Raw genomic sequence first — 57,671 nt, forward strand, 5'->3', positions numbered from 1 at the left:
TCCTTCTGAAAAGCCAATTGATATTGTTAATCGTGCAATTGAACAGGCAAAAATCCAATTTGCTGATGTATTGATTGTCGATACGGCAGGTCGTCTCCATGTCGATGAAGATATGATGGACGAAATTAAAGAATTGCATGCAGCAGTTAAGCCGACTGAAACCCTGTTTGTGGTTGATGCCATGACAGGTCAGGATGCTGCAAATACAGCAAAAGCATTCAATGATGCTTTGGCACTTACAGGTGTGATTCTTACTAAAACTGATGGTGATGCACGTGGTGGTGCTGCGCTTTCTGTGCGTGCCATTACTGGTAAGCCAATCAAGTTCCTAGGTATGGGTGAGAAGCTTGACGCTTTAGAACCATTCCATCCGGACCGTGTTGCTCAACGTATTTTAGGCATGGGTGACGTACTTTCTTTAGTCGAAGAAGTTGAACGTAAAATCGACAAAGAAAAAGCCGAAAAAATGGCGAAAAAATTGCAAAAAGGCGGTAGCTTCAACTTTGAAGATATGCTGATGCAATTTGAGCAAATGAAAAAAATGGGCGGCATGATGGGCTTCTTAGATAAGTTGCCTGGCATGAGCGGTGCAGGAATTCAGCAAGCAATTGAGCAAGCGAACCCTGAAAAACAAGTCAAGAAGATGGAAGCTATTATCCAGTCAATGACTGTTAAAGAGCGCCGTAATCCGGACTTAATGAACCCAAGTCGTAAAAAACGTATTGCGGCAGGTTGCGGTATGGATGTTGCTGAAGTGAACAAACTTATTAAGCAACAAGCGCAAATGGCCAAAATGATGAAGAAGTTTGCGAATCCATCTGGTATGAGCAAAATGATGCGTTCATTAGGCAATATGCAAAAGCAATTTGGCGGCGGCGGTGGCGGAATGGGGCCACTCTTTGGTAATAATGACCAAAAGAAATAAATCCATAAAATAAAAGGCGCATATAGCGCCTTTTATTTTGTTCTGTATTTTAGTCTTTAGGATAATGAGCAATATATTGCTGTAATCCTTTGAGCAAAAGATCAGTTTCTACAACAGGATCATATTTTTGTAAGAACTTGGCAAATAGTGTTGCATCGCCACCAGTCAGCAGCAGCTTTTTAGGAGATTGCTGCATAATATTTTCGATGGTACTAATAAGGCCCAATAAAATACCGTGGTGTACTGCATCAACTGTGTTATTGCCGGGATTTAGATTATCGAAAGCTGAGTCTGGAATTTTAATGCCCTTTGTATTTTGAATCAGAGCATCTCGCTGCAAATATAAATTAGGAAGGATGTAACCTCCTAAATGTTGTTTACCTTGCGTTAGATCAATCGTGAGTGCTGTCCCGCAACCAATAATGCAATAGTTTTCATCAGTTTGAGCTACGGCTAAGACTTGTAACCAGCGGTCTATACCGAGCTGACTGGGAACTTCATAACCACAGTGTAAACCTGCATATTCAGAGTGAACTTTGGCAAAGACCACTGGAATTTCAAGCCATTTTAAAATCTGCTGAATACGTTGATTGTTTTCGGTATCGAGTACCGAAGAAATCCCGATTCGATGCAAACCTTGATGCTTAAAGTGTTGAATTAATCCAAGTAGTAAATCGGCAGGTGACTGCAAGTGCAGCTCAGCTGCATGCTCAATTGTTTGATTATTTTCAGTAATCCAGTACTTTAAACGGGTGTTTCCGATATCAAGCCATAAACTTTTCATGGAGAAAACACCTATTTACTGAGTAGTCTGTGGTCTTAAACGACCTTGATAAAACTGCTGTGGTTCTGGTGTTTCAAGAATTACCGCACCTTCATTGGAAATCCCAACAAAACGACCATGTACCAGTCCCTGACTATGTTCGAACTGTACCAACTGATTAATCCATGCAGCATGGTGATTAAAACGTCCTGCCAAATTGTAGCAGCCATGATCAAACCAGCGAGCAGCATTTTGAATTGCAACATAAAGCTCTGAAATTAACTCAAGACGGCCCATTTGCTCTAAACCTAAATCTTCTAGAGACGTAATCGATTGATCACTATCAGTCACTGGTGGTGTTTTTAAATTAATACCTACACCTACAATAGCCTGATGCTGAGACAGGGGTTCGACTAAAATTCCACCCCATTTACCCTGAGTACTATATAAATCGTTTGGCCATTTCACTTGTAGATTTAGAGCTAGTAACTGCGGAATTTGCAGAATATTTAGAGCAACTTCAAGTGCTAAGCGACCATCTAAGGGTGTTCGAGTTTGCACCAATGTGCTTAAATAAATGTTTCCTTCAGGTGAAATCCATTGCCGTTGATGTTGGCCTCGCCCTTGAGTTTGTTGAGCACTGCAAACCAAGCCTGTTGTAATGCCTTTTTGGGCAATTTCACGAATATCATCATTGGTCGAAGTTGTGGTTGCTTTTAATAAAACCACTTCTGGAAGCTGGTTTTTTGCGCTTAAAAGTTGTTGTAGTTGGCGAGTCTCTAAATCCATGTTGAATATGAGCAGAGTGGTAAAACATTTATGGAGTTAATCATATATTTACTCATTGGCGCAATTGCTGGTTTTACTGCCGGATTGTTTGGAGTTGGTGGTGGACTAATTATTGTACCAATCCTCTATGTCGTTTTTACCCAGTTAAATTATGACCCAGCTGTAATCATGCATATTGCAGTCGGAACATCGCTTGCAACCATTATTGTGACATCTTTTAGTTCAGTCTCGGCTCATCATAAAAAGGGTGCGGTACTCTGGCCCGTTTTTCGTAATTTAGCGCCAGGGTTAGTATTAGGTTCATTTTTAGGAGCGGGTATTGCCGACTTGATGTCTGGTCAGCATTTGCAACTTCTTATTGGAATTTTTGCGGTTGTGATGGCCTATCGGATGTTTAAAGGGGCACATGTCGTTGTTGACCCAACACGTCAGCTTCCTTCAACACCCATGCAATTTATGGCGGGTGGCGGTATTGGCATTGCCTCTGCAATTTTTGGAATTGGGGGAGGAAGCTTAACCGTGCCATATTTAAATCGTCATGGTGTTGTCATGCAAAAAGCAGTTGCGACTTCTGCCGCTTGCGGTTTACCGATTGCAGTTGCAGGAGCGATTGGATTTATGTGGTTTGGTGCTAAAGAACACATCTCTGTACCTAACACGATCGGTTATGTGCATATCTATGCTTTTATTGGTATTAGTATCATGAGTTTTGTCACAGCGAAGTTTGGAGCAAAGGTTGCTCATGCCTTGTCGCCGCAGATGTTAAAAAAATGTTTTGCTTGCCTGTTAGTGGTGGTAGGCAGTTATTTTATTTATAAAGGCATTATGCATTAGAGACTAAAATCTTAAATTTAGTAAGAAGATTATGTAAGAGCTTGAATTTTTAGGAATTCGAGCTTTTTTTGTTCATAAAATATAAGAATGTTCTAGGCTTTTATTCATCTGATTTTGGTGTTGTTTTTAAATGAGTTGGCTTAAAATGCAATGAAATTGTCAGACAATGACATAGTTTTTAATCGATGGGATCAGTTAAAAACAAGGATGCGAAAGAAAAGCATGGATTAATGCATATAAAAAGTAGCGGGTGATTTATGAATCTCGAAGAGACAGAAAGTCTTTCTGAGCAAATTGTCAAATATATTAGCGAACAGATCATTAGTGGTGAACTAGTTGAAGGCGAACGTATTCAAGAGCTGCGTATTGCCAAAGAACTTGACGTCAGCCGAGGATCAGTTCGTGAAGCATTGTTACTATTAGAGCGTACTCATTTAATTGAGATATTTCCGCGCCGTGGGGCAATTGTCTCAGAAATGTCTGCACAACAAGTTAAAGCGTTGTTTGATACAAATATGATGTTATTGGGGCATATTGTACAACGCATGAGCGAAACATGGCGTGCGCATGAAGCAGATCAATTACAGTTGCTATTAGAGCAACTTCTTGAGCATGTTAAAGCAGGTGATATCGAAAAATTTTATGATGGAGTCTTCCAATATTTAGCTGAACAGCAAGATATGGTCGGGAATCCTTATCTAATGAAGTTTTATAAAGAGCTATTGCCTTCATTACGTCGTAGTTATTTTTTGACCTTAAATACCTCTAAGCGGGAACTACAAGAAGCATTTGCATTATTTAAACTCGTGACTGATGCAATTTTAATCCGAAAATCACAACAAGCCGCTTTATTTATGGAAGATTTTTGTCGACACTTACGTAACCTTGTGTTGGAATCGCTGACACGAATGAAACAGATTGAATTGGCTTGGGCAAGACGCTCACGCCGCTAGTTAGGGCATTATGCGTTTAAGCAGTTTAAAACTTTCAGGCTTTAAATCTTTTGCAGATAGTACAACCTTAAATTTTAAGGCGAACCGCACAGCAGTGGTTGGTCCAAACGGTTGTGGCAAATCCAATGTAATCGATGCGATCCGCTGGGTGATGGGGGAATCAAATGCCCGTCAGCTTCGTGGTGGTAGCATGCAAGATGTTATTTTTACAGGAACTTCCAAACGCAAGCCCGTTGGTGTGGCCAGTGTTGAGCTACGCTTTGATAATACTTATGGAAAGTTGGGCGGATCTTATAATGCGTATAATGAGTTAGCCGTTCGCCGTCAGGTGACTCGCGAAGGTAAATCCGAATATTTCTTAAATGGTACACGTTGCCGCCGTCGTGATATTACCGATATTTTCTTGGGAACAGGCTTAGGGCCACGTTCTTATGCGGTGATTGAACAAGGCATGATTAACCGTTTGGTTGACGCCAAGCCCGAAGAAATGCGTGTGTTTATTGAAGAAGCAGCAGGTGTTTCACGCTATCAAGCGCGTCGACGCGAAACATTGCAACATCTTGAACATACAGAGCAAAACCTTTCACGTTTAGAAGATATTGCGCTTGAGTTAAAATCGCAGCTTAAAACGCTTAAACGCCAGTCAGAAGCGGCAGTTCAATATAAAACGTTAGAAAGCCAGATTCGTACGCTGAAAATTGAAATTTTGTCTTTTCAGGCAGATAAAAGTGTACGCCTACAAGAAGAATATACAGTTCAAATGAATGAACTGGGTGAAACCTTTAAATTGGTTCGTTCAGAGCTAAGTACAATTGAACATGATTTAGAAGCAACTAGTGCTTTATTTCAGCGACTCATTCAGCAATCTTCACCACTACAACACGAATGGCAGCAAGCTGAGAAAAAACTGTCTGAACTGAAAATGACTCTGGAACAAAAACAGAGTTTATACCAGCAAAATAGTACCACTCTCGTTCAGTTAGAACAGCAAAAATTCCAAACTAAAGAACGTTTACAGCTTTCTGAATTGCAACTTGAAACTTTGAATAATCAGTTAGATGAACAAACTGAAGCCTTAACTGCAATTGAGCATACAGCAGCCGAAGCTGAACAAAACTTTGCTGATTTACAATCCCAGCAAAAACAAGCACAACAACAGTTTGAACAAGTAAAAGCTCAGGTTGAAAAACAACAGCAACAAAAAATGCAAATGTCAGCTCAAATTGAGCAGTTAGACAAAAATGTTTTAAGAATTGAGCAGCAAAAAGAAACGTTGCAACATCAAGCAAGTCAGATTCAATCGCATGTTCATGAAGATGAACAGGGCGAGCTTGAACAGCTACAACAGCAGCTTTGTCGTGAAATTTCGGTGCTTGAAATTGAAATTGAGCAACAATTGCTAAGTTTAGAGCAATCTCAACAGCAACATCAGTTAAGTAAAAATCAACAACAAACCCTGAAAACTGAGATTCAAGTTTTATTATCAGAGCAGAAAAACCTAAGTCAGCTTGTTGCAAAGCAAAGCCCAAAGCAGCATCAAGATGCGTTACGTTTAATGCAGGCTCTACAGTTAAGTGAGCAAGGTAAACCGCATGCGCAGATTGTTGAGAAGTTTTTAGCAAAATGGTTGCAGGCGCATATTGTTGAAACTGAACAAGCCTTTCAGGAAGGAATTGCTCGCCAGTTAAAACCTTCCGAGTACACAAGTAAATTTAAAAGTAGTTTGCCTTGTTTAAATGAGTGGATTGCGTCGCCACAACTATCAATATTTTCAAATGTAGCGATTGCACAAGATTTGACTCATGCTTTAAATGAGCAAAAGCAACTGCAACATGGTCAGTCTATTTTGACTTTAGATGGTTATTATGTTGGGCAGGATTGGGTGATCGCCCTTATGTATGATGACGAAAGTCAAAGTGCACAAGGTATGCTGAGCCATCGTATTCGTTTAGATGAAATTGAACAGGCTCTTGAAAAGCAGCAACTTGAATTACAAGCATTAGATCAAATTGTAGTACAGCAAAAGGATGAGTTAGGGCAGTTACAGGCTGATGTGCAGCACAAACAGCAAGTTGTGAAACAAAAACAAAAAGACTTACAACAGCTTGATGTACAAATTGCTAAACAGCAAACCGCAGCACAAGCATTTTTATTGCAAAAACAACAATTGAAAGATCAACTTGGTCAGTTAGATATGCAGCTTGAAGAAGATGCCATGCAAAAAGATGATCTTGAAATTGATTTGCATGCATTAGCAATCAAGCTAGAAACCATTTTACCTGACTATAAAACTTTGCAATTTCGGGTAGAAGAGTTAACAGAGCAGCTAGAAGAACAGCAACAAGCCCTGCAACATCAGCAACAAGAACGTGAAATTTTGCGCCGTAATAGCACGCAGACTACTCAACAAATTGAGTTGCTTGAAAAAGATATCTCATTCTTGCAGAGCCAATATCAGCAAATTGCAGCTCAAATGGAGCAAGCGAAAAAGTTTGTTGATCCTATTCAGTTAGAGCTACCAAATCTTGAGTCAGAGTTTCAGCAACAATTTGCTCAAACTGAAAAGTTGCAAAAGAACTGGAATGAATGGCAGCTTGAACTCAATAGTGTGCAGGAAAAGCAACAAACTCTGACCGATCAGCGTCATCAATATCAACAAAAAGATGAGCAGCTCAGAGAACAACTTGAAGAGAAACGGTTAGCTTGGCAAGCAGCTAAGTCAGATCGTGAGCATTATCAAGAACAGCTTAAAGAATTGAATGCCGAGCTCCAAAAAGGCTTACAAATAGATTTAGTCGAGCACCAGCAAAAACTGGAAAAAGTACAGAAACAGTTTGAAAAAATTGGAGCGGTTAACCTTGCCGCTTCGCAAGAGTTTGAAGAAGTTTCTCAGCGTTTTGATGAGCTGAGCCACCAGATTCAAGATTTGGAAAATACGGTAACTCAATTAAAAGATGCGATGAAAAGCATTGACCAAGAAACCCGTAAGCTGTTTATGACAACTTTTGATCAGATCAATCAGGAGTTGCAAAATCTGTTTCCAAAGGTCTTTAATGGTGGAGAGGCGAGTTTAAGTCTTGAAGATGACTGGCAATCTGGTGTTAAACTGATGGCAAGACCACCGGGTAAGAAAAATAGTTCTCTAGCATTACTTTCTGGTGGAGAAAAGGCTTTAACAGCGTTAGCATTAGTATTTGCGATTTTTAGATTAAATCCGGCACCGTTTTGTGTACTAGATGAAGTGGACGCACCACTTGATGATGCGAATGTTCAGAGATATTGTAATTTGGTAAAAGAACTTTCTGAACATGTACAATTCATTTACATTACACATAATAAGCTGGCGATGACCATGGCAACTGATTTGTTGGGTGTGACCATGCCTGAACCGGGTACATCAAAATTAGTCACTGTCGATTTAGAACAGGCAAAAGAATACGGGTTAGTTTCGGAGTCATAGAATGGAAATCAATACGATTATTGGCATCGTTGTTGCCATTATAATTATGCTAATTGGCTTAAAAATGATTTTAAAAAAGCCAAACCATGCTGAACCCTCATTAGACAGTGATTTGCATATTAATCCTGATAGTAATCAACCGGTTATACCTAGGCACGTAAGAGATCAGCTTGAGAAAACTGAAGCTGAATCTGTAGCGGTGACTAGTGCAGAGCGAGTAGAACCGACTTTAAGCGAAGCTGCGCCGTCACAAGTACCTGAAGCAAAACAGTCAGAAATTGAGACCGTAGAACCCGCTAAAGTAATTCAAACTGAACAAACTCAAGCAGTTGTTGAAAACGCTTCTGTAGAAGAAATTAAATCTGAAGAAACAGTAACAAACTCTGCCATTCATAAAGATGGTTCAGTTGAGTTGGTTGATGCAGTTTCTGTGCAACCAGAAGCTGAAGCTCTAGCAAAAGAAAATCTGGAAGCTGAAAGCGAAAAAGCTGAGCCTGAGTTGAGTTTAAACCCGAATATTGAAACTGCCGAAATTGCTGAGTTTGAAGGCGAGAGTAATATTCTGGATGTGCATTTACATGAACAGCAACGCTATGATGATGAAAGTGCATTAGCGATGGCTGAACAGATTATTGCGCTAAATGTTTATCCAAACCCGCGTCGTGCGTTGTCTGGCGATAAGGCACTTAAAGTATTGTTAAAATACGGTTTACGTTATGGCGAAATGTCGTGCTTCCATCGTTATGAAAATACCGATGAGCCGAGTGTACTCATGTTCTCTGTATTGCGTATGACAGACAATGGACCAGCTGGGTTTGATCTTGAAACTCTATCTACTGAACAAGTTCAAGGTTTGGCATTTTTCCTAGCCCTTCCAAACAGTAAAGCCGTGACTGGTTTTGACATGATGGCGAGTATTGCGGGTCTAATTGCTCGTGAAATTGATGGCAAAGTTTACGATGAGAATAATCTTGAATTTACACCACAGTTAAAAGAGCACTGGCGTCATCATGTGATTGATTATCGTCCGGCACAGGCGACTGCCTAGTTTTATTTTTTTACGTTCGTTGCGATAATTGCAACATATCTAGTCGCAGCTCAGGGTGGAGAAATTTCCACCCTTTTTTATGGTGAATAACATAATGGCAACAACTTCCGTGATCGAACAGATGCGTCAGCTTATTCAACTGATTGCAAAGCATAACCATGCCTACTATGTCATGGATCAGCCGACAATCTCGGACAGTGAATATGATCATTTGTTTCACCAGTTAAAAGCTTTAGAAGAGCAATATCCTGATCTTGTTCAACCAGATTCACCAACAACCAAAGTAGGCGGACAAGCACTCTCTAAATTTCAAACCGTGACTCATGTCGTTCCGATGCTTTCTTTGGGGAATGTTTTTAATCAGGAAGACTTGTTCGCATTTGCTCGCCGTGTTGAAGAGCGTTTGCCTAACCAAAAAGTACAATATGAAGTCGAATTAAAACTTGATGGCCTTGCGATTTCACTCTGGTATGAAAATGGTGTCTTAGTACGTGGCGTTACACGTGGTGATGGTGAAACTGGAGAAGACATTACCCAGAACGTTAAAACGATTCGTAATTTGCCAAAAGTGTTGCATTCAGATCACTTTGAAATTCCACGTTTGTTAGAAGTACGCGGCGAAGTACTTATGCCAAAGTCTGGCTTTGAAAAACTCAATGCCGACCAAGAAGCAAAAGGCGATAAAACATTTGCGAACCCGCGTAATGCAGCAGCGGGTAGTTTAAGACAACTCGATCCTAATATTGCTGCTGGTAGACCTTTAGCATTTTATGCTTATGGTATCGCTCAGTGTGAACCTAACCATGGTTTAACCACCATGCATGACAGTCTACAATGGCTCACAAAACTTGGATTTGAAATTGCGGAACGTCAATATCTGTGTAATTCAATTCAAGAAGTACAGCAACGTTATGAGCAAATTCAGCAAGAACGTTCAAATTTACAAGTTGAAATTGATGGGATGGTCGTAAAGGTTGATGACTTAAAGCAACAACAACAACTTGGTTTTTTAAGTCGTGAACCACGTTGGGCAACTGCTTATAAATTCCCTGCACAAGCTGCATTAACTACGGTTGATCAAATTGATTGGCAAGTAGGGCGTACAGGTACTTTGACCCCGGTAGCGCGTTTAAACCCAGTATTTGTGGGTGGTGTGACGGTTTCTAATGTAACCTTACATAACATTGGTGAAATCCATCGTCTTGATGTACGTGTTGGCGATACGGTTAGTGTTTATCGTACCGGCGATGTTATTCCTAAAGTAGAAAAAGTCTGGCCAGAATTCCGCTCACCTGATGCTGAAGTTGTACATTTACCAGAAAGCTGTCCTGTTTGTGCTTCACCAGTTGTGATGCCTGAAGGGGAAGCTTTAGCTCGTTGTTCTGGTGGACTGTATTGTGCTGCACAGCGTATTGAAGCGATTCGTCATTTTGTATCACGTAAAGCTCTGGATATCGAAGGTTTAGGAGATCGCTGGGTAGAGTCTTTATTACACCTCGATTTACTTAAAGATGTTGCCGATATTTACCATTTGCATGAACACCGAGAAACTTTACTTGGTATTGAAAAAATGGGCGAGAAATCGGTACAAAATCTGATGGATGCCATTGAAGCCAGCAAAAAGACAACGCTTGCACGTTTTATTTATGCTTTAGGAATTCGAGGAGTAGGTGAAACAACAGCTAGAATGTTAGCCAATACTTTCCAAACTTTGGAAGCGCTTAAAGCTGCTGATGTTGAAGCTTTAAAGAAAACCCCCGATGTCGGTGATATTACCGCAGAGTGGATTGCTGACTTTTTCTTGGCACCTCACAACATTGAAGTGCTTGATCGCTTAATTGCAGCAGGGATTCATTGGGATGCACCAACAGCACCAACACGCCAACCGTTAAATGGTGAAAGCTGGGTGTTAACAGGTACATTAGAGCAAATGACCCGTGATCAGGCGACTCAAATGCTACAAGCATTAGGTGCACGTGTAAGTGGTAGCGTATCGAGTAAAACCAAATGCGTTGTTGCGGGTGAGAAAGCGGGTTCTAAATTAGAAAAAGCAGCAAAACTTGGCATTGCAGTTATGAATGAGACTGATTTCTTATCACTTATGGCGAGCTATGGGCAGACTTTAAGCGAATAGATTTATCGAAATAAGAACCATTGATTTTAGTTACAAATTTATAAATTGATGGTTTGAGCTATATTTTAACGCTTGTCTGAGCTTATAAATCAGACAAGCGTTTCTTTTTGCAGAGAAAATTTAAATAACTTAAACTGTAAATGCGTATGTTTCTCATTTTAATTTGATAAAAATCATAAACTTAACGTTTTTTTGTTTTGCAATCACTTTTAAGATTGCCCATAATAGTCTTCATACGATAGGAGATTTATTATGCGTGGCAATCCAGAAGTCATAGACTATTTAAATATGCTCATTGGCGGAGAATTGGCTGCCCGTGATCAATATCTAATCCATTCTCGTATGTATGAAGATTGGGGCCTAAATAAAATTTATGAACGTATTGATCATGAGATGCAAGAAGAAGCTTCTCATGCTGATGCGATCATTCGCCGTGTATTGTTTTTAGGTGCCAAACCAAACATGCACCGTGAAGATATCAATGTTGGTACAGACGTTGTATCTTGTTTAAAAGCTGATTTAGCGCTTGAATATCACGTTCGTGAAAAGTTAGCGACAGGTATCAAACTTTGTGAAGAGAAGGGTGATTACATTAGCCGCGATATGTTGCGTCAACAATTATCAGATACTGAAGAAGACCATACATACTGGTTAGAAAAGCAATTACGTTTAATTGAGTTGATTGGCTTACAAAATTATATTCAATCTCAAATTTAATAAAAGGACCCAGCTAAGGCTGGGTTTTTTATTGGCTGATGTCAATAAAATTAGCTCATCGCTTAAATGTTAATTTTGTCAAATTGAACATATTCAAAGCCTTACTATATAAGGCTTTGGCAGTTACAAAAAAGTCAGAAAATTTGTATCACACCCCCTGTTTTTTTTATGAAATTGGATATAATTTCGCCAACAAAACCCTTGCCTAGAAATTTAATGAGGCAAGGGTTTTTCTATGGAAAATCGGTTGGTATGGATCGCCAATGATTTTATGGTGAGTTCGCGAAATATGTTATTTACCAAACCTGCTGTTTTAGATACAGCTACTCTCCTAAGCACACAGCGTCTTGCAACACGACTAAGTTTTTTTAGCTTAGGTTTTGCGACTGCAGCTTGGGCACCACTCATTCCTTTTGCACAGCAACGCTTAAACCTAAATCATGCCGATTTTGGTTTGCTTTTGCTTTGTATGGGGATCGGGTCAATGATTGCTATGCCTGCGACCGGTGCTTTAGTCAAGCGCTGGGGATGTCGTCCGTTAATTGCTTTGGCATTGATGTTGTTAATGGTTTTATTGCCGAGCCTTACAATGTGGAGCAGCATTGTATCGATGGCTGTTGCATTGTTTATCTTTGGATCGGCAGCAGGATGTCTGGGAGTAGCTATTAATTTACAAGCAGTGGTGGTTGAAAAACATAGTGTGCGAGCTCTTATGTCTAGCTTCCATGGAATGTGCAGTCTTGGTGGCTTAACGGGTGCTATGCTTGTGACTGCATTATTGGCAGTGGGCCTTTCTCCATTAATGAGTACGTTATCAGTTGTTATGATTTTACTTGTTATTGGTGGTGTGGCTATTCCTTCTTGTTTAACGTCTTTTGAACAGGATGAAAAACCACATGAAGATACAACTCAGGCACCGAAAAAGCTTTATCGTCCCGATGGCATTATTCTGCTTATTGGCATGATGTGCTTTATTGCCTTTTTATCCGAAGGTGCGGCTATGGATTGGGGTGGTATTTATTTAACAAGTAAATATCAACTTAATCCTGCCTTTGCTGGACTAGCTTATACTTTCTTTGCGCTCAGCATGACGGCTGGTCGTTTTGCAGGTCATGTCTTGCTTAAGCAATGGGGTGAGAAAAATATTGTGACTTATAGTGCAATTGGGGCAGGTATTGGTATGGCTATTATTGTGACAGCACCAGTATGGCAGGTGGTTGTATTAGGCTATGCAATTTTAGGATTAGGGTGTTCTAATATTGTACCAGTAATGTTTTCTCGTGTTGGTCGACAAAACAATATGCCTAAAGCAGCAGCACTTTCCTTAGTATCAACAATTGCCTATACAGGTTCATTAAGTGGCCCAGCTTTAATCGGTTTAATTGGTGAATGGACGGGTTTAAGTACGGTTCTAACAGGTGTGGCTGTATTGCTATTTGTGATTGCTTTACTTAACCGCTTTACATTAATAAAGACAAATTAATTTATAAATAATAGACATCCTACATTGAACATCGAGAAATTAAATTTCTCGATGTTCTTTTATTTGGATTTATAAAACCTGATAGATCGATTGATAATTATCTTGTAATACTCGCTGAGGCTTCATTAGTAGAGTTGGTGTCTTTTCTAAATCATCCAAGAAATTATTTCGCCAATGGGTAAGATCAGATGACGTTAACCCTTCTATCAATTGTTCATAACGATTAATACGCTCGGTTTTAGACATTTCTAAAGCCATTTTTAAAGCATCCATCATTGCCGCTCTATCTTGAGGATCAACAATCAAGGCTTGAGACATTTGCTCAGCAGCACCAGCGTATTTAGATAAAATGAGCACACCTGGATTTTCTGGATCTTGAGCGGCAATATACTCTTTAGCAACTAGGTTCATGCCATCGCGTAGTGAACTGATCCAACAAATATCTGAATGGCGGTAAATGTGCATAAGATTATGGTGTTGAACCGTGTCATAGCAGCAATCTACAGGTCGCCAGTCTTCATGTGCAAACTCTTCGTTAATTAACTCGAGCTTAGTTTTAAAACGTTGGTATAAGCGTTGATAAGTTGGAATGTCGGTACGAGAAGGAATCGCCACTTGAAGATGTCGAACGAGACCATGATATTCAGGACTGGTTTCCAAAAAGGTTGCAAATGCATTAAATCTTTCGAGTAAACCTTTCGAATAATCAATACGATCCACCCCAATAATTGTTTTTTGACGTGGAATTTCCTCAAAATTAAATACAGAAGAGGTCGCCAAATCTTGTTGAGCTTGCTTCTGTATAATTTCTGGCTGAACACCAATTGGATATGACTTAATTAATATTTGACGTTTCTTGTAACTAATACTATTACTTTGAATTTTTTGAGCTTCGAGTAAACTTAGACAAGTTTGCATACATGCATTTTGATCAATCTGGGTTTGTAAGCCAATAACATCATATTGACTCAAGTCTTGAATTAATTCTCGGCCAACTGGAATTTTGCGCCAGATATTGAGGCTAGCAAATGGAATATGTAAAAAGAAACCAATTTTATTTTGCATGCCTAATTCACGACAGTAACGCGCCACACTAAAAAAGTGATAATCGTGTACCCAAATAAGATCTTCAGGCTGAGCAAGTTGTTTTAACTTTTCCGCAAATAAACGGTTGACCTTTTGATAAGTACTATATTCTTGTGCATCATATTCAATCAGGTCATCTCGATCATGCATTGCTGGCCAGAGAACTTTATTTGCAAAGCCACAATAATATTGGGCGTATTGCTGATGAGTAAGTGGACAGGTAATGTAGTCAATTCCTTGAGAATAAGCCTGCTCAAATTCTGGCGCTTCGCTATCAGTAATTTGTTGACCATTCCAACCCAACCAAATGCCATTGCTATCATTCAAAGCATCTTGTACAGCCACAGCAAGGCCACCCGCTGATGCTTTACCTGAAGGCATACTTATTCTGTTCGATAATACGATTAATTTAGACATAATTTTTCTCCATTCTGATTTTGGCTATTTTTGACATATAAGCTTTTTATTCTGTTTTGAAATAAAGAAAGAAAATTCGCGACATTATCAATATCTTTTAATCTATATTTAGCTTGTGTTTCACCAGAGCCCACTTTAATTGTGAGGCCAGATTGTTGATTAATAAAAACAAAACCAGATTCATCTGTTAAATCATCACCTATAAAAATTGGTAATGTAGAAGGTAAATCAAGGTGGTTTAATATAATCTCAATTGCTTTGCCTTTATCAGCTTGGTTAGGAATTAACTCAATAACAAATTTTCCCTTATTTAATTTTAAATGGGGATAATCGGCATTAATATCTTGCATAATATTAATAGCGTAATTTTCTAAATCAGGATTTTTTCGATAATGTAAAGCAATAGAATACCCTTTATCCTCAATTAATAATTCAGGATATTTTTCACAAGACTTTATAATATCTTGTTTTAATTTTTTAAAATTAATCTGACTTAGATCTGGTCGAATATACTTATCAGAATCAAAATAAATATCTAACCCATGCAATCCAGCAATTGGTGCTTTAACAGGATGTAAGAGTTTACTAGCTGTATCTACATCACGACCTGTTACAGCAATAACAGGAATATTTAATTGAATAATTTTTTTAATAATTTCTAATGTAGTATTTGGAATAAAACTGTCTTCAGGATTAATTTGAAAGGGTGCTAATGTCCCATCAATATCCAAAAACAAACAATAATTTTTATCTAAAGATAAGTTGTTTATAATATGATTGGGTGTAACAAAATATGTATTTTTTTCTCTCCCATCAGATATTGTACTTTGACTGTTCATATTAGCCTTCCCAATATTTTTGATCGATAATTAATCTTCTAACATTAAAATGAATTGATGAGTCATTTCTTTTAATAAAAAAACATAAGTATTAACATTAATTACATTGCATAATGGATTTATAGGCGAAGTGTGGAGTATGTTGTTTTTTGATAGGCTTCAATGTTTAGATAATTAAAGTTTTGTATATTTACTATGAATAATGCAGGTCTTATTTATCAATATATTTCAGAATATTAACTCATTAAAAATACTTGATTTTATGATTTAGAAATTATTTTTAATATTGATTTTAAAAGATATTTAACAGAAATATTATTATATAATCTTTGTGAAATCGACTTTGGGCAGGCATATGAAGTTACAAAATAAAATTTTATTGATTACAGGTTGGGGAGTAGGAGTGGAACCTTTGCAATCTCTCAAATTGCATTTGGAAAAAACGGGTTTTGAAACACAACTTATTAATATTTTTAATGTTTTAGATAGTAACTTTCAAGCACAGCTGGACTTGGTGGCTAGGGCTGATGTAGTCGTAGGCTGGTCTTTAGGTGGACAGTTAGCAACTCAACTGGTTGATATTTTTTATAAGCAAACAGGGCAGACGAAAACATTAATTACACTTGCTTCAAACCCTTGTTTTGTTGCCAATGCTCATTGGCAAACTGCAATGCTTATTGATGTGTTTAGTCAATTTAAAGCTTCTTTTTTTAAAAATCCGCAAGCTACTTTAAAACGTTTTTATTATTTAATTACACTTGGTTCAACTCAAGCTAAACAAGATTGGGTAAGCGTACAAAACATCGCAAACCCACCTCCAAGCGAATTACTGTCAGAAGGTTTGCAAATGCTTGAACAACTAAATTTGGTAGATAACTTAAAAAACTATCCTGGCCGACAGCTTCATCTATTTGCTGAGCAAGATAATGTCATTCCTTGCAAAATTGTTGAAAATTTTAAAGAGATCGTGACAAAAAACATGAATTATAAAGTGCTAAAAGGCGCTACTCATGCTTTTCCATACCTAGAAGTAGATCGAACAATTGAAGAAATCTGCCAATTTTTAACAATTCATCAGCAAAGTTAATAAGCTTTGATTGATCTCGCAATTTTCTTTCATTCTCAACAGGTTTAACATGTGCTAAATGAAAGATTTGAATGCTGTAAAAGGGTAAATAGGATGACAGATAATTTTGATTTAGAACATATTTGGCATCCATATACCTCAATGACCCAACCTTTACCAACATTTAAAGTTAAACGTGCCTATGGGGCAACAATTGAACTAGAGGATGGTAAGACTTTAATTGATGGTATGTCATCTTGGTGGTGTGCAATTCATGGTTATAACCACCCTGAACTCAATCAGGCAGTGACAGATCAATTACAGAACATGTCGCATATCATGTTTGGTGGTTTAACTCATGATCCTGCCATTGAACTTGGAAAAATTCTTTTAAAAATTACGCCGCCAAGTCTCGATAAAATTTTCTATGCTGATTCAGGTTCGGTTGCCGTTGAAGTTGCTTTGAAAATGGCTGTGCAATTCTGGACAGCACAAGGCCAACCACAAAAAACAAATTTTATTACTACACGTTCTGGTTATCACGGTGATACATGGAATGCGATGTCTGTTTGTGATCCAGTAACAGGCATGCATCAGATTTTTGGTACAAGTTTACCAAACCGGCTTTTTGTAGCAGCACCGCAAACCAAATTTCATGAAGAATGGAACCAAGAAGATATTGCTGAGCTAGAACAGGCTATTCAGCAAAATCATGAAAACCTTGCTGCACTGATTATTGAGCCAATTGTACAAGGTGCAGGGGGCATGCGTTTTTATCATCCTGAATATTTACGTCAAGTGAAAGCACTTTGTGAACAATATAACCTGCTCTTAATTTTTGATGAAATTGCCACTGGTTTCGGTCGCACGGGTAAGCTCTTTGCGTGGGAACATGCCCAAGTTGAGCCAGACATTATGTGCATAGGTAAGGGCTTAACAGGCGGCTATATGACCTTATCTGCTACCTTAACGACAAAGCATGTTGCAGAAACCATTAGTCGCGGTGAGGCTGGGGTATTTATGCACGGCCCGACCTTTATGGCCAATCCGCTTGCTTGCGCGGTTGCTTTAAAAAGTACGCAATTGTTAATTGAACAAGATTGGCAGGCTAATATTGAGCGAATTGAACAACAGCTTAGCCAATATTTAACACCTTTAAGTCAGCTTGATTATGTTGCCGATGTACGAGTACTCGGTGCGATTGGTGTAGTAGAACTCACCTTTAATGTTGATATGAAGACTTTGCAGCAACAATTTGTAGACCGCGGAATCTGGATTCGTCCTTTTGGAAAATTGGTTTATGTGATGCCACCGTATGTCATCACTCATCAAGAGTTAAATGATTTGCTTGAACAATTGGTTGAGGTTGTTCAAACGATGCAGGGAGCGTATTAAGATGTCATTGCTCAATCATTTTGCTGCCGAGTTAGATGAGTTAAAACAACAAGGTAACTTTAGACACTTTACTCAAAATGTGCAGCATGACCGTTTTATTACGATTCAAAATAAAACGATGCTTAACTTGGCTTCAAATGATTATCTTGGATTGGCGGCTGATATTAATCTTCGCCAAGAGTTTCTAGATAGCTATCCATTAGAACGAAGCTATTTTAGTTCTTCATCTTCACGCTTATTGACGGGCAATTTTGAAGAATATGAACAGTTGGAAAATAGCCTAAGTAAAGCATTTGGTGGCCGGTCGGCTCTCTTATTTAATAGTGGCTACCATATGAATCTTGGTATTTTACCTGCGGTGGCTGATAGTAAAACTTTAATTTTGGCAGATAAGTTCGTCCATGCGAGCATGATTGATGGGATCCGTTTATCTGGTGCTCAATATGTGCGTTATCGACATAACGATTTGCAGCACTTAGAACAACTTCTACAAAAATATCATGATGATGAAAAGATTGAACGAATTATTGTGGTCACAGAAAGTATTTTTAGTATGGATGGGGATGAAACAGATTTAGCCGCTTTAGTCCAGCTCAAAAAACGTTTTGCTAAAACCATGTTGTATGTCGATGAAGCACATTCAATTGGTGTGCGTGGTCAGCAAGGATTAGGGTGTGCTGAACAATATAATGTCATTCAAGAAATTGATTTTTTAGTTGGTACATTAGGTAAAGCATTGGCAGCAGTCGGTGGTTACATTATTTGCGATCCAATTATTAAAGATTATCTCATTAATAAAATGCGCCCACTTATTTTCAGTACTGCACAGCCCCCGATTGTGATGGCATGGGCAAACTTTATTTTTCAAAAAGTATTAGTTGCTCAACCTCAGCGTGACCATTTAAAAAGTATTAGCCAATATCTTCAACACGCTATTGTGCAAAAGGGCTACGATAGCCCATCGACTAGCCATATTATTCCAGTCATTGTGGGAGAAAGTCAGGCTGCTATCGATAAAGCGAAGCAAGTTCAGGAAAGTGGTTTTTATGCTATGCCTGTGCGCCCGCCAACAGTGCCTAAAAACAGTTCCCGTCTGCGTATTTCTTTAACGTCAATGGTGCAGCAACATGAGCTTGAAGAATTGGTGAGTTTTCTGTGAGTTTGAATAAAAACTTAGTTGCCCAGCGTTTTGCCAAAGCAGGGCAAAGCTATTCAGAACATGCAGTTGTTCAAAAACAAATTTGCCAAAATTTAACACGATTACTCCAGCAGTTTTGCCCGAGGACGATGTCACGTGTTTTTGAAATTGGTTGTGGTTCTGGCAATTTAACTCGTCTTATTACTGCATCTTTCCAAATCGAAGAGTTAATTTTGAATGATCTGTATACAGATGTACAGGAGCATTTTAATTCTCACGAAAGTTTGAAATGGTTGATTGGAGATGTTGAGACGTTAGATTTTCCTCAGCAGCTCGATATGATTGTTTCAGGTTCCGCTTTACAGTGGATGCAAGATTTACCGCGCTTGCTCGAACATTGTACGGCATCTTTAGTTGATCAAGGCTGGTTATGCTTTTCAACATTCGGCCCTAAGAACTTATTCGAAATTAAAGAGCTAACAGGACAAGGTTTAAGTTATTGGTCTATTGAAAATTGGAATAGAGCCTTAACTCAGGCTGGTTTTGAGATTTTGCATTTGTCAGAATCCGAAGCTCAACTCTATTTTGATTCGCCTAAGGCTGTATTGCAGCATTTAAAGGCAACAGGAGTAACGGCAACTGCTCAACATCGTTGGACTAAGCAAACGTTACAACAGTTTTATCAAGATTATGATCGGTTTAAGCATGCCGAAGGATATTCCCTAACATATCATCCGATTTATTGTATTGCCCGGAGAATGAAGTAAATGAGTGGCCAGATCTATTTTGTGAGCGGGATTGATACCGAAATTGGTAAAACCTACGCGACAGGTTTCTTAGCAAAATTATGGACTGAGCAGGGTAAAAAAGTGATTACCCAAAAACTCATTCAGACAGGTAATACAGATATTTCTGAAGATATCGAAAAGCACCGTGAAATCATGGGACAGGGTTGGTTTCAAGAAGATCATGACAAGCTAACCATGCCTGAAATTTTCAGTTATCCAGCCTCACCTCATTTAGCAACACGTCTTGATAATCGAGAAATTGATTTTCAAAAAATTGAAAAAGCGACTCAAACATTAGCAGAACGTTTTGAAATTGTATTGTTAGAAGGTGCGGGAGGCTTAATGGTGCCATTAACCACCAGTCTGCTTACCATCGATTATGTTGCTCAGCACCAGTTTCCGGTTATTTTAGTAACCTCGGGGCGTTTGGGAAGTATTAATCACACTTTACTTAGTCTTGAAGCACTTAAGTCTCGTGGACTTAAATTAAAAGCTTTAGTTTATAACCTAAAAGATGAATCAAAAGATCCATTAATTTCTCAAGATACTTCAAATTATTTGAAAGATTATTTAGCTGTTCATTTTCCTGAAGCTGAATGGATTGAACTGGCAAAAATGAATTAAGTTCAACAGGCTATAAAAAACCGCTCAAATTTGAGCGGTTTTTTTACATCTTATTAATGTTTTAGAATTTCTTCGAACCACGGTTAAAGCCAGTCGCTTTACGTTGGCTACCCGTATTAACTGGAGCTTCTTTTTCATCATCACGACGTTGTTGACGTAAGTAACCGCCACGACGCGCTGCCATTGGTTTTTCAGTCATACGATCAGTACGGCGTTTTGCCATACCAAATAAACCTGTACCTTGGCGTGGTTTTAACTCAACTGATTTTGCTAAGTTGTCGATGTCAGTTTTGTCGAGTTCCATCCAACGACCAGTACGTAATTCGCGCGGTAAAATAACTGTACCGTAGCGTGTACGTAATAAACGACTTACTTTAAGGTCTTGCGATTCGAAAATACGACGTACTTCGCGGTTACGGCCTTCTTTTACTACAACTTGGTACCAGCGGTTAATACCTTCACCACCAATTTCAGAGAATGATTCGAATTTGGCTGGGCCATCTTCGAGCTCTACTCCATTAACCATGTTTTGGCGTAGTTTTGGTGTTACTTCACCCATTACTCGAACAGCATATTCACGTTCAATTTCATTAGATGGGTGCATTAAACGATTAGCAAGTTCACCATCATTTGTGAAGAGTAATAAACCAGTACTGTTAATATCCAGACGACCTACCATTACCCAACGGTCATTGGCAATTTGTGGTAAATGATCAAATACGGTTGGGCGTTTTTCAGGATCATTACGTGAACAGATTTCACCCTCAGGCTTATAATAAATCAGTACGCGACGACGAATTTCGTCTTCAATCTGAAACTGAACTTTACGGCCATCAATGCGTAATTCATCGCCTGGTTCAATGCGCTCACCCACTTGGGCAACACGACCGTTTACACTCACGCGTCCTGCGGCAATAACCTCTTCCATATATCGGCGGGAACCTAATCCGATTCGCGCTAATACTTTTTGCAATTTTTCACTCATGACAGCACAACCTTAGACATAATGATCAACAGTCCACCTCTTTATGATTTCGGTGCATTTGCATCGAGAGCCATAAAGGCTTCCTTGGCGTTCTGTAGGGGAGGCAATTGGCCTAGAGAGGCTAGACCAAAAGCATTCAGAAACTGAGGCGTTGTAATTAGCAACGCAGGTCTTCCGGGTAAATCTCTAAAACCGGCTTCTTTAATCCAGTTCCAGTCAAATAGTGTTCTGAGAATCTGACTATTATTAGATACACCACGAATTTGTTCAATATCAGCTCGGGTAACCGGTTGATGATAAGCAATGACAGCCAGGGTTTCTAGTAATGAAGGCGACAGTTTTGTTGGTCGCTCTGGCCAAATTTGCGCAATAATACTACGATATTTAGATCTTACCTGAAAGCGAAACCCTTGTGCTGTTTCAATCAACTCAATAGAGCGGCCATGCTGTAATAAGGCGAGCTGTTGTAAAAGTTGACGAAGCTGTTGTTTATTATACTGATTATTAAATGCTTCTTTTAAGCGGGCAATTGAAACGGGCGCTTCACTAGCAAAGATAATTGCTTCAAGTTGTAATAAGACTTCATGATGTATGTCAGCTAATGACAAATCACTATTATTTTGTTCAAAACTACTCATATTGAAGATCCTTGAATAGCTAACGGGGCTTCGATACCAGTGGCAATAATTTTAATTTTTTGTTGGCGGGTTAATTCTAATACCGCCATAAATGTAACAACCATTCCCATACGACCTTGCTGGGGATTGAGTAATTCTTTAAAACTTAACACGTCACCAGACTCTAATTTCTCTTCAATATATGCAATACGTTCTTCAAGTAAAACAGGTTCTTGAGCAATAACGTGCGTAACAGGTTCTGGACGGTTAAATACACAGAATAAAGCATCATGTAGCGCTGAGATATCGTAACCTTCATAAACAGGAGAGATATGTCCTAAACTTACATTAGCACTAAACGTATCACGCTCAAGAATTGGCATTTGACCTAAACGCTCAGCTGCTTGCTTAATACGTAGATAAGTTTCAAGACGATCAATAAGTTCCTGCTTAGGATCTTTTTCAATGCTTATAATTGTAGGTTTCGGTAAAAGTAGGCGAGATTTTAGGTCGGCCAATAGAGCAGCCATTACCATATAATCTGCTGTTAACTCGATATTTAAAGACTTCATACTGTCCATATAGGCTAAATATTGAGTCGCAATAGGTGCAATGTCGAGTTGGACTAAATCGAAACCATTTTTCTGAATCAGATAAATTAAAAAATCTAGTGGACCTTCAAAGTGCTCGAGCAAAATCTCAAATGCAGCTGGAGGTATATAGAGATCTTCAGGAATCTTGTCATGCCACTCATCTAAAACACGGATGTGTGGAGAGTCTTCCATGGATTGATGAAGTGATTGATTCATTACGATTATAAGCCACGCGAATTTTCAAAAGCATGAGACTTGTTATTCAAGTCAAAGACAGCTGTAAGTAGAAGAACAGCAGATAGTGAAAATCATTCTAAATGAATTGTGTCTTTTAATAAATTACTTAACGACTAAAGTGTAAAAAAAATCCAAAATAAATAAAGAGTATTTTTTGGAGTGATAATACTTTTTTTTAAACTATTGGTAAAAAATGTAAGTGCTTATTCAAAAGCACTTACATCGCCAACACCACGACGGATGATCTCAGGATGTTCACCCGATAAATCGACAATACTTGTACTTGTTAACGTACCAAAACCACCATCAATAAATACATCAATTCGTTTATCGAGCTGATTTTCAATATCATACGGATCATCTAAAGGATCTTCATGGCCCGGTAAAATTAATGTACTGGTGAGTAGAGGTTCGCCCAGTTCTTGTAATAAAGCCTGACAAATCGGGTTACTTGGAATACGTAAGCCAATCGTTTTCTTTTTAGGATGCATCAATCTACGAGGAACTTCACTTGTTGCAGGCAAAATGAACGTAGTAATAGCTGGTGTGTTCGCTTTCAATAAACGATAGGTTGCATTATCAACTTTTGCATAAGTCGCAATATCAGATAAGTCACAGCACATAATGGCATATTGATGCTTAGGCCCTAAACCACGAATCTGTGCAATACGCTCCATGGCATTTTTATTACCGATTTGACACCCAATCGCATAGGCAGCATCGGTAGGGTAGACCACAACATCTCCTGCTCGGATACGTTCAACAGCTTGGGAAATGAGGCGTTGCTGTGGATTTTCAGGATGTACATGTAAATGCATCATATTTTAGAGACTCCATCACGCCAGTGTTAGAAATAATTATTAGGCTTTTTAAATAACCTAGGCAAGCAATTAACGTAGTTTTTTTGTCAATTAATCAAGGAGTTCACGTTTAAATTCATTTAATTGTAAAGGTGTACCCGAACGTATACATTGGCAAATAAAACCAATAAATGCTGCTGCATCACTGGGCAATTTAGCTTCGCCCGAAAAGTAACGTTGCACTTGAGCATAGACATTATCTTTAAATAGTTTGCCATCTCCGCCATCACCCGTCAGGTTATCAAGAGATACTCTAAATTTTCGGCCAAAGGATTGTGCAAATAACCATTCAATCGCTTGAGGCTTAATTTCTACTTGTTCAAATAAACTTTGCTGTTCTTGAGTACGACCATCAGGTGCATACCAATATCCTAAATCTGGTAATAGACGTCTTTTTTCACCCGCAATAGACCAGTGACTAATTTCATGCAAAGCGCTATTAAAGAAACCGTGAGCAAATTGGATCTTAGCGGGTTCTTTATTTGTGGCTGGGAAATATTCAGGTTCAAAATCACCACGAACTAATGTCACATTATGGTGGGAAAACCAGTGATTAAAGTGTAAAATAAGCCAATCAACTTGCTCAGACTCCGATTTTGAGCTTGACCATGGTGAGAGTTGCACTAGGTCAGGTACAAGAGTGTTCTGATGAGTTGAATGGGTGCAAACGAGTAATGAAGTGTTAACTTCAGGTTGCGGCTGCAACAGGTGCATTGCTTAATTTACCCCGAGTTCTGTCTAAAGAAGTGCAAAATTGTATCTTAATCTTTGACAGAGTACCGATGAATTTGTAGAATTGCCGCCTTAATTATGTCAGCAAATACCTTTCCGGCACAGATTGAGCCGTTTAAATGGGCTGAACAAGGCTTTACATGGTCAGGTCAACTGCCCTTGTCTCGCTTTGTTCGTATCGCTCGTGAAGCTGTTGGATCAATTGATAATCAATTGATCAACATAGACTGTAAGCTATCAATGGATGCATATCATCGCATTGTGTGGATGGACGGTCATATGGACACGAAAGTTCCAATGGAGTGCCAACGTTGTTTGGAACCTGTTGAAATGCCTCTTGTCTTAGACTTCCATATTGCATTAGTGGATGATGAGTCACTGATAGAGCGCTTGGATGAGGATGCTGATTTCATCGTTTTAGGTGAAAGTGAGTCTTCGACGAAAGGCGATTATGATACGCCTGCCTCGATTAACTTACTCGCATTACTAGAAGATGAACTGTTATTGTTGATGCCTTTATCTCCCAAGCATGATGCTTGTGAACATAAACATCAACCTACCATTCAGAATGTTGTCGAAGAAAAACGGGATAATCCGTTTGATGTTTTGGCAGGTTTGAAGGGTAAACTTAACTCATAATTTGTGTTATAATTGTGAGATAAGACAACTGAATTTGTTCTGATCCATTTTTTCGATCTTTGTAAGGAGCCATCATGGCCGTTCAGCAAAACCGTAAAAGTCGCTCTCGCCGTGACATGCGCCGTTCACATGACGCTTTAACCGAGAATGCATTAACAGTAGACCAAGCAACTGGTGAAACTCATCGTCGTCACCACGTGACTAAAGACGGTTTCTACCGTGGTCGTCAATTATTCGCTAAAGCAGCTGATGCTGAATAATTGCATGATATGCATTAAGCGTGATGCTTAAGTATAGAAAAAATGGGAGCGAAAGCTCCCTTTTTTTGTTGTTTTTCGCAATTATAAATATATAAATAACATGTTAAATTTCCGCTCCAGAAATGAGTGAAAACCCAAAAAAGGATTTCTTATGTCTGCTAAACGTCTTGAACAAGTAGCTTTAGCCACAAAAACTGCATTTGTGTTTCCTGGTCAAGGTTCACAAAAAGTCGGTATGCTTGCTGAACTAGCAGAACAGTTTAGTGGGGTCGGGCAAACCTTTGCGGAAGCTTCAGATGCTCTTGGATTTGATCTGTGGCATATTGCGCAAAGTGGCGAAGGTCTCGACCAAACAGAAAATACCCAACCTGTGTTATTAACTGCCAGTATCGCTTTATGGCGTGTATGGCTTGATTTAGGTGGTCTGGCACCTAAGTACCTTGCAGGACATTCACTAGGTGAATACAGTGCATTAGTAGCTGCAGGCTCTATGAGCTTGGCTGATGCAGTTAAACTAGTTAACTTGCGTGGCAAACTCATGCAAAGTGCCGTTCCTCAAGGGGAAGGGGCTATGGCTGCAATTCTTGGTTTGGCTGATGAAAAGGTAGTTGAGCTTTGCCAAACTGTGAGTGCGTCAGGTGAGGGTTCTGTAGAAGCTGCAAACTATAATTCACAAGGCCAAGTTGTAATTGCGGGTAGTACTGCATCTGTACAACAAGTTATGGCATTGGCAAAAGAACAATCTGCTAAAGCAATTGCTTTACCTGTATCGGTTCCTTCACATTGTTCATTGATGAAACCTGCTGCAGAGAAATTTGCAGAAGCTTTGGAACAAACTGCCATTGAGCTACCTACCATTCCTGTAATACAAAATGTCAACGCGGGAATAGCTACCGATGTTGCTCAATTGCGTCAGGCGTTAACTGCACAATTGTACCAATCAGTACAATGGACAGACACGATGCAGTTTTTACAAAACCAAGGCATACATTACATTGTTGAATGTGGCCCGGGTACAGTATTGAGTAATCTCGCAAAGCGTTTACCAAATATTGAAAAAGCTTTTTCTATTGATAGTAAGAGTAAAATGGAAGATGCCCTAAATGCTGTTTTAGTGGCAGAAGGAAAAATTGCATGACACAAGAACGCAAAGTTGCATTAGTAACGGGCGCGAGTCGGGGTATTGGCGCTGCCATTGCCCAGCAACTTATTCAAGACGGTTATTTTGTTGTAGGTACTGCGACTTCTGAATCTGGTGCACAAAAGTTAAGTGATAGCTTTGGTGAACAAGGTGCAGGTTTGGCGCTCGACGTGCGTAATCTTGATGAGATTGAAGCAGTCGTGTCTCATATTGAACAGAACTATGGTCCTGTACTTGTTCTAGTTAACAATGCAGGTATTACGAAAGACAATTTGTTGCTTCGTATGTCTGAAGATGATTGGGATGACATTCTCAACATTCACCTGAAAGCAGTTTATCGTTTATCTAAACGTGTGCTTAAGGGGATGACGAAGGCACGTTTTGGTCGAATTATTAATATCAGTTCTGTTGTAGCTCACTTTGCAAACCCAGGCCAAGCGAACTATTCTGCTGCTAAAGCAGGTATTGAAGCATTCAGCCGTAGCCTTGCAAAAGAGATGGGTAGCCGCCAAATTACTGTAAACAGTGTGGCGCCAGGTTTTATTGCAACAGAAATGACAGATGCACTTAGTGAAGACATTCGCAAAAAAATGAGTGATCAAGTGGCTTTAAATCGCTTAGGTGAGCCACAAGATATCGCAAATGCGGTGAGTTTCCTTGCAAGTGATAAGGCAGGTTACATTACCGGTACGGTATTACATGTAAATGGTGGTTTATACATGGCCTAACGCCGATGTATAAACTTTTAAAAATTTTTATATTCAATTAAACTAGTGGCAAATTAAACGCCACAAGCAATGAGGAGAATTCCTGTGAGCGATATCGAACAACGCGTTAAACAAGCGGTTGCAGAACAACTTGGTCTTAAAGCTGAAGAGATTAAAAACGAAGCATCTTTTATGGATGACTTAGGTGCTGACTCTTTAGATTTAGTTGAACTTGTTATGTCTTTCGAAAACGACTTCGACATCACTATCCCTGATGAAGATTCTAACGAAATCACTACAGTTCAATCTGCAATTGACTATGTAACTAAAAAACTTGGTTAATTCGCATATTGCTGAATAAAAAGAAGGCCACCGTAAGGTGGCTTTTTTTATTTTAAAAAAATTAAGAGATACATATTTTTACAAGATCAACCTCAATTGATAGCAGAGGTATAACTTTTTTGAAGTATAACAATATAGGTCAGTTTAATGACTTTACTATAAACAATAATATGAGGACTAAAAGATGGGTCTTTTTGATTTTGTAAAAGGTATTGGCAAAAAAAATACCGCACCAACAGAACCACAACCAGCTCCAGCAACACCAGCAGAACCTTCTGCACAAGAAGTTGCAAATAAATTATTAGGTTTAATTAAAAGTTTAGGTTTAGGGGTAGAAGGCTTATCTGTAACCTATAACGGTACTACCGATACCGCGACTATTAAAGGACAGGTAAAAAGCCAAGCAGATAAAGAAAAAATTATTCTTATTGTTGGGAACATTGATCATGTGGCACAAGTAGATGACCAGATGACTGTTGCAACGCCTGAACCAGAAAGTAAATTTTATACAGTGAAATCTGGTGACAACCTTTCAAAAATTGCGAAAGAAGTTTACGGTGATGCAAATCAGTATCCAAAAATCTTTGAAGCAAATAAACCAATGTTAAAAGATCCTGATGAGATTTTCCCAGGACAAGTTTTACGTATTCCTCAATAATTGAGGTTAATAAAAAGGCGCTTTAAGCGCCTTTTTTGTGCTTTTTAAAAACGCTTTGGAATCTTTTGTCCGTTTTGTACAGGGGTATCCGCATTTTTTAAAACACCGAATAACCATGTTTCAGCATGTTGTACCGCAATTTTTAAAGAATCACCTAAAGCTAAACGCCCTGCGATAAAGCTAGCTAAAGAACAACCTGATCCGTGATATTCACCTTCAAGGCGAGGACAGCTACTAGTCGCTGCAAGTTCACCGTTAATGTATAAACTATTTTTAATATGATCTGGTGTATCTTCGTGTCCACCTTTGACTAAAACAGCTTTAGCACCCATTTCAAATAACTTTTGAGTGGCTTGATCTAAATCAGTAATACCTGTTAAAGCGCGTAATTCAACGGTATTTGGAGTAATAATAGTTGCTAGAGGAATAAGCTCAACGAAAGCTTTAACCAGAGTTGCCTGATCACCTAAAGAACCACCACTGTTTGCGACTAAAACAGGATCAAGTACATATTGGTAGTCAGGATGTGCACGAAGAAATTCAGCTAGAGCAGCAATATTATCTGTAGTGCCAAGCATGCCTGACTTAACACATTTGATGGGTAAGTCACCTACCACTGCATTTGCTTGTGCTAATAAAAGTTCTTTTGAGGTTGCTTCGAAGCCAAATACTTGTTGTGAGTTTTGAATGGTGAGGGCAGTACATGCAATTGCTGCATGGGCACCACTTTGTCCAATTGCTTCGATATCGGCTTGTAAACCTGCACCACCTGAAGGGTCTAAACCCGAGAAACAAAGTACGGTTGGACGCACGGTTATTTCCTTTTCAATTTAAATTTACGTTAGTATAAGAGAGTTTGATTAAACTCTCGACCAATTGAATTAAATACTTTACTGGGTTAGTGATTGAATGGCTATAAAACATATTTTGATTGATTTAGATGGAACCTTAACAGACCCAAAAGTTGGAATCCATACTTCAATTCGCTATGCAATGGATAAGTTAGGTTATCCCTTGGCTGCCGATTTAAATATTGACTGGACAATTGGTCCCCCGTTAAAAGCATCATTAGCGAAACTTCTAGACACACAAGATGATGCTTTAGCTGAACAAGCTTTACTTGCTTATCGCGAGCGTTTTTCGGTTACAGGTTTATTCGAAAATGAAGTATATCCCTCTGTTGCAGAAACGCTTAGTGCATTAAAAAAAGAAGGATATTGTTTATTTGTCGCCACAGCTAAACCAACGATTTATGCAAAACGTATCTTGGATCATTTTGAATTAAGCCAGTACTTTGTACATATTTATGGGAGTGAGTTAACGGGTGAGCGCACAAATAAAGCTGAGCTTATCCATTATATTCTTGAGCGTGAGCAACTAAACCCTGAAGAATGTTTAATGGTGGGCGATCGCCAATATGACATTTTGGGTGCTCGTCATAATGGTGTTGAGGCGGTAGCAGTAACTTATGGTTATGGAACACCTGAAGAGCTCGCTCAAGCACAACCAAAAGCAATGATTACGCAATTTTCTGAACTTTTGGAATATGTTGAAGGGCAGGCAACCCAAAAGAAAGTATCTTGAATATTGTTAAATTTGAATTTAAAGGTTTGGCTTTAATCTAAAGCCAAACCTTTGTTATTTAAATACCATGTTGTTGGCGGTATTGAACCAGTTCTTCAATCGTAATCACAGTTAAGTGATGAGTTTGAGCATATGCTAAAACTTGAATGCCTGAAGCCATTGTGCCATCTGGGTTGGTTAATTCACATAACACGCCAGCGGGTTTAAGTCCAGCTAGTCTTGCTAGATCAATTGTTCCCTCTGTATGGCCTCGACGAGTAAGTACGCCACCATGACGTGCACGTAATGGAAAAACGTGACCCGGACGATTTAAGTCACTTGCGACAGCACCATCTTTAATTGCAGTTTGAATGGTAGTAACACGGTCTTTAGCAGAAACACCAGTAGTCACACCTTGAGCTGCTTCAATTGTTACTGTGAAAGCAGTATGAAACTGACTTGAGTTTTGAGAAACCATTGGAGGGAGTTCTAGATGATCTGCTAGCTCTTCTGTTAGGCATAAACATACGATACCTGAGCCATCACGAATCATACGTGCCATTGTTTCAATAGTTAGTGTTTCAGCTGCAACAATTAAATCTGCTTCATTTTCACGGTCGAAGTCATCCATTACCAAGACAGGTTTGCCTTGACGGATATCTTCTAATGCTTGTTGAATGCGTTGTTCAGCAGGAGAGAGGGCTGAGAAAAAAAGTTCTGGTTGAATTAAGCTAGACATAATGAAACGCTCTCGTAAAAATACGGTTGAACATTTCAGGACTGATGTAAAAACAGGCTGGCACTGAAATAAAACGGATTTATCCCAGTTCGTCGTCTTCTTTCATCCGGACTATACCGTCGGCTTTGGAGTTTCACCAAATCTGCTCAAATTACACAATTTAAGCTCGTGGGCTTGTTAATCTATTTAGAAAAATTAACTTTACCACCGGTGGGGAATTACACCCCGCCCTGAAGCGATGGGTTTTATTATAGCGCGCTTGATAAAATTGGCTAGATGCTTTTATAGAATGCTAAGTTTCTTTACGAATAAGTATTTTCATAAATAGAATTAGGCTTTTTAACAAGAGCTTACTTGTTGATATGAAAATGGAATGCTATGTTTTTTATAGAAAATTATAAATAAAATAGGTGTTTCATGCAGAGTAGAGACTATTATCCTCTGACCAATAGCTCATTTATTCAGCATCTCCATATTTTCAGTTATGTATTTATGGCGGTAAGCATTCTGTATTTAATTGCTGCTAATTGGTTAATGCTTCCAGACAGTATTCAGCTCGCTATCCCGCCCGCTATATTAGTTGTCACAGCTTGGTTCAGCATAAAAGGTACTTTAAGCGATGGGGTTAGGCAGACCTTACATAGCCTTTGTGGTTTGATGATAGGCTTAAGTCTGGCTGTAATTGGGCAGATTTATCAAACTGGTGCAGACAGCTATTTGCTTTTTTTAATTTGGACATTGCTGTTATTACCTTGGCTATATCGACCCAATATTGGAATCTTTGCTTTAATTTGTATTACTAGCCAACTTACACTTTTTTTATTTTTTAAGCAGACTTTTTGGCTAGAAAAATTTCCCTATTTATATCTATTTGCTCTAAATTTATTAAGCCTTATTGAGTTTTGGATATGTATAAAGAAATATCGTGCTTTACGATTTGTCTTTATTGCTTGGTTTGCAGTTATTTCAATCATTGGAATGATTCAATATTTATCGAATGAGAATACTCCTTATCTGATCTCTGCTTTCTTTTCAGGAATAATCGCTTTTTATTATTTCTTCAAAAAAGATGATCAATTATGTGCCAGTTTAATGGCTGCTGTTCTTGGTGTAACGGCTACCATATGGCTTGTAGATGAGATTAATCATCTATTTAAAGATTCTAATGAGTTCATCTTTTTATTGATTGCGGGCATTATTTTTATTTGGTTTGCGCTGATTAGCTATCTTTTAATAAAAATTTTTCGTCAAAGCCGCTTTTATATCATTCCAATGGCAATTGGTGCTTGGCTTGCGGGTTTAGCGCTTGCAGCTTTTACGCTCGTATTTTGGGAAGCCGTTTCTTTAGTCATTGGAATTATTTTTGTAGCATTCGCTATTGTGCTTTTAAAAAAATCCCAACGCTATTTCTTTCGACAATTTGCTTATTGTTTATTTATCAGTGGACAGACTGCTTTCTTATTTCACCTTGGTTCAGAAACAGATCAGATGCTATGGGTTTTAATTGCACAGATTTTTATTCTATGTATTAGTTATTTCCTTAAACCACATTGGTTCTTCATTTTAATTCAAATGCTTGCTACGTATGGCATAGCTTTTATCTATTTGCTACAACTGGACCATTCATTATGGTCAATACATTCTAGTCAAACCTATTTAAATTTAACTTTGCTCAATTATTTTGTTTTTAGTTTGGTGCTCTTACCTAAGAGAGAATCACTAGTTCTATATGAGCGTAGTATTTTTTTATGTGTGCTGGTCGTCATTCTGGTAGCTTCTTTTTTTGATACTTTTATGGGACTCGTTCCAGAAAATTCGATAGATCAATATAGGTGGGTTCTATATTTTCTGCCTAGTGTTTGGTTACTTTACTTTAGTGTTTTTCATTTATATAGACAACTTCAGGGAATCACATTTTTCGCTTTTTTAATTTTTGGTGTGTTACTTATTGCATTGGGATATTTCGAAATTTTCATATTGTTTACTATTTTAACGTGGGCATTAAAAAGTAAAGATCGGATTGTTTATGGAGTTAGCTTAGCTGTATTCGTTTTAGTGTTCTGGCAGCTCTATTACAACCTACAAATAACTTTTCTTGCTAAGAGTTTATCTATTTTTATTTCTGGTGTTTTTCTATTGGCTCTGTCTGGGTTGCTTGACCGTGAAAATAAAAATGGTCTTATTGAAGGAGAGAAACAATGAAAAAGTATTTTTCTCTTATTCTTGCATTAGCCACGATGTTATTTTTTGCAGCGTTAGTAGTCAAAAACGAATGGCATCTGCACCATAGTAAAAGTATTTTCATTGAGCTTAAACCAGTTGATCCTCGTTCAATTTTACAAGGTGACTATATGGCATTGGCTTATGAGTTACATTTACAATCTCTTAAAGCTCTTGCTGGAAGTGAAAGTGAAGCACTAGAACAGGTGGTTTTTAATCGCTCTTCTGTTCCCGCAAAAATTATTTTGGATTCACAAAATCGCGTAGTTCGTACCATTTTAGATATCAATAATTCATTTGCTGGGCAGAGGTTAATTTTAAAAAATCCTGAAAATCGTTTGCAGGCTTTATATCCTGCTTCTCGTAGTTTTTTGTTTGCAGAAGGCTTGGCTCAATGTTATGAAAAAGCCAAATACGCTGAATTTAAGGTAAACCCTAAAGGTGAGGCGATTCTGTTTGATTTGCGAGGAGAGGGGCTTCAACCTTTAAATTGTGAAAAGCAAAAGAACTGGTGGAAAAGAACTATTTAGGATTTATAAAAATAAAAAAGCCCGTTAATACGGGCTTTTCTTTTTTAATCTTTATTAAGCAACTTGTACAGGAATGCAATTCGCTGTGTGGTTGACTGTATTATCTGGGTTTGCATATACCAAACGTGGTTTGTGAGCATTTGCTTCAACTTCGGTGAAATCACCAAACGTAGCAATAATCACTAAATCGCCAACATCTGCTTGATGTGCAGCACCGCCGTTTACTGAAATAATGCCAGAGTTATCTTCACCACGAATCGCATAAGTCGTGAAGCGTTTGCCATTGGTTACATTCCAAACATGAATTTCTTCATATTCACGAATACCAGCTAAATCCATCAATATGCCATCAATTGCACAAGAACCTTCATAGTGAAGCTCAGCATGGGTTACAACTGCACGGTGAATTTTGCATTTTAATAAACGAGATAGCATGGCTAGCGTCTCCTGAGTAGACCTAAGATGTAGATCTTATGGTGAAATCTTTAGCTTTTGCGGTTGGCAAAGTGGCTGATGCGCATTTTGCTCCTAAAAAAGCAAGATAGCAAGCATGATTGTTCAACAATTTAAGTGGGTTTATATGCATTAATTTGATTCATGGCCTGAGGAACTTGTCCTTGAACAAGTAGCTTCACTTTAGAAAGAGCATGATCAATTGCTGCATCCATCAGACTTTGTTCACTACTTGGTGCTTTTCCAAGTACGTGACCTGAAACTCTCTCTTTCGAGCCAGGATGTCCGATCCCAATACGTAAACGGTGAAAATTTGGACCAATATGAGGAACAATGTCACGTAAACCGTTATGCCCACCGTGACCACCGCCTGTTTTAAGGCGAATAACTCCAGGGTTCATATCAAGTTCATCATGAGCAATCAAAATTGCTTCGGGAGCAATTTGATAAAATTTTGCAAATGGAACTACACTTTGTCCAGAACGGTTCATAAATGTAGTGGGTAGAAGTAGACGGACATCGTGTCCTTCTATGTTACCACGTCCACTGATTCCGTGAAATTTCGGATCATTTTTTAATGTAATGCCATATTTATCAGCAAGCTGTTCTATGAACCAAAAACCTGCATTATGGCGGGTCTGGGCATATTCTGAACCAGGATTGCCCAAACCAACAATTAGCGAAATATTTGACACTAATCTACGCCTTTAAACACTTATGCGCGTTTGAAGTCAGCGTGCATAGGAGTGTTTTTAGATGGGTGACGTTGTAACGCTTGGATTTTAACGTTTTCAACTTTGTCGCCCACTTTGATTTCTACAACTTCTTCAAAGAAAGCATTGCTTTCTAAAGCTTTTACAAGCTCACGAAGTTCTAAAGTAACAGTTACAGGCTCAGCGTTGCCACCATAAATGATAGCTGGAATTAAAGCTTCGCGACGAAGGCGGCGGCTCGCACCTTTCCCTTGTTTGTCTTCAGCACGCGCTTGAGCGTTTAATACGAAGTTTGCCATGAGTAAATCCTCATTAAAGTTTAAATAGACTAAACTTGCGACCAGTTTAGTGATAGAAAACCCCAGCCAAGGCTAGGGTTTATAAAAAGCTGCAATATTATAAACTATCGAACATTGCACTGATAGACTCTTCGTTATTAATACGACGAATCGTTTCAGCGACCATGCTAGCAACAGAAACCTGACGGATCTTGCCTAAGGTCAATGCTTCTTCAGAAAGAGGAATGGTATCAGTCACAACCAGTTCATCAATAACTGAATTACGTAAGTTTTCAATAGCCTTACCTGATAGTACAGGGTGAGTTGCGTATGCAACTACACGACGTGCACCAAATTGCTTAAGCGCATCAGCTGCTTTACACAATGTACCCGCAGTATCAACCATATCGTCTACGATAACGCAATCACGATCTTTTACGTCACCAATTAAGTGCATAACTTGCGACTCGTTGGCTTTTTGACGACGTTTATCAATAATTGCTAAATCGATGTCACCCATCTGTTTGGCAACAGCACGAGCACGTACTACACCACCAACGTCAGGAGAAACCACCATAAGGTTGTCATGTTGTTGTTGACGTAAGTCAGCAAGCAAAGCAGGAGTACCGTAGATGTTGTCGACTGGAATATCGAAGAAACCTTGAATTTGGTCAGCATGTAAGTCGATCATCACGACACGGTCAATACCAACAGTGGTAAGCATGTCTGCGACAACTTTAGCTGTAATCGGCACACGTGCAGAACGTGGACGACGGTCTTGGCGAGCATAACCAAAATAAGGGATAACAGCGGTAATACGACCAGCACTTGCACGACGCAAAGCATCTGCCATAACCAAGATTTCCATAAGGTTATCATTGGTAGGGGCGCAAGTAGGCTGAACGATAAATACGTCTTTACCACGAACATTTTCAGTAATTTCTACTGAAATTTCTCCATCAGAAAAGTGACCGACTGATGCAGCACCTAGAGGGATATGTAAGTGACTTACGACTTTTTGAGCGAACTGTGGATGAGCATTTCCACTAAAAACGACAAGATTGGGCATGAAGCACCCTTGGCGGTTGGTATGTAATGAAATAGATGGCAGGGGCGGCTGGATTCGAACCAACGGATGCCGAGATCAAAACCCGGTGCCTTACCACTTGGCGACGCCCCTAATGCGGCAGAACTTTAATATTTTTGCAATGCAATGTCAAGATTAATCAACAAAAAGCATAGCAATTAAGTCTGTCTTTAAAATAAGAGAATGGCAGGGGCGGCTGGATTCGAACCAACGGATGCCGAGATCAAAACCCGGTGCCTTACCACTTGGCGACGCCCCTAAATTCGATGATATATATGATGGCAGGGGCGGCTGGATTCGAACCAACGGATGCCGAGATCAAAACCCGGTGCCTTACCACTTGGCGACGCCCCTAATATAATCATCATTACAGGTGAGGTTGGCAGGGGCGGCTGGATTCGAACCAACGGATGCCGAGATCAAAACCCGGTGCCTTACCACTTGGCGACGCCCCTAACGTGTAACCTTAAAATGATTAAGAGGAGATTCTTTTAAACTATTTACCAAGTAAGATTTACATGGCGAATGCTTAAGAATTTCATCAATATTCATTTCATTCGTTACTTCAGTAAAAACACAAGCACCTGTACCTGTAAGCTTTGCTTGACCAAACTGATCTAAATATTGCATTGCTTCTTCTACTTCAGGGTATAACTGTCGAGCCAGTGGCTCAAAGTTATTTCCAAAATTAGAAGGCTCTAACTGATAGGCGCAAAATTTAGTGGTCTTAGAGTCTCTTGTCAATGTTTTTTGTGAAAAAAGCAATTGAGTGCTGATAAAACAATCAGGTTTTAAAATAATGAACTGTTTTTGATCTAAGTCTATGAATGATAAATGTTCGCCGATGCCTTCAGCCCATGCATTTTTACCATAAATAAAAATTGGAACATCAGCACCGAGCTTTACACCGTAGTCCGCAAGTTGTTCTTGCTTTAGGCCACATTCCCATAATTGATTTAACACAATAAGCGTTGTGGCAGCATTAGATGAACCGCCGCCTAGACCCGCACCCATTGGAATATTTTTTTCAATTTTGATGTGCAAGCCACAAAGTTTTTTCGCATGCGGTCTTAGTATTTGAGCAGCTCGATAAATCAAATTTTCTTCAGGTCTGACTTCACTCAATCCATCAATTTCGATTTGTTGATCCAAAGTGGGCGTAAATATCATCCAGTCATATAAATCAATAAGTTGGAAAATGGTTTGTAACTCATGATAACCATTTTCGCGTCGGCCTGTAATATGCAAAAACAGGTTGAGTTTAGCTGGAGAAGGAACTCGAATCATAGATTTATATAATTAGACTTAACGGTTTTGGATGACCATTGTAATACGGTTTTCTTTATCTTCAGCAAGAGCTTGCTTTAAAACCAGTTTGTTTGGCAAAGTTTGTTCACCATCGTAACTGAAATTCACGGTCCAGCCATCTTCAATGAGTTGGCTCACTCGATTTGCAGCATCTTTGGTAACTTGCGCATTTAATGTTGCGGGTTTTGCTAAAATCCAACTCGTTAAATGAGTAATAGGTGCTTGCCAACCAGTTGCACGCTCTAAAAGCTCTTCTGGAGAGGCAGCGGTAATCAATCCTGTTTTAGAACTATTTAAAGTGACTTCGCCTGGTTTACCCTGAATTTGAGTTTTTCCAACGCCTAAAATACCGCTTAACTCGATATCAAAATTATCTTGCTGTTGAAGCCAAGTAAAAAAAGCACTACCAGTTTGCTGTGGTGTACGAACTCCAATTTTACCTTGTAAATTAAAATGTTTTTCGTCTTGGACTTGTTGGGTAACCGCAGGTTTAGGTTGAGTAAAATGCTGACAACCGGTTAGAAATAATACACTTGATCCACAGATCGCTGTGCACAGTTGGGCAAATTTGCTCATATATTTAACTCTTTTTTGCAGATGTAGGTAAAATTAACGCATCAAGCTGTTGTAATTGTGGATCATTGGCATGTTTTTGTTTCAGTTGTTGTAACACAGCGCTAAATTGAGTTAATGATCCTTGCATATACAATGCTTTAGCATAACGAATGCCAATATTTATATTGTGACTAAGTTCATAAGCTTTGCCTAAAGCCTCTGCCGCGGCTTCATAATCATTCTGTAAAAATGCAATATAGCCTAGCGTATCAAGGATTGAGGCTTGTTCAGGGGCATATTCTAGAGCTTGTTCAGCATACTGACGTGCTTCTTTTAACCTACGATTTTGCAGGGCTAGCGTATAAGCATAGGCATTTAGATATGTTGGGCTGTTGGGCTCAAGCTGTAATAATTGTTTTAATGTTTTGTCGAGTTTGTCACGGTCTGTATAGGGATCAAGTAATAAAACTTCCGCATAAATCAGTTCTGGATCGTCGGGTAAATTCTTTATCGCTTCATCTAATAAGTTTAATGCAGCTTTTTTATTGCCCATTTTCTTTAAGATTTCAGCTTGAGCTTGATATAAGAAACTTGCATGTTGGGGATAATTTACGCGTTCTTGAGTGAGGAACCGTAAAGCATCATGTAAATTTTCTTGTTTATCATATATTGCAATCAAGTTTCGTCTGGAAACGACGTATAAGCTGCCATCGACTAAACGATAGTAAGCTTTTGCGGTTTCATAATGTTGTTTACGCTCTGCATTAATTGCTAAGTAATAATAGGCTTCATTTTGATATTTTGCAGAGTTTCGTAGATCAACAAGATATTGTTCTGCTTTGTCATACTGTTTTAAATCAATGCTTGTTAAGCCTGCAATAAATAAAGCTTCTTCAGCTTGAGGGTTCGCTTCTATAATTTTTTCAAGTTTTTCTAACGCAAGCTGAGGTTGGTTAATTTGTATGAGATAGCGGATTTCAGCTAAACGAATATCTAAATTTTTCTTATTTTTACGACTCGACTTTGCATACCATTTAAGTGCACCTTCTTGATCACTGAGAGCGATAAGTAAGTTTGCTTTCATTAAAATAAAGCTCGTCACTTTAGGACGTCTGCGTAAGGCTTTGTTAATGTTGGTTAGCGCAGTTTGTAATTGACCATTTTGCGCTTCTAAATTGGCGATGAGCGCTAAGATAGAAGGATTGGCTTTTTCTGCGCTCGAGCGTAAAGCTGTTAATAAGACCTCTCGATCTTGTGCATTTTCTGGGGCAATGCTGGCTAAAATCTGTTCTAGATCAGCAGTGGGATCTATCTTTAAAATTTTATCTAATGTCTCAGCAGCAAGCTGATATTCGTGTGTTTTTAAAGCAATATGTGACAAATAGAATAAAGCAGGTACATCTTTAGGTTCTTGAGCGACCCAATGTGTAGCAATGTTTAACGCAGCTTGTAAATCATTATATTCAAGTGCAACATCTAAAGCCCGTTGCTTGATTGAGGTAGAGTTGCTTTTAATTGCAAGTACTGTGTAATTGTGCAAAGCGTTTGGAATATCGTCATAAGCGAGCGCAAATTCAGCGACCATGGATTGCTCTAATGCCTGATCAAATGAATGCACGGCATAGGTCTCTTGCACAGGACGTGCATAGACATATGAGGACATGCTACCTAACAATAAGAATGTGGTAGAATACTGTCTTATCGAAGCACCGTTAAAATTAATACGGCTATTCATTTGACGCAATTTTTATTGATCCAAAGTAATGCTTTTTATGACACCGATGTTGCACAATAGCATAAATTTAGCGAAATGATGATCTGATATGTCTTTCTTTGCATTGGGTGTCAACCATCAAACAGCTTCTGTAGAACTCCGCGAACAAATTGCTTTCAATGCAGAGCGATTAAGTCGTTTGCTTGCCGAACAACGCCATCACCAAAACCTAAAGGATTTGGTGGTCGTCTCGACTTGTAACCGTACAGAAGTTTATGCCATGGCAGACAATGCCGAAAGCCTTCTAAAATGGTTAGCCGATGCCAATAATATTGATGTAAAGCAGTTAATTCATCATGTTTATCGTTACGAGAACACGCAGGCAATTACACATTTAATGCGAGTAGCGAGTGGTTTAGACTCTCTTATGCTAGGTGAACCACAAATTTTAGGGCAGGTTAAAAGTGCTTTAGCATTGTCTAAAGAAGCCCAAACGGTCTCTCCTGAATTGAACAGTGTTTTTGAGTATGCTTTTTATGCTGCTAAACGGGTACGTTCCGAAACCGCGGTAGGTAGTCATGCTGTTTCAATGGGTTATGCGGTTGCACAACTGGCCTTACAGGTTTTTAGTAAGCCTGAAAAACTTACCGTAATGGTGGTTGCTGCGGGTGAAATGAATAGCTTGGTGGCTAAACATTTGGCTGAAATGGGTGTTGCGAAGATTATTATTTGTAATCGTAGCCGTGAGCGTGCTGACCAGTTGGCTCAGGAAATTGCACATCAGGTGGAAGTTGAAATTATTGAGTTTTCAACATTAGCAGAAAATTTATATCGTGTTGATGTCGTGTCGAGCTGTACTGGTAGTTTATATCAAGTTATTGCTTATTCTGATGTTAAGGCCGCACTGAAGAAACGCCGCTACCAACAAATGTTGATGGTTGATTTAGCAGTGCCACGTGATATAGATCCTAAAGTTGAAGCACTTGATGGGGTCTATTTATATGGTGTCGATGATTTACAAAGTGTGATTGATGAGAACCTCGCTCAGCGTCGTCAGGCGGCAGTTGAAGCGGAAGTGATGGTGAATCAATTAGCGACTCAGCTTATTACTCATCAAAAGGTTAAAGAAGCTGGTAGCACAATTCATGCGTACCGCCAGCACAGTGAAGAGATTAGTCAACAAGAGCTTACGCATGCATTAGAAGCTTTACATCATGGTGATAATGCCGAACAAGTATTACAGCAATTTGCCCACCGTTTGACGCAAAAACTTATGCATCCTACATCGATATTACTACGTGAAGCTGCTAAAGCAGAAAATCCTGATTATTTTGAATGGCTACAGCAGCATTTACAGGATGTGTTTGATCATGAGCGTAAACCAAAACATTAAGACAACAGCTTTAAACTGATTTGTTTCGTCAACTCATTAAGTTGTTGTCTTAGATTTCTTGATTCAATTAAAGAAATCGGCGATTTAAGTTTTTGACGTAAATATCTTTCTTGCAGACTTAATGAATATTCTTTGGCTAACTTGTCAGCTACCTCAGGAGCCTGTGTTAATGCTTGAATATTTGTTCTTTGCATAATATCGGCGATTTCATGACAGTAACTACTACAAGCCCCAAGCACATAATAAGTTGCCAGCTCTTGGTCATCTGGTAAATCATCAAAAATACGATTTAAGATAGCCAGTACTTTAGCTAATAATTCATCTTGGTGAATATAGGCCCGTAATCCTTCAAAATGAATATAAAGAAAAGGATGATGCATCAAAATTGCAATCGCAAAGTCTTCATCTTTTGTATGGATGTTAAATGACAGCGAAGCATCGTGACTGATTTGTGGGGTAAAACGTTTACCAAGTCCGAGTTTCTCACGGAAAGATTGAGTAAGTAAGTAACGGAAAGAACCTTGTTTAGGTAATAATTCTGTGAGTTCTCTGAGTTCTCCCATGACTAAACTTTTCCCTTCAGGTGTACTGATATCGTGTTGGCCTGTTAAGTGCGCAAATACAAAATCGGACAAAAGAGGGGACTGTTGTAATAATTTTTGGAAATTTTCCAGCCCTTCTCGACGGATCAGAGAGTCGGGGTCATGATCATTCGGTAGAACAAAAAATTTAAGTTCACGACCATCATTAAGAAGTGGTAAAGCAATTTCTAACGTTCTGCGTGCTGCTTTTTGACCTGCCGCATCACCATCAAAAGCAATGGTAATTCGGCTATTTTGTTTAAATAAAATATTAAGATGTTCTGTATTACTTGCAGTCCCTAACGTTGCTACGGCCCCAGTAATGCCATATTGCTGAAGTGCAATGACATCCATATAGCCTTCAACCATTAACCAGTCGCTAGATTTAAGCTTTCTACCTTCATAAAGCCCATAAAGTAGCTGGTTTTTGTGGAAGACTTCGGAGTCCGGTGAGTTAATATATTTGGGCTTGATTTCATCATTTAAGGCACGTCCACCAAAACCAACGACTCGACCTTTAGGGTCACGAATTGGGAAAATAACGCGATCACGTAATAAATCAAAATCACGACCATTATCGCTCGAGCGGATAAGCCCAAGTTGTTTTAAGCCGTCAATGTCATAGGGAAAGGCTTTCTCTAGGTGCTGCCAGTCTTCTGGAGCATAGCCTAAGCGCCAAAATTGAATCGTCTGATTGGTTAATCCACGCTGTTTAAAGTAATTTTTTGCCTTTTGGCTATGAGGTAATTGTTGTTCATAGAACTGAGCAACATTTTCCAGTAAGTCATATAAATTACCTTCTTGAACTGGTTCATCAAAGCTAAACGGCTGTTCGAACTGAGCAAAAGGGTCATCGAAGAATACTGGTTCAAGCGTGTTGTAGCTTTCATCTGATGGCTGCTGTGGAGTTACAGGCTCAGCCGTATTTGTTTTAGTAACAGGTGGCTTTGTAACCTGACGGGTATAAGACAGTTTTTTATTTTCAGTATTATCTTTGGGTAATTCAATTCCAGTACTACTGGATAATTCTTTCATTACCTCTATAAAGTTTCGGTTATCGATATCCATGAGAAAACGGATTGCATTTCCGTTAGCCTGACAACCAAAGCAGTGATAATACTGTTTGTCACGGTAGACATGGAACGATGGTGTTTTTTCTTGATGAAAAGGGCAACAGCCGGAATATGTACGTCCGGTTTTTTTCAGTTTCACACGTTGACCAATCAGATCGACAATATCTGTGCGATCTAGAATTTGATCAATCGTATGTTGTGGAATTGCCATAATTCAAATAACCGTATTAAAACTTGATGAGACAGTAAGTCAGAATATTCTGACATGATGAAACGAGATATGCCCAATAAATATTTTAATATTTTATGAAAACAAACAGGCAAGTGATATCACTTGCCTGTTTATTGATGTTTTTTTAAAGCTTAAACTTATTGAGCAGCGTTATCCGCGCCTTGTGTTGCCTCATCTGATTGAACATCAGTTGAAGCTTCAGTAGAGGTAACAGCTGGAGCAACAGTTGTATTTTCTGCTGCTTGTGGTTCAGGTTTGTCTAATAACCCGAAGCTTAAACGGTTTGTCCAGCTACGTTCAGACTTAGGCGCTTCAACAGGTGTTTGTTCTGGTGCTTCAGTTTCTTCTTTATCTGAATTGCCAATTAAACCAAAGCTCACACGATTGAGGAAACCACGTTTTGGAGCTTCTGCTTCAGTTGTGCTTTCTGGCGTTGCAGCTGTCGATTCACGACCGAAAATACCTAAAGTTGCACGGTTAATCCAGTTACCTTCTTTACGAGCAGCACGCATGTTAACTGTGCCGTCTTTTTTCACAAGGTTTGGGTAATTAAGCTTTAAAACTTCAATATATTGTTGTGAAGTGGCTTTATCACCTAATTTGTCATAGCTATATGCCAAAGTCGCTAACGCTTCTGGAACTTGTGGCGTTTGTGGGTAGTGTTCAATCACCCATTGCGAACGTTCAGCAGCTGCGATCCAAGCTTTACGTTTAACGTTGAAGCGAGCAGCAGTCATTTCATTTTCAGCAAGTTCTTGCCCAATGAATTTCATACGTTGAGCAGCATCAACAGAATATTGACTACTTGGGAAACGGCGAATTAAATCAACAAAGTTTTGATACGCAACTTTTAAATAACTCACATCACGATGAGATTGCTGTAAAGAGGTATAGCGCAACAAACTGTCGTAGTTTTGCTCCATATTGGCAACAGCACGAACATAATAAGCATAATCCACATTTGGATGTTGAGGATTTAAACGAATAAAACGTTCTGCTAAGGCAATCGCGCCTTCATAATCTTTTTGTTTAAATTTCGAATATAGAAGTTCAAGTTGTGCTTGTTGTGCGTATTGTCCAGTCGGATAATAAGTATCGATTGCCTCTAAAGACTTGGTCGCATCAAGATATTGACCACGGTCAAGCGACTTTTGGGCCTTTTCGAAGTAAGCTTGTTCACTAGATTGAGGGCCAGTATCGACCACTTCTTTTTTACTTGGATTGCTGCTACAGCCCACAAATGCAGACGCTACGCCTAAAGATAAGGCAAGCATCGTAATTTTATAACGTGGTAGCGACATAAAAACTCCTCTGTTATGTTGGGCAATGAGCTACAATTGCGCTATTAAACCACTTTTATCTCAATGATCAAATGACTTCAGCACAATCTTCAAACACAAACTTATCTGAAACCGACTTCAATTTACTTGAAGATTCTGAGGATGCAGATAACCATACTTCTGATACAACTGCAACACGTTTATCGTTGCAAGTTCAGCTAGATGAAACCTATCTGGGACAACGTATCGATCAGGTAGCGGCCTTGGTATGGAGCGAGTTTTCACGTGAAAAGCTCAAGCAATGGTTGAAAGATGGCCATCTGTTGGTGAATGGTAACATTGTCAAGCCTAAGCACCGTTGTGAAGGAACTGAGCTGCTTACGCTCGAAGTAGAGCTTGAAGCTCAGACAACGAGTCAACCTGAAAATATTCCACTCAATGTTGTCTATGAAGACGATGATATTTTAGTTATTAATAAACCAGTAGGCATGGTGGTACATCCAGGAGCAGGCAATAGTTCCGGAACTTTAGTGAATGCTTTGCTTTACCATGCTCCAAAATTGGCAGAACTTTCGCGCGCTGGTTTGGTACACCGTATTGATAAAGATACCAGTGGCTTACTTGTTGTTGCTAAAACATTAGAGGCTCAATTTTCTTTAAGTAAACAGTTGGCGAATAAAACGGTCTACCGTGTATATGACTTGGTTGTTTATGGAAATATTATTGCTGGCGGTACGATTGATGAACCGATCAAACGTCATCCAGTTGACCGTGTAAAAATGGCAATTTTACCCGGTGGGCGAGATGCAGTAACTCACTACAATGTAAAAGAACGTTTTAAAGATTTTACCCGTGTACAAGCGCGCCTTGAAACAGGTCGAACACATCAGATTCGTGTGCATTTTAGTTATATTGGTTACGGTTTGATTGGTGATCAGGTTTATATGAACCGTGTACGTGTGCCGGCTGGTGCATCTGAATTACTGATTGAAACTTTACGTGGTTTTAAACGTCAAGCATTGCACGCAGCTAAATTAGGCTTAAAACACCCTCGTACTGGTGAAGAAATGCTTTTTGAAGCGCCGTGGCCTGAAGATTTTACACATTTAGTGGATGTGTTGCGTTCAGAAAACGCTGCATATTAAGGACGTGCATATGGAATTTGTTCAAGGTTTACCTCAAGGCATATTTGTAGGGCAAACACGTATTCAGCATCCTTTGGCATTGCCAACAGATCAAGTTGAGTTATCTGGATTTAATTTAGCTTTACATGTCAAAGATGAGGCACAACGTGTTCAACAGCATCGAATGATATTGTTAGATGAGTTTGCGAAATTCGGTGTTAAAAAAATGACATGGATGACCCAAACGCACAGTACGATTTACCATACAGTAAATGAACAAATTCCTTTTAAAGCTTTAATTGGTGATGGTTTAGTTACTCAAACGAAAGGTCATGCTCTAATGATGATGACGGCTGATTGCTTACCTGTCGTGTTGGGAAATACCGAAGGCAGTGAAGTTGCTAATTTGCATGCGGGTTGGCGTGGTTTGGCTGGTGGCATTATTGAAAATACAGTGGCGGCTATGCAAAATCCTCCAACTTGGGCATGGTTAGGAGCTGCAATTAGTCAACCTTGTTTTGAAATTGGGGCTGAAGTAAAAACTGCTTTTTGTGACAAGTATCCAGAGTTGGAAACAGCTTTTGTTGAGGGGGCGGGTCCCAATAAATTTCATGCAGATTTATATGCGATTGCACGCTTTATTTTGAAACGTTTAGGTGTGCAACAAGTCTTAGGTGGAGATCAATGCTCTTATCAACAGAGTAATGAATATTTTTCTTATCGTCGTGATGCGAAGACAGGACGTATGGCTACGTTTGTTTTTATGTAAGTTTTGATCACCGCCTTAAATGACTCTCTTATTTTATATTTATTAAAAATAGGAGAGTTTTTTATTTAATTTGAAAATATTTCTATAGTATGCGGTAGTGAAAGCCTTATATTTCATATTTATAGATGAAGGTTTAGCAAGCGTTAATAAAATGATAAAATAGAAAAAATCGCTCAAAATTTTAAACTTATGTCTTTGCCTGAAAAACACCTTTCTATTGTCTACCACAGTCCATATGGTCATACCGCGAAGGTAGCTGCTGCTATTGCTGCTGGTGCAGAGGTGATGGGGGCCAAAGTACACCTAATGAATATTGAACATATTGATTGGGATGCGCTTGATGCATCGCATGGTATTATTTTTGGCTCGCCTACCTATATGGGAAGTATGACGGCCGACTTTAAAAAGTTTATGGACAGTACTTCTAAACGTTGGAAAGAGCGTTTGTGGCAAGGCAAGCTTGCAGCTGGATTTGCAAATTCGGGTGGGCTGAGTGGCGATAAACTAGCGGTATTACAACAATTAAATATTTTTGCAATGCAACATGGCATGCTTTGGTCTGGTTTACCTTTAATGACGACAGGTCATGGTGAAAAAGATTTAAACCGATTATCGAGTTGTTTAGGTTTAATGACACAGTCAGATAATGCACCTGTTGAAATTACTCCTCCACAAGGCGATTTAGATACAGCTAAATGGTTTGGCGAATATATTGCTGGATTGCTTTATAGAATAAGTTAAAATAAGTTTTTGATTGAAAATAAATAAATTTAATAGTTTTATTTTAATTACAAAATAGTTGTATTTTTTTTGTTCTTTTTTGATTATTTTTTACCAAATGGTTTATTTGGACAATGATGTCTAAATCCTAATAAATAAAAAAATGGAATAATCATGAAAAACTTTTTAACAGCTCTTTGTATAACATGGAGTACTCTGAGCTATGCTAATTTAGAATCTGCTAATCTTATTCCACTCAGTGACACAGAACTCTCTAAAGTTGAAGCGCAAGCTTTATTTTCATTTACCTATACTGATCCAAAACAAGCTGATGCTTCGATGAATCAGCAAAATATTGGTTTTTATAAATTAGGTTTGGAAGCTAATCTTGAATTAAATGCCAATGTTAAGAAGTTGCAATTAGGATGTGGAGGGGTAAACGGTTTAGGTGGGTGTGATATTGATATTGATAACTTAAGTTTAAGTGGCTTAAGTGATACAAGTGATGGTCGAGCTTCTTCTTCAGCTGTTTTTAGTAATCCTTTTATTGAATTTGCAATTAAAAATCCAGATAGTGCAGCTTTGAGAGAAATTAAAGGTTTTCGTTTGAGTGCTGAAAAGGTAATGGGACTGCTGACTATGGGTCTTGAAAATTCAGAAACACCAAATGGAATTAATAGCTTAAGTGGTTATTTAAAAATTAAAGATACCACTGGCTTAGCCTATACAGCTGCCCGTAATATGTCTTATCAAGATACAGGCAAGACCATTGATGGAACTGTTAATGCATGTATCGGACTTTGTATCCCTTTAGGATTTAACTCGTCTGATTATAATTTGCAATTACAACAGACCACGGCACCTATTGTGATCAATGGCCAAGTTATATCTGGTTCACGAATGAACAATGTCATGTTGAACGGGGTAGCAAATATTGATCAACTTAACTTCTCAGGAGATTTGAAAGCTTCCATTAATGCTGCACTAGGTTTATTAAATTTACAAAAGAATGTAACAGGTAGCATTACTGGGTTAAGAGCGGCGCTCACAGTTGATCAAAACTTAGGATTTATTCATAAAATTGAATTAAATAATCCTTTCTCACTTTCTTTACAAGGCCAGCAAATATTTTGGCCAGGTGCAGATGCTGCAGCAGAGCGAGGGTGGTGGATGGCTTTTGACGATGAAATTGATATTGGTAACGTGACGCCAAGTAAGCAAATTGAGATCACTAATGATGTTTTAAAACAGGTGGTAGATCCAATTAGTGCTTATTTAACTGCAAACCCAGTGAGATGTAATCTATTAAATTGTTTGTTTGGCGAAGACTTAGCAGTGGGTGAGGTTAAATTACCTAATACGATTGTAAATTTTCCATTGAAAGATTTACAACTTAAAAATCAATCTTTTGCACCAAATTGTTATGGCAATTTAAAATTCTGCTAAATTCAAAATGACATAAAAAAACCTTTAAAGTTAACTTTAAAGGTTTTTTTATTACTTATGAAATATACGAGCTTTATCACGCTGCCAATCGCGATCTTTTTCAGTCGCACGTTTGTCATGAAGCTGCTTACCTTTCACAAGGGCAATTTCAAGTTTAACCAAGTGACCTTTCCAGTAACATGCCAAAGGAACACATGAGTAACCTTTTTGGTTAACTGAACCTGTTAGCTTTTCTAGTTCTCGGCGTGATAATAATAATTTACGTGTACGTGTAGCTTCAGGTACTACATGAGTAGATGCCGAAAGGAGCGGTTGAATTTGTGCACCAAATAAAAACGCTTCACCATTCTTAAAAATGACATAACTTTCTGTCAAACTCATGCGACCAGCACGTAAAGATTTTACTTCCCAGCCGAGTAAAGACATACCAGCTTCAAATTTTTCTTCGATAAAATAATCATGGCGGGCACGTTTATTTTGTGCGATGGTTCCACCATTATGTTTTTTCACTACTGTTGCTTTCGCCATAATTCAAACTTCCACAATTGCCCCTATTGTGCCGTAAACTGATGCTAAGGTGAAGTTTTTCCTTCACATCAATATTTCGCCTGATGTATAACTTTTGCTAAAATAGGTTCACAATACAATTAGAGTACTAGCGGATGTCTAAAACGCGTGTAATTTATCCTGGAACATTTGACCCCATCACGAATGGACACGTTGATTTAGTTACTAGAGCATCAAGAATGTTTGATGAGGTTGTAGTAGCAATTGCAATTGGACATCATAAAAACCCTTTGTTCAGTCTAGAAGAGAGAGTTGAACTGGCCCAAACATCACTCAGCCATTTATCAAATGTTGAATTTGTAGGCTTTGATGGTTTGCTCGTTAATTTTTTCAAAGAACAAAAGGCAACAGCAGTACTTCGTGGTTTAAGAGCAGTTTCTGATTTTGAATATGAATTTCAACTTGCCAATATGAACCGTCAACTTGACCCACATTTTGAAGCAGTGTTTTTAACACCATCTGAGCAGTATTCATTTATTTCTTCGACATTGATTCGGGAAATTGCTCGTTTAAAAGGGGATGTAACCAAGTTTGTTCCGCAAGCTGTGGTTGAGGCCTTTGAACGTAAACATCAACAAGGTTGGTAACGTGTCGCTATATATTACCGATGAATGCATAAACTGTGATGTTTGTGAACCAGTTTGCCCAAACGAAGCTATTTTCATGGGTGAGGTGATTTATGAAATTCATCCTGATTTATGCACTGAATGCGTTGGTCATCATGACCAACCGCAATGTCAGTTATTTTGTCCTGTAGACTGTATTCCTAAAGATCCGCAGCATGTGGAAACGGAAGAGCAGCTATTCGACAAATATAAAAAATTAATTGCTCAAAAAAGCACAAGCAATTAGTAAATAAATTTGTTAATATGCGCCCCTGAGGTGAGCTGGATGGTCGCTGCTGTGGAGGTCTTCGTGACTGAAGCAGGGGAGGAAAGTCCGGGCTTCATAGGGCAGGGTGCCAGGTAACGCCTGGGCGGTGAAAGCCGACGGAAAGTGCAGCAGAGAGTAGACCGCCTCATTCGTGAGGTAAGGGTGAAAGGGTGCGGTAAGAGCGCACCGCGTGTCTGGTAACAGTTCACGGCATGGTAAACCCCACCAGAAGCAAGACCAAATAGGAATCCTGAGGTACGGCCCGTACTGGATTCGGGTAGGTCGCTTGAGCGTATGAGTGATTGTACGCCTAGAGGAATGACCATCCTCGACAGAACCCGGCTTATAGGCTCACTTCACCTAATTTAATTAAAATTTTTCTTGACGTGCGTTAAAGAAGTTAAGATAATGCGCGCACAGTTTTCGGCTATGTAGCTCAGTTGGTTAGAGCACCGCACTCATAATGCGGGGGTCACAAGTTCAAGTCTCGTCATAGCCACCATTTTATAGACCACGCTCCTGCGTGGTCTTTTTTTATGCTTATTTTTTGATTAAACACAGTTTGTAAAGACCGACTTTATAGTTATGGCATTGTTTGTCTAGACCAATTTCTTCATGTTCTTATAACACTTAACAAGGATGTTGAAGACATGAAAAGGTCATTATTATTTTTAGGAATTTTAAGTTTAACGGCGGGAGTAGAAACTTCCGCGGCTGATTTAAGTTGGGGAGATCCAACTTTAGATTCGGGTCAGTTTAAAGTTTCTGGTGCCGTGCGTTCCCGCTATTTGCATAAAGATTATGTAGTTGATGCAAATGAAGGTTCTCAAAATGATGACTGGCGATTAACTGATATTAAATTAGTGCTAGGTTATGAGACTCCAAATTGGATTGCAGGTGCAGATGCCCGTTGTTATCAGTATAATCGCTTATGTGATGCGATTTTTCTAAAAAAAGCATGGGTGGGTTATAGGTTATCTGACCAGCAGAGAATCACGGCAGGTTTGCAGCCCGTTGATTTTGGCTTTGGCGAATTTTGGGGGAGTAGTTACTACGAAACGCTTTTAAATACAGTCGGTTTAGAAGACATCGATAATCTGGGGATCAAATATAAATTTGCAGATAATCAATATAATTTAACTTTAGGTTTCTATCCAACTGATGGTGGAAATTATAAAGGAACTTCAAAAGACTCAAGCCGTTATAGTGGTAATTTTGTTGAAGCTGATGATTTAACCAAAGGTACTAATATTGAAGAAAAGAATATGTGGATTGCTCGAGCATCTAGAAAATTTGAGCTTGATAAAGCACAAAATGTTTCGACCGAGTTAGGTGGTTCAGTTTGGTACTCTGATTTAGAAAATAAAAGAACTGATGAAGATGGTCATCGTAAGTCATGGAACGTTTTTGCTCAAACGCAATATCAAGCATGGCAATGGATGTTCTTAGCTGGGAAGCAAGATGTCACGAATGGCGATAATTTATTTCCAAATAGCTCAACCATTGGAGCTTTTGATTATCCATATCAAGTTGCCAATAAAGGTAAATATTTGGTCAATGAAATTAACTATACCTTTACTCAGCCATTCCATCAGATTGAAAATATTAAACCTTATATCTCTCATAGCCGCTTCTTTAAAGATGAGAATGGTTATAAAGACTCTGAACGCTTAATTGCAGGGGTTTATTTTAATTACAAAGCCATTGGTATTCAGGGTGAATATATTATGAGTAAAAATGATCCAATGGTTGGCGGTGGGGCTGATGGCCTTGCACAAGGTAGCAGTAATGATTGGGATAAATTATTTTATCTTTCAATTGGATATTATTTTTAAAATTTAAAAGTAATTTATTGCCCTAAGTGAATAGGCCTCACTTAGGGCTTTTTTTCATAGAAAGACTTTTTCAGGCGGTGGTTCTCGTTTAACTGCTGGAGAAATGAGTTGCCCTCGGTTTAGGTTTTGAACATGCTGTAAACGATTGAGTAGCTCGTTTTGAATAAACAAAATACAAGTCTGTAATTTAGAAGAGCTTTTAAGCCGTGATGGATAAACCGCCCAAATATCTGCATCTTGCCAGTACTCAGGTAAAATGTGTTGGAGTTGACCGGTAATTAATTCATCTGCAACATCCCAAATTGACCGGAAAATAATACCGTGACCTTCTATGGCAAGCTGATGAATAATCTCACCATTATTTGAAACAAAACGTGGTTTGATATGTACCGAGACATCTTCAGAAGCATGCCTAAATTTCCAGAGTACCGAGGATTGATCGCGTTCACTAATTGTTAAACAGTCGTGTGATTGCAAATCTTCAATGCTGTCTGGTACACCGTGTTTAAGTAAATAGCTTGGCGCTGCACATAAAATCCGAAAATTGGAAGCCAGCTTCTTTGCAATCATATTCGGCGCAATTTCATTACCAATTCTAATGTCCAAATCGATACTGTGTTGAATCAGGTCTTTGGTATTGTCGATGGTGTCAAAATGAATTTGGAGCTTTGGATAAAGCATCATTAATTTAGACAGAATTGGTGCGATATGTTTTCTGCCAAAACCAAAGCTACTAATAATATCCATACGACCTGTAGGCGTGCTCAGCGGGTTATTGACCAGTTCACAGACTTCATCAAATTCTTCAAGAATATTTGAAACTCTCTCAAGGATGAGTTTGCCATCTTCCGTTAAGCTGACATGACGCGTGCTGCGATGAAAGAGTTTGCAGCTTAACGTGTTTTCTAAAATATTAATTCGCTTGCTAATAAAAGCTGGCGATGTCCCAAGTTCCTCAGCAGATTCGACAAAACTTTTTAGTTTGGCGACTGTGCAAAAAACCTTTAAATCCGATAGGTTAGGTAGATTATTCACGATCCGTGTCCATTGGAGTGATAGTTCCGTTATTGATCATTTTTGCTTAAAACATCATGTTTAAGCCATACAAGGATATTAGTCGAAGGTGTGAAGGAAGCTTATGGCAAAAAGATATAAAGTTGCCACGATTGCAGGCGATGGCATTGGTTTAGAAGTTCTACCAGAAGGCATTAAGGTTGTAAAGGCAGCAGCAGAAAAGCATGGTATTGAGCTTCAGCTAGATGCATTTGATTGGGCAAGCTGCGATTACTACCTTGAGCACGGCAAAATGATGCCAGATGACTGGTTTGAAACTTTGCAAGGCTACGATGCAATTTATTTTGGTGCTGTAGGCTGGCCAGATAAAGTGCCTGACCATATTTCACTATGGGGTTCACTGCTCCAGTTCCGTCGTGGTTTTGACCAATATGTGAATTTACGTCCAGTGCGCTTAATGCCGGGTGTGAAATGTCCATTGGTAGGTAAAAAACCGGGCGATATCGACTTCTACGTGGTTCGTGAAAATAGTGAAGGTGAATACTCAGCCATTGGCGGTAAAGCTTTTGAAGGAACAGACCGAGAGTTTGTTTTACAAGAAGCCGTATTTACACGTCATGGTGTAGACCGAATTTTGCGTTATGCATTTGAGTTTGCAAATCAGCGCGATGCGAAAAAAATTACAGCAGCGACTAAGTCCAATGGTATTGCAGTGAGCATGCCGTACTGGGATGAACGTGTTGATGCGATGGCAAAACAATATCCACAAATTCAGGCTGATAAACAGCATGTTGATATTTTAGCGGCTCGTTTTGTTTTACAACCTGAACGTTTTGATGTGGTTGTGGCATCTAATTTATTTGGCGACATTCTTTCTGATTTAGGGCCTGCATGTACAGGAACCATTGGTTTGGCTGCTTCTGCAAATTTAAACCCAGAAAGAAAATTTCCATCATTGTTTGAACCTGTACATGGTTCAGCACCAGATATTTACGGTAAACAAATTGCCAACCCAATTGCTGCGATTTGGTCGGGTGCCATGATGTTCGAATTCTTTGGCGAAGATGATGAACGATGCATTCAAGCAGGTCAGGACATTATGCAGGCGATTGAGAATGTATTAATTAATGGGCCAAAAACAGCCGATATCGGTGGTCAGGCAAAAACTTATGAGGTAGGAGATGCAATTGCATCGTGTGTAGCCCAAACTAAAATGGACGTGTTCGCTATGGAATAACGCCATCCAAAAATGGATGTAGGGATATGGATAATCAAAACACAAAAATTTATACGGATAAAGTTCTTGCCGTAACCAGCTTACTGTTTGTATTTATTTCAGTTGCGGGTTTGGCGATTTATTCGCAAGAGTCGATAAAGATTGCTGCAATATGGATGCAGTGGACGACATCGGTATTTACAACCCCAGTATTACTGTTTGCTTTTTTAGCTATTATTTTTACTTTTGGTCTGGCCTTTAGTAAATACGGCAAAATCAAACTCGGTGAAGGAAAGCCTCAATACACCACAATGTCATGGATTTTTATGTTCATTTTGTCAGGTATTGGGTCTTCTACACTGTACTGGGGCTTTTTGGACTGGGCTTATTATTATCAAACTCCGGGTTTGAGCTTACCGCCTGAGTCAGCAGAAGCATTGAAATATAGCGTGGCTTACTCGTTCTTTCACTCAGGTTTAAGTGCATGGGCAATTTATGCTTTGGCATCAATTTCTTTGTGCTACAGCTACCATGTGAGAAAAAACAAAGGGTTGAGTTTGGCTTCTGTGATTGAGGCTGTAACAGGCTTTAAATCAACCAGCGTGGTTGGACGTTTAGTTGACCTTATGTTCTTGCTTTGCATGTTTGGTGCATTGACGATTTCATTAGTACTCACCGCCGTGACATTTACCAATATTTTGTCTCAGCTTACAGGTATTCCAAATACCTTTATGACCAAAGTCATCATTATTTTGGCAGTTTCGGTTCTGTTTGCACTCAGTTCGTATGTAGGTATGGATAAGGGCATGCAGCGTTTAAGTCACATGGTGTGCTTGGGTGTAGTGTTATTTGCGATTTATGTACTTTGCTTTGGTCCGACTCAGTTCATTTTGAATAATTCATTAATGAGTTTCGGGTTAATGGCAACCAACTTTGTGGATATGAGCTTGTTTACCGACCCAATGGGCGATGGCAAGTTTACTCGTGAATGGACTGTTTTCTACTGGTTATGGTGGATTTCATATGCACCGGGTGTGGCACTGTTTGTAACACGTGTTTCTAAAGGCCGTACCATTAAAGAAGTGATCTTTGCCATGGTGATTGGTGGCAGTGTTGGTCTCTGGTTTATCTTTGGTGTGTTTGAAAACTACAGTGTTTATAGCTTTATTCATGGAGCTGTAAATGTACCGCAAATCTTAAGCCAACAGGGTGGTGAGGTTGCAATTGGACAATTGCTCAGCCTATTACCTGCTGGAAAGCTGATGATGTGGATTTTCCTCGGCATTATGGTGGTGTTCTTGGCTGCACACATGGATGCAGTAGGGTATGCGGTTTCAGCAACATGTACACGTGGTTTAAGTGAAGGACAAGATCCATCGCCAAATGCCCGTCTGTTCTGGTGTGTCATGCTGACTTTGGTTCCGATTGCCATGATCTTTAGTAAGGCACCTTTAGACACCATGAAAACAGCAACTATTGTGACGGCTTTACCGTTCATCGTGATTATTCTGATTCAAACCTATGGCTTAGTGAAATGGCTGATTCAGGATTATGCCAAAGTCCCATCGCATTTAATTGAGCAACAAGGTTATGATGATGCGGAAATTGGTTTAAACCAGTCTCAAGATGAACATGCAAAACGGATGCAGCTTGAGCTTGCAAGCTCAATCAAACTGGACAGAAAAACCAGCTAGAGGGAACGGTAATGACTACATGTGAACAGACCACGTATGTCTTAAGTGAAGAAATGCAAAGCCTAGTGTATTGGAGCAGCATTTATTCACCAGCAGATGCAGATATTGACTCAATTCGTGCAGCATATGACGCGATGTGCCGACACTACACTTTGCCTCGTGATGGCAAGATCGAAGTTGAAGACCGTGTTGTTGCAAATGCAGAGCATCCGGTACCTGTTCGCATCTATTCACCAAAAACTAAACGACCTGAAGCTGGTTGGCCGTGTGTGATGTATTTACATGGTGGTGGTTGGATGGTCGGTGGACTCGATTCACATGAGTTTATTACCAGTTATTTATGTCAGGACTTAAATGCAGTTGTCATTGGTGTGGATTACCGCATGGCACCAGAGCATCGCTTTCCAGCAGCTTTTGAAGACTGTTTAGCAGTCTATCAATGGCTTAAACAACATAGTTCTGACTGGCAGATTGATAGCCGAAATATCGTTCTAGCAGGCGATAGCGCAGGCGGTAACTTAGCAGCAGCTCTTGCAGTGCATCTACAGCATAGTGGTTTACAAGCTCAAGGTCTGGCTTTGGTTTATCCGTGTTTAACTACAGCACTTGATACACCAGCCGCACAAAAGCATGCCCATGCGCCGTTATTAACAACCGAAGATATGCATTTTTATTTAAAGGAATATGCACCTAACTCACAAGATTGGCAGGATTTACGCCTAGCGCCTTTATTGGCAACGGATTTTTCAGATATGCCTGCCTGTTTTGTAGCTGTTGCAGAATATGACCCTTTAAGTGATGACGGTTATTTCCTTACCCAAAAATTGGAACAAGCAGGTATCCCTAACGAGTTCCATTTAGGCAAAGGTTTATTACATGGCAGTTTACGTCTCATGCGTGATTGTCCTGAAGTTCAACAGTTATATCAAAACATGCTGAGTGCGATACGTCGCATGTTTGGCAGTGCCGAAAAGACATCAATTTAATATCGAGTCATTTGGACGAAAAGAATTTAATGGAGTAAAAACATGAGTGCAGTTGAAAAATTACCTGAAGATTTTTGTGCAAACCCAGATGTTGCATGGACTTTTCCTAAAGTTTTCTATACTTCATCGCAAGTTTTTGAGCATGAGAAAGAAGCAATCTTTGCTAAAAGCTGGATTTGTGTTGCACATGGCAGTGAATTGGCACAACCGAATGACTATATTACCCGTAAAGTAATTGGTGAAAATATTGTCATCATTCGTGGTAAAGATAGTGTTTTACGTGCGTTTTATAATGTGTGTCCGCACCGTGGTCATGAGCTTTTAAGTGGCAGTGGTAAAGCAAAAAATGTAATTACTTGCCCATACCATGCTTGGACTTTCAAGCTAGACGGTAGCTTGGCTTTGGCACGTAACTGTGACCATGTTGAATCTTTTGACAAAGAAAACTCAAGCATGGTTCCTTTAAAGGTGGAGGAATATGCAGGATTTGTTTTCATTAATATGGATGAAAATGCGACTTGTGTAGAAGACCAGCTTCCGGAATTTGCTGAGCGTTTAAATCAAGCATGTAGCGTAATTAAAGATTTGAAACTGGCGGCACGTTTTGTGACAGAAACTCCAGCAAACTGGAAAGTGATTGTTGATAACTATCTAGAGTGTTACCACTGTGGACCAGCGCATCCTGGCTTTGCCGACTCGGTACAAGTTGATAAATATTGGCACACAACACATCAAAACTGGACATTGCAATATGGCTTTGCACGCTCATCTGAGAAGTCATTTAAGCTTGATCCATCGGTAACTGATCCTGAGTTTCATGGTTTCTGGACTTGGCCTTGCACAATGTTCAACGTACCACCGGGCAGCAACTTCATGACTGTGATCTATGAATTCCCAGTTGATGCAGAAACGACTTTGCAGCATTACGATATTTACTTCACGAACGAAGAACTTACTCAAGATCAGAAAGATTTGATTGAGTGGTATCGTAATGTATTCCGTCCTGAAGATTTGAACTTGGTCGAAAGCGTACAACGTGGTTTGAAATCACGTGGTTATCGCGGTCAAGGCCGTATCATGACTGATAAACAACGCTCTGGTATCAGTGAACATGGTATTGCTTACTTCCAACATTTAGTGGCGCAGCATCACAAATAAAATAAATGGATTTATTCAGGTGTAAAGATGACTTGCACCTGATTCTTCAGTTAGGAAGATGATATGTCGAGTTTACAAAGTACTGAATTATTTCAGCAACAAGCCTATATTAACGGGCAATGGTTAGCTGCACAGTCAAATGCAACGGTTCCAGTGACTAACCCAGCAACAGGCGAAGAAATTGGCACAATTCCAAATATGGGAGCGGCTGAGGCTACTCAAGCAGTTGAGGCTGCTTATACTGCTTTGCAAAGTTGGAAGGCTTTAACTGCCCAAAATCGTGCAGATATTTTATTAGCTTGGTACAAACTGGTTCTCGA

General features: G+C 39.1%; 57 protein-coding genes, 5 tRNA genes, 1 other RNA gene and 1 riboswitch (2 of these 64 cut by a window edge). Of the genes, 37 read left to right on the forward strand and 26 right to left on the reverse strand.

Annotation, left to right across the window (positions count from 1 at the left end):
* Window positions 1–925: the 3' portion of a signal recognition particle protein gene (gene ffh, locus AWW73_RS03295; RefSeq protein ID WP_016142064.1), read on the forward strand. It extends 488 nt beyond the left edge of the window; the window shows 925 of its 1,413 coding nt (coding positions 489–1,413); its start codon lies beyond the left edge, outside the window; it ends in the stop codon at window positions 923–925.
* Window positions 926–974: 49 nt separating this feature from the next.
* On the opposite strand, the gene AWW73_RS03300 is transcribed toward ffh, so the two are convergent.
* Together AWW73_RS03300 and AWW73_RS03305 are read right to left on the reverse strand one after the other, a co-directional pair.
* Window positions 975–1,709, reverse strand: a complete 735-nt coding sequence (locus AWW73_RS03300) for a pantothenate kinase (protein WP_057105528.1) — start codon at window positions 1,707–1,709, stop codon at window positions 975–977.
* Window positions 1,710–1,724: 15 nt separating this feature from the next.
* On the reverse strand, window positions 1,725–2,477 hold the full coding sequence (locus AWW73_RS03305) for a biotin--[acetyl-CoA-carboxylase] ligase (RefSeq protein ID WP_062848726.1): 753 nt from the start codon (window positions 2,475–2,477) through the stop codon (window positions 1,725–1,727).
* A gap of 30 nt (window positions 2,478–2,507) precedes the next feature.
* Here AWW73_RS03305 and AWW73_RS03310 point away from each other — a divergent pair, with 30 nt between their 5' ends.
* The 7 genes from AWW73_RS03310 to AWW73_RS03340 all read left to right on the forward strand — a co-directional run bounded on the left by AWW73_RS03310 (window position 2,508) and on the right by AWW73_RS03340 (window position 13,106).
* Window positions 2,508–3,311, forward strand: a complete 804-nt coding sequence (locus AWW73_RS03310; RefSeq protein WP_057105526.1) for a sulfite exporter TauE/SafE family protein — start codon at window positions 2,508–2,510, stop codon at window positions 3,309–3,311.
* Between the two features lie 257 nt (window positions 3,312–3,568).
* A complete protein-coding gene (locus AWW73_RS03315) occupies window positions 3,569–4,264 on the forward strand; it encodes a GntR family transcriptional regulator (RefSeq protein WP_016144478.1) in 696 nt (231 codons plus the stop codon).
* A 10-nt stretch (window positions 4,265–4,274) separates the two neighbouring features.
* Entirely contained in the window at window positions 4,275–7,724 is a 3,450-nt protein-coding gene (smc, locus tag AWW73_RS03320) for a chromosome segregation protein SMC (RefSeq protein WP_062848727.1), read from the forward strand.
* 1 nt (window position 7,725) lies between these two features.
* A complete protein-coding gene (locus AWW73_RS03325) occupies window positions 7,726–8,772 on the forward strand; it encodes a cell division protein ZipA C-terminal FtsZ-binding domain-containing protein (protein ID WP_062848728.1) in 1,047 nt (348 codons plus the stop codon).
* 94 nt (window positions 8,773–8,866) lie between these two features.
* Entirely contained in the window at window positions 8,867–10,906 is a 2,040-nt protein-coding gene (gene ligA, locus AWW73_RS03330) for an NAD-dependent DNA ligase LigA (RefSeq protein ID WP_062848729.1), read from the forward strand.
* Between the two features lie 252 nt (window positions 10,907–11,158).
* On the forward strand, window positions 11,159–11,623 hold the full coding sequence (ftn, locus tag AWW73_RS03335; RefSeq protein ID WP_001214863.1) for a heteropolymeric bacterioferritin subunit Ftn: 465 nt from the start codon (window positions 11,159–11,161) through the stop codon (window positions 11,621–11,623).
* A 289-nt stretch (window positions 11,624–11,912) separates the two neighbouring features.
* Window positions 11,913–13,106 carry an MFS transporter gene (locus tag AWW73_RS03340; RefSeq protein ID WP_081409476.1) on the forward strand — a complete coding sequence of 398 codons (1,194 nt, stop codon included), beginning with the start codon at window positions 11,913–11,915 and terminating at the stop codon, window positions 13,104–13,106.
* Between the two features lie 69 nt (window positions 13,107–13,175).
* On the opposite strand, the gene AWW73_RS03345 is transcribed toward AWW73_RS03340, so the two are convergent.
* Together AWW73_RS03345 and otsB are read right to left on the reverse strand one after the other, a co-directional pair.
* A complete protein-coding gene (locus AWW73_RS03345) occupies window positions 13,176–14,609 on the reverse strand; it encodes an alpha,alpha-trehalose-phosphate synthase (UDP-forming) (RefSeq protein ID WP_057105521.1) in 1,434 nt (477 codons plus the stop codon).
* Entirely contained in the window at window positions 14,597–15,448 is an 852-nt protein-coding gene (otsB, locus tag AWW73_RS03350; protein ID WP_062848731.1) for a trehalose-phosphatase, read from the reverse strand. Before otsB ends, AWW73_RS03345 begins: the two co-directional genes overlap by 13 nt.
* Before the next feature lie 355 nt (window positions 15,449–15,803).
* On the opposite strand from otsB, the gene AWW73_RS03355 reads away from it, so the two are divergent.
* From AWW73_RS03355 to bioD, 5 genes are all read left to right on the forward strand, one after another.
* Complete coding sequence (locus tag AWW73_RS03355) at window positions 15,804–16,535, forward strand: alpha/beta hydrolase family protein (RefSeq protein WP_062848732.1); 732 nt, start codon at window positions 15,804–15,806, stop codon at window positions 16,533–16,535.
* 93 nt (window positions 16,536–16,628) lie between these two features.
* The gene (bioA, locus tag AWW73_RS03360) at window positions 16,629–17,909 is read left to right on the forward strand and encodes an adenosylmethionine--8-amino-7-oxononanoate transaminase (protein ID WP_062848733.1); all 1,281 of its coding nucleotides are present in this window, start codon (window positions 16,629–16,631) and stop codon (window positions 17,907–17,909) included.
* A gap of 1 nt (window position 17,910) precedes the next feature.
* Window positions 17,911–19,068 carry an 8-amino-7-oxononanoate synthase gene (locus AWW73_RS03365; protein WP_062848734.1) on the forward strand — a complete coding sequence of 386 codons (1,158 nt, stop codon included), beginning with the start codon at window positions 17,911–17,913 and terminating at the stop codon, window positions 19,066–19,068.
* Window positions 19,065–19,814 (forward strand): malonyl-ACP O-methyltransferase BioC, encoded by a 750-nt coding sequence (gene bioC, locus AWW73_RS03370; RefSeq protein ID WP_062848735.1) that lies wholly within the window; start codon window positions 19,065–19,067, stop codon window positions 19,812–19,814. The genes AWW73_RS03365 and bioC overlap by 4 nt, the downstream gene beginning before the upstream one ends.
* Window positions 19,815–20,459 carry a dethiobiotin synthase gene (gene bioD, locus AWW73_RS03375; RefSeq protein ID WP_057105422.1) on the forward strand — a complete coding sequence of 215 codons (645 nt, stop codon included), beginning with the start codon at window positions 19,815–19,817 and terminating at the stop codon, window positions 20,457–20,459.
* Window positions 20,460–20,520: 61 nt separating this feature from the next.
* Here bioD and rluB read toward each other — a convergent pair whose 3' ends face one another.
* The 5 genes from rluB to AWW73_RS03400 all read right to left on the reverse strand — a co-directional run bounded on the left by rluB (window position 20,521) and on the right by AWW73_RS03400 (window position 24,465).
* Complete coding sequence (rluB, locus tag AWW73_RS03380) at window positions 20,521–21,444, reverse strand: 23S rRNA pseudouridine(2605) synthase RluB (RefSeq protein ID WP_016144490.1); 924 nt, start codon at window positions 21,442–21,444, stop codon at window positions 20,521–20,523.
* A 41-nt stretch (window positions 21,445–21,485) separates the two neighbouring features.
* The gene (gene scpB / locus AWW73_RS03385) at window positions 21,486–22,082 is read right to left on the reverse strand and encodes an SMC-Scp complex subunit ScpB (protein WP_002120355.1); all 597 of its coding nucleotides are present in this window, start codon (window positions 22,080–22,082) and stop codon (window positions 21,486–21,488) included.
* Complete coding sequence (locus AWW73_RS03390) at window positions 22,079–22,870, reverse strand: segregation and condensation protein A (RefSeq protein WP_062848736.1); 792 nt, start codon at window positions 22,868–22,870, stop codon at window positions 22,079–22,081. The genes scpB and AWW73_RS03390 overlap by 4 nt, the downstream gene beginning before the upstream one ends.
* A 224-nt stretch (window positions 22,871–23,094) precedes the next feature.
* Window positions 23,095–23,712, reverse strand: a complete 618-nt coding sequence (locus AWW73_RS03395) for an L-threonylcarbamoyladenylate synthase (protein WP_057105421.1) — start codon at window positions 23,710–23,712, stop codon at window positions 23,095–23,097.
* A gap of 90 nt (window positions 23,713–23,802) precedes the next feature.
* Window positions 23,803–24,465, reverse strand: a complete 663-nt coding sequence (locus AWW73_RS03400) for an elongation factor P hydroxylase (RefSeq protein WP_062848737.1) — start codon at window positions 24,463–24,465, stop codon at window positions 23,803–23,805.
* A gap of 96 nt (window positions 24,466–24,561) precedes the next feature.
* Between AWW73_RS03400 and AWW73_RS03405 the strand changes: the two genes are divergently transcribed.
* From AWW73_RS03405 to lysM, 6 genes are all read left to right on the forward strand, one after another.
* Window positions 24,562–25,122, forward strand: a complete 561-nt coding sequence (locus AWW73_RS03405; protein ID WP_060466120.1) for a YceD family protein — start codon at window positions 24,562–24,564, stop codon at window positions 25,120–25,122.
* A gap of 74 nt (window positions 25,123–25,196) precedes the next feature.
* A complete protein-coding gene (rpmF, locus tag AWW73_RS03410) occupies window positions 25,197–25,382 on the forward strand; it encodes a 50S ribosomal protein L32 (RefSeq protein WP_000290730.1) in 186 nt (61 codons plus the stop codon).
* 151 nt (window positions 25,383–25,533) lie between these two features.
* A complete protein-coding gene (gene fabD, locus AWW73_RS03415) occupies window positions 25,534–26,520 on the forward strand; it encodes an ACP S-malonyltransferase (protein WP_016142042.1) in 987 nt (328 codons plus the stop codon).
* Window positions 26,517–27,251, forward strand: a complete 735-nt coding sequence (gene fabG, locus AWW73_RS03420; RefSeq protein WP_002120395.1) for a 3-oxoacyl-ACP reductase FabG — start codon at window positions 26,517–26,519, stop codon at window positions 27,249–27,251. The genes fabD and fabG overlap by 4 nt, the downstream gene beginning before the upstream one ends.
* Window positions 27,252–27,335: 84 nt before the next feature.
* On the forward strand, window positions 27,336–27,572 hold the full coding sequence (gene acpP / locus AWW73_RS03425; RefSeq protein WP_001279871.1) for an acyl carrier protein: 237 nt from the start codon (window positions 27,336–27,338) through the stop codon (window positions 27,570–27,572).
* Between the two features lie 184 nt (window positions 27,573–27,756).
* Window positions 27,757–28,230, forward strand: coding sequence for a peptidoglycan-binding protein LysM (lysM, locus tag AWW73_RS03430; RefSeq protein ID WP_062848738.1), 474 nt, complete (start codon window positions 27,757–27,759; stop codon window positions 28,228–28,230).
* Between the two features lie 44 nt (window positions 28,231–28,274).
* On the opposite strand, the gene AWW73_RS03435 is transcribed toward lysM, so the two are convergent.
* A complete protein-coding gene (locus AWW73_RS03435) occupies window positions 28,275–29,042 on the reverse strand; it encodes a hydroxymethylpyrimidine/phosphomethylpyrimidine kinase (protein ID WP_062848739.1) in 768 nt (255 codons plus the stop codon).
* Between the two features lie 97 nt (window positions 29,043–29,139).
* Here AWW73_RS03435 and AWW73_RS03440 point away from each other — a divergent pair, with 97 nt between their 5' ends.
* Entirely contained in the window at window positions 29,140–29,814 is a 675-nt protein-coding gene (locus AWW73_RS03440; protein ID WP_062848740.1) for an HAD-IA family hydrolase, read from the forward strand.
* A gap of 58 nt (window positions 29,815–29,872) precedes the next feature.
* Here the strand turns inward: AWW73_RS03440 and ribB are convergent, their stop codons facing one another.
* A complete protein-coding gene (ribB, locus tag AWW73_RS03445; protein WP_062848741.1) occupies window positions 29,873–30,532 on the reverse strand; it encodes a 3,4-dihydroxy-2-butanone-4-phosphate synthase in 660 nt (219 codons plus the stop codon).
* 90 nt (window positions 30,533–30,622) lie between these two features.
* Window positions 30,623–30,773, reverse strand: a riboswitch (FMN riboswitch).
* A 176-nt stretch (window positions 30,774–30,949) separates the two neighbouring features.
* Here ribB and AWW73_RS03450 point away from each other — a divergent pair.
* Both AWW73_RS03450 and AWW73_RS03455 read left to right on the forward strand, forming a co-directional pair.
* A complete protein-coding gene (locus AWW73_RS03450; RefSeq protein ID WP_062848742.1) occupies window positions 30,950–32,734 on the forward strand; it encodes a DUF2157 domain-containing protein in 1,785 nt (594 codons plus the stop codon).
* A complete protein-coding gene (locus tag AWW73_RS03455) occupies window positions 32,731–33,282 on the forward strand; it encodes a GDYXXLXY domain-containing protein (protein ID WP_031947529.1) in 552 nt (183 codons plus the stop codon). The genes AWW73_RS03450 and AWW73_RS03455 overlap by 4 nt, the downstream gene beginning before the upstream one ends.
* A gap of 54 nt (window positions 33,283–33,336) precedes the next feature.
* On the opposite strand, the gene panD is transcribed toward AWW73_RS03455, so the two are convergent.
* The 11 genes from panD to AWW73_RS03510 all read right to left on the reverse strand — a co-directional run bounded on the left by panD (window position 33,337) and on the right by AWW73_RS03510 (window position 39,411).
* A complete protein-coding gene (panD, locus tag AWW73_RS03460) occupies window positions 33,337–33,717 on the reverse strand; it encodes an aspartate 1-decarboxylase (protein WP_062848743.1) in 381 nt (126 codons plus the stop codon).
* Window positions 33,718–33,848: 131 nt separating this feature from the next.
* A complete protein-coding gene (gene pth / locus AWW73_RS03465) occupies window positions 33,849–34,430 on the reverse strand; it encodes an aminoacyl-tRNA hydrolase (RefSeq protein ID WP_016142034.1) in 582 nt (193 codons plus the stop codon).
* Window positions 34,431–34,450: 20 nt separating this feature from the next.
* Window positions 34,451–34,747 (reverse strand): 50S ribosomal protein L25, encoded by a 297-nt coding sequence (rplY, locus tag AWW73_RS03470; RefSeq protein WP_002120443.1) that lies wholly within the window; start codon window positions 34,745–34,747, stop codon window positions 34,451–34,453.
* Window positions 34,748–34,844: 97 nt separating this feature from the next.
* Complete coding sequence (locus AWW73_RS03475; protein WP_002120445.1) at window positions 34,845–35,795, reverse strand: ribose-phosphate pyrophosphokinase; 951 nt, start codon at window positions 35,793–35,795, stop codon at window positions 34,845–34,847.
* Window positions 35,796–35,831: 36 nt separating this feature from the next.
* A tRNA-Gln gene (locus tag AWW73_RS03480) sits at window positions 35,832–35,906 on the reverse strand.
* Window positions 35,907–35,997: 91 nt separating this feature from the next.
* A tRNA-Gln gene (locus AWW73_RS03485) sits at window positions 35,998–36,072 on the reverse strand.
* Between the two features lie 20 nt (window positions 36,073–36,092).
* Window positions 36,093–36,167 (reverse strand) — tRNA-Gln (locus AWW73_RS03490).
* Between the two features lie 26 nt (window positions 36,168–36,193).
* Window positions 36,194–36,268, reverse strand: a tRNA-Gln gene (locus AWW73_RS03495).
* Complete coding sequence (gene ispE / locus AWW73_RS03500; protein WP_062848744.1) at window positions 36,267–37,100, reverse strand: 4-(cytidine 5'-diphospho)-2-C-methyl-D-erythritol kinase; 834 nt, start codon at window positions 37,098–37,100, stop codon at window positions 36,267–36,269. Before ispE ends, AWW73_RS03495 begins: the two co-directional genes overlap by 2 nt.
* An 18-nt stretch (window positions 37,101–37,118) precedes the next feature.
* A complete protein-coding gene (gene lolB / locus AWW73_RS03505) occupies window positions 37,119–37,697 on the reverse strand; it encodes a lipoprotein insertase outer membrane protein LolB (protein ID WP_032054229.1) in 579 nt (192 codons plus the stop codon).
* A gap of 4 nt (window positions 37,698–37,701) precedes the next feature.
* Complete coding sequence (locus AWW73_RS03510; RefSeq protein ID WP_171430642.1) at window positions 37,702–39,411, reverse strand: tetratricopeptide repeat protein; 1,710 nt, start codon at window positions 39,409–39,411, stop codon at window positions 37,702–37,704.
* An 88-nt stretch (window positions 39,412–39,499) separates the two neighbouring features.
* Here AWW73_RS03510 and hemA point away from each other — a divergent pair, with 88 nt between their 5' ends.
* Window positions 39,500–40,783: a glutamyl-tRNA reductase gene (hemA, locus tag AWW73_RS03515; RefSeq protein WP_062848745.1), complete on the forward strand. Its 1,284-nt coding sequence runs from the start codon at window positions 39,500–39,502 to the stop codon at window positions 40,781–40,783.
* Here the strand turns inward: hemA and AWW73_RS03520 are convergent.
* Together AWW73_RS03520 and AWW73_RS03525 are read right to left on the reverse strand one after the other, a co-directional pair.
* Window positions 40,780–42,648 (reverse strand): DNA primase, encoded by a 1,869-nt coding sequence (locus AWW73_RS03520; protein WP_062848746.1) that lies wholly within the window; start codon window positions 42,646–42,648, stop codon window positions 40,780–40,782. The genes hemA and AWW73_RS03520 overlap by 4 nt on opposite strands.
* A 158-nt stretch (window positions 42,649–42,806) precedes the next feature.
* Window positions 42,807–43,970: an outer membrane protein assembly factor BamD gene (locus AWW73_RS03525; protein ID WP_061875325.1), complete on the reverse strand. Its 1,164-nt coding sequence runs from the start codon at window positions 43,968–43,970 to the stop codon at window positions 42,807–42,809.
* 71 nt (window positions 43,971–44,041) lie between these two features.
* Here AWW73_RS03525 and rluD point away from each other — a divergent pair, with 71 nt between their 5' ends.
* From rluD to AWW73_RS03545, 4 genes are all read left to right on the forward strand, one after another.
* A complete protein-coding gene (gene rluD, locus AWW73_RS03530) occupies window positions 44,042–45,094 on the forward strand; it encodes a 23S rRNA pseudouridine(1911/1915/1917) synthase RluD (RefSeq protein ID WP_062848747.1) in 1,053 nt (350 codons plus the stop codon).
* A 10-nt stretch (window positions 45,095–45,104) separates the two neighbouring features.
* Window positions 45,105–45,842, forward strand: a complete 738-nt coding sequence (gene pgeF, locus AWW73_RS03535; RefSeq protein WP_062848748.1) for a peptidoglycan editing factor PgeF — start codon at window positions 45,105–45,107, stop codon at window positions 45,840–45,842.
* 189 nt (window positions 45,843–46,031) lie between these two features.
* Window positions 46,032–46,583 (forward strand): flavodoxin family protein, encoded by a 552-nt coding sequence (locus AWW73_RS03540; protein ID WP_031947538.1) that lies wholly within the window; start codon window positions 46,032–46,034, stop codon window positions 46,581–46,583.
* A 153-nt stretch (window positions 46,584–46,736) separates the two neighbouring features.
* Window positions 46,737–48,008, forward strand: a complete 1,272-nt coding sequence (locus AWW73_RS03545; RefSeq protein ID WP_061875321.1) for a hypothetical protein — start codon at window positions 46,737–46,739, stop codon at window positions 48,006–48,008.
* A 51-nt stretch (window positions 48,009–48,059) separates the two neighbouring features.
* Here the strand turns inward: AWW73_RS03545 and smpB are convergent, their stop codons facing one another.
* A complete protein-coding gene (gene smpB / locus AWW73_RS03550; RefSeq protein WP_002120348.1) occupies window positions 48,060–48,536 on the reverse strand; it encodes an SsrA-binding protein SmpB in 477 nt (158 codons plus the stop codon).
* A gap of 134 nt (window positions 48,537–48,670) precedes the next feature.
* Here smpB and coaD point away from each other — a divergent pair, with 134 nt between their 5' ends.
* From coaD to AWW73_RS03575, 5 genes are all read left to right on the forward strand, one after another.
* Window positions 48,671–49,162, forward strand: a complete 492-nt coding sequence (gene coaD, locus AWW73_RS03555; protein WP_005070938.1) for a pantetheine-phosphate adenylyltransferase — start codon at window positions 48,671–48,673, stop codon at window positions 49,160–49,162.
* A 1-nt stretch (window position 49,163) separates the two neighbouring features.
* Window positions 49,164–49,427 carry a YfhL family 4Fe-4S dicluster ferredoxin gene (locus AWW73_RS03560; RefSeq protein ID WP_016144509.1) on the forward strand — a complete coding sequence of 88 codons (264 nt, stop codon included), beginning with the start codon at window positions 49,164–49,166 and terminating at the stop codon, window positions 49,425–49,427.
* A gap of 27 nt (window positions 49,428–49,454) precedes the next feature.
* Window positions 49,455–49,810: RNase P RNA component class A (gene rnpB, locus AWW73_RS03565), an RNA gene on the forward strand.
* Between the two features lie 63 nt (window positions 49,811–49,873).
* Window positions 49,874–49,950: transfer RNA gene (locus tag AWW73_RS03570), tRNA-Met, on the forward strand.
* A 148-nt stretch (window positions 49,951–50,098) separates the two neighbouring features.
* Window positions 50,099–51,283, forward strand: a complete 1,185-nt coding sequence (locus AWW73_RS03575) for a porin (protein ID WP_062848749.1) — start codon at window positions 50,099–50,101, stop codon at window positions 51,281–51,283.
* Window positions 51,284–51,337: 54 nt separating this feature from the next.
* Here the strand turns inward: AWW73_RS03575 and AWW73_RS03580 are convergent, their stop codons facing one another.
* Complete coding sequence (locus AWW73_RS03580) at window positions 51,338–52,318, reverse strand: LysR family transcriptional regulator (RefSeq protein WP_009393747.1); 981 nt, start codon at window positions 52,316–52,318, stop codon at window positions 51,338–51,340.
* 103 nt (window positions 52,319–52,421) lie between these two features.
* Here AWW73_RS03580 and AWW73_RS03585 point away from each other — a divergent pair, with 103 nt between their 5' ends.
* The 5 genes from AWW73_RS03585 to AWW73_RS03605 all read left to right on the forward strand — a co-directional run.
* A complete protein-coding gene (locus tag AWW73_RS03585) occupies window positions 52,422–53,534 on the forward strand; it encodes a tartrate dehydrogenase (protein WP_062848750.1) in 1,113 nt (370 codons plus the stop codon).
* 26 nt (window positions 53,535–53,560) lie between these two features.
* Window positions 53,561–55,207 (forward strand): BCCT family carnitine transporter, encoded by a 1,647-nt coding sequence (locus AWW73_RS03590; RefSeq protein WP_062848751.1) that lies wholly within the window; start codon window positions 53,561–53,563, stop codon window positions 55,205–55,207.
* Between the two features lie 11 nt (window positions 55,208–55,218).
* Window positions 55,219–56,193, forward strand: coding sequence for an alpha/beta hydrolase (locus AWW73_RS03595; RefSeq protein WP_062848752.1), 975 nt, complete (start codon window positions 55,219–55,221; stop codon window positions 56,191–56,193).
* 42 nt (window positions 56,194–56,235) lie between these two features.
* A complete protein-coding gene (gene cntA, locus AWW73_RS03600; protein ID WP_002120432.1) occupies window positions 56,236–57,351 on the forward strand; it encodes a carnitine monooxygenase subunit alpha in 1,116 nt (371 codons plus the stop codon).
* 63 nt (window positions 57,352–57,414) lie between these two features.
* Window positions 57,415–57,671, forward strand: the beginning of a protein-coding gene (locus AWW73_RS03605; protein WP_062848753.1) for an NAD-dependent succinate-semialdehyde dehydrogenase. 1,195 nt of this gene lie beyond the right edge of the window; 257 of the gene's 1,452 nt are visible here — the first part of the coding sequence; the start codon lies at window positions 57,415–57,417; its stop codon lies off the right edge, out of view.

This window comes from Acinetobacter lactucae (genome assembly GCF_001605885.1).
Taxonomy (GTDB): Bacteria; Pseudomonadota; Gammaproteobacteria; order Pseudomonadales; family Moraxellaceae; genus Acinetobacter; species Acinetobacter lactucae.

Bases quoted from the DNA above. Each gene is read 5' to 3' on its own strand.
- ispE (WP_062848744.1), bottom strand. From the start codon at position 37,100: ATGATTCGAGTTCCTTCTCCAGCTAAACTCAACCTGTTTTTGCATATT.
- AWW73_RS03390 (WP_062848736.1), bottom strand. From the start codon at position 22,870: ATGAATCAATCACTTCATCAATCCATGGAAGACTCTCCACACATCCGT.
- lolB (WP_032054229.1), bottom strand. From the start codon at position 37,697: ATGAGCAAATTTGCCCAACTGTGCACAGCGATCTGTGGATCAAGTGTA.
- AWW73_RS03395 (WP_057105421.1), bottom strand. From the start codon at position 23,712: ATGATGCATTTACATGTACATCCTGAAAATCCACAGCAACGCCTCATT.
- AWW73_RS03310 (WP_057105526.1), top strand. From the start codon at position 2,508: ATGGAGTTAATCATATATTTACTCATTGGCGCAATTGCTGGTTTTACT.
- pgeF (WP_062848748.1), top strand. From the start codon at position 45,105: ATGGAATTTGTTCAAGGTTTACCTCAAGGCATATTTGTAGGGCAAACA.
- AWW73_RS03510 (WP_171430642.1), bottom strand. From the start codon at position 39,411: ATGAATAGCCGTATTAATTTTAACGGTGCTTCGATAAGACAGTATTCT.
- bioD (WP_057105422.1), top strand. From the start codon at position 19,815: ATGAGTGGCCAGATCTATTTTGTGAGCGGGATTGATACCGAAATTGGT.
- AWW73_RS03450 (WP_062848742.1), top strand. From the start codon at position 30,950: ATGCAGAGTAGAGACTATTATCCTCTGACCAATAGCTCATTTATTCAG.
- AWW73_RS03520 (WP_062848746.1), bottom strand. From the start codon at position 42,648: ATGGCAATTCCACAACATACGATTGATCAAATTCTAGATCGCACAGAT.
- panD (WP_062848743.1), bottom strand. From the start codon at position 33,717: ATGCTATCTCGTTTATTAAAATGCAAAATTCACCGTGCAGTTGTAACC.
- rluB (WP_016144490.1), bottom strand. From the start codon at position 21,444: ATGAGTGAAAAATTGCAAAAAGTATTAGCGCGAATCGGATTAGGTTCC.
- AWW73_RS03315 (WP_016144478.1), top strand. From the start codon at position 3,569: ATGAATCTCGAAGAGACAGAAAGTCTTTCTGAGCAAATTGTCAAATAT.
- ftn (WP_001214863.1), top strand. From the start codon at position 11,159: ATGCGTGGCAATCCAGAAGTCATAGACTATTTAAATATGCTCATTGGC.
- lysM (WP_062848738.1), top strand. From the start codon at position 27,757: ATGGGTCTTTTTGATTTTGTAAAAGGTATTGGCAAAAAAAATACCGCA.
- rpmF (WP_000290730.1), top strand. From the start codon at position 25,197: ATGGCCGTTCAGCAAAACCGTAAAAGTCGCTCTCGCCGTGACATGCGC.
- AWW73_RS03575 (WP_062848749.1), top strand. From the start codon at position 50,099: ATGAAAAGGTCATTATTATTTTTAGGAATTTTAAGTTTAACGGCGGGA.
- AWW73_RS03455 (WP_031947529.1), top strand. From the start codon at position 32,731: ATGAAAAAGTATTTTTCTCTTATTCTTGCATTAGCCACGATGTTATTT.
- AWW73_RS03365 (WP_062848734.1), top strand. From the start codon at position 17,911: ATGTCATTGCTCAATCATTTTGCTGCCGAGTTAGATGAGTTAAAACAA.
- AWW73_RS03340 (WP_081409476.1), top strand. From the start codon at position 11,913: ATGTTATTTACCAAACCTGCTGTTTTAGATACAGCTACTCTCCTAAGC.
- AWW73_RS03400 (WP_062848737.1), bottom strand. From the start codon at position 24,465: ATGCACCTGTTGCAGCCGCAACCTGAAGTTAACACTTCATTACTCGTT.
- hemA (WP_062848745.1), top strand. From the start codon at position 39,500: ATGTCTTTCTTTGCATTGGGTGTCAACCATCAAACAGCTTCTGTAGAA.
- AWW73_RS03545 (WP_061875321.1), top strand. From the start codon at position 46,737: ATGAAAAACTTTTTAACAGCTCTTTGTATAACATGGAGTACTCTGAGC.
- smc (WP_062848727.1), top strand. From the start codon at position 4,275: ATGCGTTTAAGCAGTTTAAAACTTTCAGGCTTTAAATCTTTTGCAGAT.
- AWW73_RS03595 (WP_062848752.1), top strand. From the start codon at position 55,219: ATGACTACATGTGAACAGACCACGTATGTCTTAAGTGAAGAAATGCAA.
- bioA (WP_062848733.1), top strand. From the start codon at position 16,629: ATGACAGATAATTTTGATTTAGAACATATTTGGCATCCATATACCTCA.
- coaD (WP_005070938.1), top strand. From the start codon at position 48,671: ATGTCTAAAACGCGTGTAATTTATCCTGGAACATTTGACCCCATCACG.
- AWW73_RS03540 (WP_031947538.1), top strand. From the start codon at position 46,032: ATGTCTTTGCCTGAAAAACACCTTTCTATTGTCTACCACAGTCCATAT.
- cntA (WP_002120432.1), top strand. From the start codon at position 56,236: ATGAGTGCAGTTGAAAAATTACCTGAAGATTTTTGTGCAAACCCAGAT.
- AWW73_RS03345 (WP_057105521.1), bottom strand. From the start codon at position 14,609: ATGTCTAAATTAATCGTATTATCGAACAGAATAAGTATGCCTTCAGGT.
- AWW73_RS03355 (WP_062848732.1), top strand. From the start codon at position 15,804: ATGAAGTTACAAAATAAAATTTTATTGATTACAGGTTGGGGAGTAGGA.
- rplY (WP_002120443.1), bottom strand. From the start codon at position 34,747: ATGGCAAACTTCGTATTAAACGCTCAAGCGCGTGCTGAAGACAAACAA.
- otsB (WP_062848731.1), bottom strand. From the start codon at position 15,448: ATGAACAGTCAAAGTACAATATCTGATGGGAGAGAAAAAAATACATAT.
- AWW73_RS03325 (WP_062848728.1), top strand. From the start codon at position 7,726: ATGGAAATCAATACGATTATTGGCATCGTTGTTGCCATTATAATTATG.
- AWW73_RS03405 (WP_060466120.1), top strand. From the start codon at position 24,562: ATGTCAGCAAATACCTTTCCGGCACAGATTGAGCCGTTTAAATGGGCT.
- fabG (WP_002120395.1), top strand. From the start codon at position 26,517: ATGACACAAGAACGCAAAGTTGCATTAGTAACGGGCGCGAGTCGGGGT.
- ligA (WP_062848729.1), top strand. From the start codon at position 8,867: ATGGCAACAACTTCCGTGATCGAACAGATGCGTCAGCTTATTCAACTG.
- AWW73_RS03475 (WP_002120445.1), bottom strand. From the start codon at position 35,795: ATGCCCAATCTTGTCGTTTTTAGTGGAAATGCTCATCCACAGTTCGCT.
- scpB (WP_002120355.1), bottom strand. From the start codon at position 22,082: ATGAGTAGTTTTGAACAAAATAATAGTGATTTGTCATTAGCTGACATA.
- AWW73_RS03305 (WP_062848726.1), bottom strand. From the start codon at position 2,477: ATGGATTTAGAGACTCGCCAACTACAACAACTTTTAAGCGCAAAAAAC.
- AWW73_RS03300 (WP_057105528.1), bottom strand. From the start codon at position 1,709: ATGAAAAGTTTATGGCTTGATATCGGAAACACCCGTTTAAAGTACTGG.
- AWW73_RS03440 (WP_062848740.1), top strand. From the start codon at position 29,140: ATGGCTATAAAACATATTTTGATTGATTTAGATGGAACCTTAACAGAC.
- AWW73_RS03585 (WP_062848750.1), top strand. From the start codon at position 52,422: ATGGCAAAAAGATATAAAGTTGCCACGATTGCAGGCGATGGCATTGGT.
- AWW73_RS03590 (WP_062848751.1), top strand. From the start codon at position 53,561: ATGGATAATCAAAACACAAAAATTTATACGGATAAAGTTCTTGCCGTA.
- smpB (WP_002120348.1), bottom strand. From the start codon at position 48,536: ATGGCGAAAGCAACAGTAGTGAAAAAACATAATGGTGGAACCATCGCA.
- ribB (WP_062848741.1), bottom strand. From the start codon at position 30,532: ATGTCTAGCTTAATTCAACCAGAACTTTTTTTCTCAGCCCTCTCTCCT.
- rluD (WP_062848747.1), top strand. From the start codon at position 44,042: ATGACTTCAGCACAATCTTCAAACACAAACTTATCTGAAACCGACTTC.
- AWW73_RS03525 (WP_061875325.1), bottom strand. From the start codon at position 43,970: ATGTCGCTACCACGTTATAAAATTACGATGCTTGCCTTATCTTTAGGC.
- fabD (WP_016142042.1), top strand. From the start codon at position 25,534: ATGTCTGCTAAACGTCTTGAACAAGTAGCTTTAGCCACAAAAACTGCA.